This is a genomic window from Enterococcus sp. DIV1315a (assembly GCF_051712325.1).
Lineage (GTDB): Bacteria > Bacillota > Bacilli > Lactobacillales > Enterococcaceae > Enterococcus > Enterococcus faecalis.
Map to the genome: position 1 here is coordinate 2,578,529 of NZ_JBIOOS010000001.1, position 57,671 is coordinate 2,636,199.

The 57,671-nt window shown below is 41.2% G+C and carries 38 protein-coding genes, 8 tRNA genes, 3 rRNA genes and 1 riboswitch (2 of these 50 running past the window's edge); of the genes, 12 read left to right on the forward strand and 37 right to left on the reverse strand.

Going from position 1 to position 57,671, the window contains the following annotated elements; genetic code table 11:
- Window positions 1-656, forward strand: partial view of a biotin--[acetyl-CoA-carboxylase] ligase gene (locus IGJ03_RS12220; RefSeq protein ID WP_010778026.1) — the 3' portion only. The gene continues 337 nt to the left of window position 1, outside the view; 656 of the gene's 993 nt are visible here — the last part of the coding sequence; its start codon lies beyond the left edge, outside the window; the stop codon is at window positions 654-656.
- Window positions 657-919: 263 nt separating this feature from the next.
- On the opposite strand, the gene IGJ03_RS12225 is transcribed toward IGJ03_RS12220, so the two are convergent.
- Window positions 920-1,558 carry a lytic polysaccharide monooxygenase gene (locus IGJ03_RS12225; RefSeq protein ID WP_002375448.1) on the reverse strand — a complete coding sequence of 213 codons (639 nt, stop codon included), beginning with the start codon at window positions 1,556-1,558 and terminating at the stop codon, window positions 920-922.
- Window positions 1,559-1,984: 426 nt separating this feature from the next.
- Window positions 1,985-2,151: riboswitch (M-box (ykoK) riboswitch) on the forward strand.
- 91 nt (window positions 2,152-2,242) lie between these two features.
- Here IGJ03_RS12225 and IGJ03_RS12230 point away from each other — a divergent pair.
- Together IGJ03_RS12230 and pepG1 (IGJ03_RS12235) are read left to right on the forward strand one after the other, a co-directional pair.
- The gene (locus tag IGJ03_RS12230) at window positions 2,243-3,859 is read left to right on the forward strand and encodes a phosphatase PAP2/LCP family protein (RefSeq protein WP_010824297.1); all 1,617 of its coding nucleotides are present in this window, start codon (window positions 2,243-2,245) and stop codon (window positions 3,857-3,859) included.
- A 562-nt stretch (window positions 3,860-4,421) separates the two neighbouring features.
- Window positions 4,422-4,565: a type I toxin-antitoxin system toxin PepG1 gene (gene pepG1 / locus IGJ03_RS12235; RefSeq protein ID WP_277813275.1), complete on the forward strand. Its 144-nt coding sequence runs from the start codon at window positions 4,422-4,424 to the stop codon at window positions 4,563-4,565.
- 189 nt (window positions 4,566-4,754) lie between these two features.
- Here the strand turns inward: pepG1 (IGJ03_RS12235) and IGJ03_RS12240 are convergent, their stop codons facing one another.
- Complete coding sequence (locus IGJ03_RS12240) at window positions 4,755-8,516, reverse strand: WxL domain-containing protein (RefSeq protein WP_429861525.1); 3,762 nt, start codon at window positions 8,514-8,516, stop codon at window positions 4,755-4,757.
- A 659-nt stretch (window positions 8,517-9,175) separates the two neighbouring features.
- Here IGJ03_RS12240 and pepG1 (IGJ03_RS12245) point away from each other — a divergent pair.
- Together pepG1 (IGJ03_RS12245) and pepG1 (IGJ03_RS12250) are read left to right on the forward strand one after the other, a co-directional pair.
- Entirely contained in the window at window positions 9,176-9,319 is a 144-nt protein-coding gene (pepG1, locus tag IGJ03_RS12245; RefSeq protein ID WP_002415596.1) for a type I toxin-antitoxin system toxin PepG1, read from the forward strand.
- Between the two features lie 232 nt (window positions 9,320-9,551).
- On the forward strand, window positions 9,552-9,695 hold the full coding sequence (gene pepG1, locus IGJ03_RS12250; protein ID WP_002392696.1) for a type I toxin-antitoxin system toxin PepG1: 144 nt from the start codon (window positions 9,552-9,554) through the stop codon (window positions 9,693-9,695).
- A gap of 189 nt (window positions 9,696-9,884) precedes the next feature.
- Here pepG1 (IGJ03_RS12250) and IGJ03_RS12255 read toward each other — a convergent pair whose 3' ends face one another.
- The 6 genes from IGJ03_RS12255 to pplA all read right to left on the reverse strand — a co-directional run bounded on the left by IGJ03_RS12255 (window position 9,885) and on the right by pplA (window position 21,022).
- Window positions 9,885-12,944 carry a WxL domain-containing protein gene (locus IGJ03_RS12255; RefSeq protein ID WP_375804796.1) on the reverse strand — a complete coding sequence of 1,020 codons (3,060 nt, stop codon included), beginning with the start codon at window positions 12,942-12,944 and terminating at the stop codon, window positions 9,885-9,887.
- Window positions 12,945-13,155: 211 nt separating this feature from the next.
- Window positions 13,156-17,073, reverse strand: a complete 3,918-nt coding sequence (locus tag IGJ03_RS12260; protein ID WP_375804797.1) for a WxL domain-containing protein — start codon at window positions 17,071-17,073, stop codon at window positions 13,156-13,158.
- A complete protein-coding gene (locus IGJ03_RS12265) occupies window positions 17,060-17,422 on the reverse strand; it encodes an LPXTG cell wall anchor domain-containing protein (RefSeq protein WP_002368511.1) in 363 nt (120 codons plus the stop codon). The genes IGJ03_RS12260 and IGJ03_RS12265 overlap by 14 nt, the downstream gene beginning before the upstream one ends.
- Window positions 17,423-17,809: 387 nt before the next feature.
- Window positions 17,810-18,757, reverse strand: coding sequence for a 1,4-dihydroxy-2-naphthoate polyprenyltransferase (gene menA, locus IGJ03_RS12270; RefSeq protein WP_010821964.1), 948 nt, complete (start codon window positions 18,755-18,757; stop codon window positions 17,810-17,812).
- Between the two features lie 13 nt (window positions 18,758-18,770).
- Window positions 18,771-19,838, reverse strand: a complete 1,068-nt coding sequence (locus IGJ03_RS12275) for an FAD:protein FMN transferase (RefSeq protein ID WP_002354751.1) — start codon at window positions 19,836-19,838, stop codon at window positions 18,771-18,773.
- A 254-nt stretch (window positions 19,839-20,092) separates the two neighbouring features.
- The gene (pplA, locus tag IGJ03_RS12280) at window positions 20,093-21,022 is read right to left on the reverse strand and encodes an extracellular electron transfer flavoprotein PplA (protein ID WP_002378870.1); all 930 of its coding nucleotides are present in this window, start codon (window positions 21,020-21,022) and stop codon (window positions 20,093-20,095) included.
- A gap of 277 nt (window positions 21,023-21,299) precedes the next feature.
- Here pplA and IGJ03_RS12285 point away from each other — a divergent pair, with 277 nt between their 5' ends.
- The 4 genes from IGJ03_RS12285 (at window position 21,300) to IGJ03_RS12300 (ending at window position 25,479) form a co-directional block, all read left to right on the forward strand.
- Window positions 21,300-23,246 carry an NAD(P)/FAD-dependent oxidoreductase gene (locus tag IGJ03_RS12285; protein WP_002354747.1) on the forward strand — a complete coding sequence of 649 codons (1,947 nt, stop codon included), beginning with the start codon at window positions 21,300-21,302 and terminating at the stop codon, window positions 23,244-23,246.
- Window positions 23,247-23,463: 217 nt separating this feature from the next.
- Entirely contained in the window at window positions 23,464-23,886 is a 423-nt protein-coding gene (locus IGJ03_RS12290; protein ID WP_002354745.1) for a NusG domain II-containing protein, read from the forward strand.
- Window positions 23,887-23,897: 11 nt separating this feature from the next.
- Complete coding sequence (locus IGJ03_RS12295) at window positions 23,898-24,455, forward strand: Gx transporter family protein (protein WP_010824304.1); 558 nt, start codon at window positions 23,898-23,900, stop codon at window positions 24,453-24,455.
- A gap of 37 nt (window positions 24,456-24,492) precedes the next feature.
- Window positions 24,493-25,479: a polyprenyl synthetase family protein gene (locus tag IGJ03_RS12300; protein WP_002383156.1), complete on the forward strand. Its 987-nt coding sequence runs from the start codon at window positions 24,493-24,495 to the stop codon at window positions 25,477-25,479.
- A gap of 859 nt (window positions 25,480-26,338) precedes the next feature.
- Here the strand turns inward: IGJ03_RS12300 and IGJ03_RS12305 are convergent.
- The 7 genes from IGJ03_RS12305 to gor all read right to left on the reverse strand — a co-directional run bounded on the left by IGJ03_RS12305 (window position 26,339) and on the right by gor (window position 33,179).
- Window positions 26,339-28,387 (reverse strand): hypothetical protein, encoded by a 2,049-nt coding sequence (locus IGJ03_RS12305; protein ID WP_375804902.1) that lies wholly within the window; start codon window positions 28,385-28,387, stop codon window positions 26,339-26,341.
- 452 nt (window positions 28,388-28,839) lie between these two features.
- A complete protein-coding gene (gene folP, locus IGJ03_RS12310) occupies window positions 28,840-29,631 on the reverse strand; it encodes a dihydropteroate synthase (RefSeq protein WP_002387594.1) in 792 nt (263 codons plus the stop codon).
- On the reverse strand, window positions 29,624-30,217 hold the full coding sequence (locus tag IGJ03_RS12315) for a non-canonical purine NTP pyrophosphatase (protein ID WP_002354736.1): 594 nt from the start codon (window positions 30,215-30,217) through the stop codon (window positions 29,624-29,626). The genes folP and IGJ03_RS12315 overlap by 8 nt, the downstream gene beginning before the upstream one ends.
- Before the next feature lie 3 nt (window positions 30,218-30,220).
- Complete coding sequence (gene folE, locus IGJ03_RS12320) at window positions 30,221-30,790, reverse strand: GTP cyclohydrolase I FolE (protein WP_002383148.1); 570 nt, start codon at window positions 30,788-30,790, stop codon at window positions 30,221-30,223.
- Window positions 30,784-31,269, reverse strand: coding sequence for a 2-amino-4-hydroxy-6-hydroxymethyldihydropteridine diphosphokinase (folK, locus tag IGJ03_RS12325; RefSeq protein WP_438711159.1), 486 nt, complete (start codon window positions 31,267-31,269; stop codon window positions 30,784-30,786). Before folK ends, folE begins: the two co-directional genes overlap by 7 nt.
- The gene (gene folB / locus IGJ03_RS12330) at window positions 31,270-31,632 is read right to left on the reverse strand and encodes a dihydroneopterin aldolase (RefSeq protein WP_002354733.1); all 363 of its coding nucleotides are present in this window, start codon (window positions 31,630-31,632) and stop codon (window positions 31,270-31,272) included.
- 197 nt (window positions 31,633-31,829) lie between these two features.
- Entirely contained in the window at window positions 31,830-33,179 is a 1,350-nt protein-coding gene (gene gor, locus IGJ03_RS12335) for a glutathione-disulfide reductase (protein ID WP_002354732.1), read from the reverse strand.
- 424 nt (window positions 33,180-33,603) lie between these two features.
- Here gor and IGJ03_RS12340 point away from each other — a divergent pair, with 424 nt between their 5' ends.
- Complete coding sequence (locus tag IGJ03_RS12340) at window positions 33,604-35,121, forward strand: RNA-binding domain-containing protein (RefSeq protein WP_375804901.1); 1,518 nt, start codon at window positions 33,604-33,606, stop codon at window positions 35,119-35,121.
- A gap of 56 nt (window positions 35,122-35,177) precedes the next feature.
- On the opposite strand, the gene IGJ03_RS12345 is transcribed toward IGJ03_RS12340, so the two are convergent.
- From IGJ03_RS12345 to IGJ03_RS12395, 11 genes are all read right to left on the reverse strand, one after another.
- On the reverse strand, window positions 35,178-36,731 hold the full coding sequence (locus IGJ03_RS12345; protein ID WP_010823318.1) for a hydantoinase/oxoprolinase N-terminal domain-containing protein: 1,554 nt from the start codon (window positions 36,729-36,731) through the stop codon (window positions 35,178-35,180).
- A complete protein-coding gene (locus tag IGJ03_RS12350) occupies window positions 36,732-37,826 on the reverse strand; it encodes a DUF917 domain-containing protein (RefSeq protein WP_109537563.1) in 1,095 nt (364 codons plus the stop codon).
- 19 nt (window positions 37,827-37,845) lie between these two features.
- The gene (locus IGJ03_RS12355) at window positions 37,846-39,120 is read right to left on the reverse strand and encodes a cytosine permease (RefSeq protein WP_375804900.1); all 1,275 of its coding nucleotides are present in this window, start codon (window positions 39,118-39,120) and stop codon (window positions 37,846-37,848) included.
- A 159-nt stretch (window positions 39,121-39,279) separates the two neighbouring features.
- Window positions 39,280-40,842 (reverse strand): PucR family transcriptional regulator, encoded by a 1,563-nt coding sequence (locus IGJ03_RS12360; protein WP_375804899.1) that lies wholly within the window; start codon window positions 40,840-40,842, stop codon window positions 39,280-39,282.
- 23 nt (window positions 40,843-40,865) lie between these two features.
- Complete coding sequence (locus IGJ03_RS12365; protein WP_002368523.1) at window positions 40,866-42,113, reverse strand: peptidase U32 family protein; 1,248 nt, start codon at window positions 42,111-42,113, stop codon at window positions 40,866-40,868.
- 27 nt (window positions 42,114-42,140) lie between these two features.
- Window positions 42,141-43,061: a peptidase U32 family protein gene (locus IGJ03_RS12370; RefSeq protein ID WP_002354722.1), complete on the reverse strand. Its 921-nt coding sequence runs from the start codon at window positions 43,059-43,061 to the stop codon at window positions 42,141-42,143.
- 180 nt (window positions 43,062-43,241) lie between these two features.
- Window positions 43,242-44,276 (reverse strand): FUSC family protein, encoded by a 1,035-nt coding sequence (locus IGJ03_RS12375; RefSeq protein ID WP_105223152.1) that lies wholly within the window; start codon window positions 44,274-44,276, stop codon window positions 43,242-43,244.
- 133 nt (window positions 44,277-44,409) lie between these two features.
- On the reverse strand, window positions 44,410-46,905 hold the full coding sequence (locus IGJ03_RS12380) for an ATP-dependent Clp protease ATP-binding subunit (RefSeq protein WP_002419939.1): 2,496 nt from the start codon (window positions 46,903-46,905) through the stop codon (window positions 44,410-44,412).
- A gap of 2 nt (window positions 46,906-46,907) precedes the next feature.
- The gene (locus IGJ03_RS12385; protein ID WP_002354715.1) at window positions 46,908-47,375 is read right to left on the reverse strand and encodes a CtsR family transcriptional regulator; all 468 of its coding nucleotides are present in this window, start codon (window positions 47,373-47,375) and stop codon (window positions 46,908-46,910) included.
- Window positions 47,376-47,578: 203 nt separating this feature from the next.
- Window positions 47,579-48,808 carry an aminotransferase class I/II-fold pyridoxal phosphate-dependent enzyme gene (locus tag IGJ03_RS12390; protein WP_048737488.1) on the reverse strand — a complete coding sequence of 410 codons (1,230 nt, stop codon included), beginning with the start codon at window positions 48,806-48,808 and terminating at the stop codon, window positions 47,579-47,581.
- Window positions 48,786-50,093, reverse strand: a complete 1,308-nt coding sequence (locus IGJ03_RS12395; RefSeq protein ID WP_131750357.1) for a PTS sugar transporter subunit IIC — start codon at window positions 50,091-50,093, stop codon at window positions 48,786-48,788. The genes IGJ03_RS12390 and IGJ03_RS12395 overlap by 23 nt, the downstream gene beginning before the upstream one ends.
- A gap of 145 nt (window positions 50,094-50,238) precedes the next feature.
- On the opposite strand from IGJ03_RS12395, the gene IGJ03_RS12400 reads away from it, so the two are divergent.
- Window positions 50,239-51,096 (forward strand): MurR/RpiR family transcriptional regulator, encoded by an 858-nt coding sequence (locus IGJ03_RS12400; RefSeq protein ID WP_375804897.1) that lies wholly within the window; start codon window positions 50,239-50,241, stop codon window positions 51,094-51,096.
- A 45-nt stretch (window positions 51,097-51,141) separates the two neighbouring features.
- Here the strand turns inward: IGJ03_RS12400 and IGJ03_RS12405 are convergent.
- The 11 genes from IGJ03_RS12405 to IGJ03_RS12455 form a co-directional block, all read right to left on the reverse strand.
- Window positions 51,142-51,215, reverse strand: a tRNA-Pro gene (locus IGJ03_RS12405).
- A gap of 89 nt (window positions 51,216-51,304) precedes the next feature.
- A tRNA-Arg gene (locus tag IGJ03_RS12410) sits at window positions 51,305-51,378 on the reverse strand.
- Between the two features lie 14 nt (window positions 51,379-51,392).
- Window positions 51,393-51,478, reverse strand: a tRNA-Leu gene (locus IGJ03_RS12415).
- A gap of 15 nt (window positions 51,479-51,493) precedes the next feature.
- Window positions 51,494-51,565, reverse strand: a tRNA-Gly gene (locus IGJ03_RS12420).
- A 4-nt stretch (window positions 51,566-51,569) separates the two neighbouring features.
- Window positions 51,570-51,645 (reverse strand) — tRNA-Thr (locus IGJ03_RS12425).
- A gap of 6 nt (window positions 51,646-51,651) precedes the next feature.
- Window positions 51,652-51,733, reverse strand: a tRNA-Leu gene (locus IGJ03_RS12430).
- 16 nt (window positions 51,734-51,749) lie between these two features.
- Window positions 51,750-51,822 (reverse strand) — tRNA-Lys (locus tag IGJ03_RS12435).
- Window positions 51,823-51,828: 6 nt separating this feature from the next.
- Window positions 51,829-51,901 (reverse strand) — tRNA-Val (locus IGJ03_RS12440).
- A gap of 14 nt (window positions 51,902-51,915) precedes the next feature.
- Window positions 51,916-52,031, reverse strand: a 5S ribosomal RNA gene (gene rrf / locus IGJ03_RS12445).
- 96 nt (window positions 52,032-52,127) lie between these two features.
- A 23S ribosomal RNA gene (locus IGJ03_RS12450) occupies window positions 52,128-55,040 on the reverse strand.
- 226 nt (window positions 55,041-55,266) lie between these two features.
- A 16S ribosomal RNA gene (locus IGJ03_RS12455) occupies window positions 55,267-56,827 on the reverse strand.
- The 16S, 23S and 5S rRNA genes sit together here with 8 tRNA genes alongside, the layout of an rRNA operon.
- A 667-nt stretch (window positions 56,828-57,494) precedes the next feature.
- Here IGJ03_RS12455 and IGJ03_RS12460 point away from each other — a divergent pair.
- Window positions 57,495-57,671: the 5' end (the start) of a response regulator gene (locus tag IGJ03_RS12460; protein WP_429861511.1), read on the forward strand. Its footprint extends 513 nt past the window's final position; 177 of the gene's 690 nt are visible here — the first part of the coding sequence; the start codon lies at window positions 57,495-57,497; its stop codon lies beyond the right edge, outside the window.

Here is a 57,671-nt window from a genome sequence, read left to right on the forward strand (position 1 = left end):
ACATGCAAGAAATGCCGCGGGGCAGGTTCGGCCGGCCGTTTTTCGCTACGCCAGGTAAAGGGATTTACATGAGCATGGTGCTTCAACCGAACCAAAATTTTGAAGAAATCGCTCAATATACTGTGATTATGGCCGTAGCGGTCGCTCGAGCAATGGATGCTCTGGCAGGCGTTCACACAGAAATTAAATGGGTCAACGACCTTTATTTAAACGGCAAAAAAGTTTGCGGGATTTTGTCGGAAGCCATGAGCAATGTGGAAACAGGGCAGATTTCTAATGTTATCATCGGCATGGGGATTAATTTTTCAATTACAGAAACCGAATTTCCTGAGGACATTCGGCAGAAAGTGACTTCTCTTTTCCCAGAGGGTGAACCAACGGCGACGCGAAATGAATTAGTCGCCAACATTTGGAATCATTTTTATCAAATTTTAGACAAACGTTCAACGAAAGACTTTTTAGAAGAATACCGTCAACGCTCCTTTGTGATTGGCAAAGACGTCGCTTTTACCCAAAACGGGCAAGACTTCCGCGGCGTTGCGACAACCATTAATGGAAATGGCGAATTGATTGTCCAGTTGCCTGATGGCACGGCCAAAACGTTGTCTTCTGGGGAAATTAGTTTGGACCAGATTGGTGAATGGCGTCGAGGTTAAGTGGGGAAATTTAGAAAAAAGCAAGTGGGACATCAGTCGTTTTGACTGATGTCCCACTTGCTTCTTCTGAAGATAATCAGCTGAACAAAAGCAGCCCCTTCGGAAATAAGCCGAAATTGACTTTCTCACACAAGTGTTCGGCATATCTTAATCCTTCCAAGTGTTGAGAATCACGAAGAACGTAGTGATTCGATGATGAACAGAACCTACTTGGTTCTTGGCGCTAAGCACTTTTGTCTCAGCCACATTATCTTGATACCTGATTATTGAACATTAACATCTATCGCTTGATAAAATGAATTAATCGTGTCATTGATATCCCAAACGGCATAAATAACATGGTATCCTTTCCTATCAGCGGGAATATTTATTCTGTGTGTTTCTGTATCATTGACCATAAATCCTTGACCAGGAGGTAAATCTTGACCGATTGGTTGCCCTACTATGCCAATCAGTTCCATTTCGTCCATCGTTAATGGTGCATTAGGATTCCATCCAGGTTTCGTCATATAGTATCTAAAACGATTGGTCTTATGTTTTGCCGTCATCACCCATTTAAAATTATTCTCTCCTGTTGTTATATTACTTTTTACCCAACGAGTGGCTGTTTGTTCATCTAGTTTGGAATAGCTTGCTAAGCCAGCTGAAGGCAACCTTCCATTTAATTGACCCGTGTCTAATAATTTAGTTGGCGCTTCAATTCCTTGGGGTGTCGTGATAATTTCTGGCTGTGAGCTGTCTTGACCAGGTCCCCATCCAAATCCGTTTGCTTCCGCATTTTTGACTCGACTGACTGGGCTATCAACATAGCCGTGTGCATAACTCTGCTGTGCATCTCCTAAAGCAAAAACACTGATCATCGTTGCGCCTACTGCAATTATAAATAACATCATTTTTTTCATGTATATCGCTCCCTTATAAGCAAAACCCTTCAAAAAACATGTAATCTTAATCAACTGAAACATAAAATCTCCACAACATCATTTTTACTTTTTCGATAGCGACCATCAACTTTGTGCACAATTATTGTCGACATATTTATTTTAAATGAACTAGCAATTCAATAGCAACTGTCCGCCTTTTTTACTGAAAAAAACTTATAGCACTCTTATAAAAAATGTTTGTTTTTTAATTTATCATTATTGAACACCAACTATTTATAGCGGTTAACCGAGAACAGCCTTGTACACTTTTTTAAGAATGCTCAAGTACTGTTTTTTTAACTGCTTCACTTCCCCACACCTTTAAATTTATTTAAAAAACAATAAATTTTCTTAAACTTCATTGTGAGAACCGCTGCATAAATTCTATACTTCTAGCGTTAGATAAAATAACCTTGTTAGGTGAGGCTCCTATCCAAACATAGGCTATTGCGCAGAAATGTCGAAAGACACCAATGTGTAAAACAGGAATGGTCGAATTAAGGCTCTTCTAAAAATAGCTAAGAGAAATCTTTACGTTGGATAGTGCTAAAGCTCAGACGATGAGAACCGATTGGCTTGCTGTGCCCTGTTTAGTCGCAAGCGCTTATTTACAATCGATGCTGGCTTAGTCTACTCTTTCAAGGGAAAAAGAAAGGGATTCTCATGCAAACATCGAATAAAAAATTTCCACTTTATGCCCTAACAACGCTTGGTTTTACTTTCCTCACTTTGTTAGTGGCGGCTAGTCCAAATTGGTTTCAACAAATGGACGAAGCTATCTATCACATCAAATGGCAATTAAATGCCCCACTTTTAACAGCGGTCAATCTGTTAGCAAAAACAGCCACGATTGGACCAATGCTGCTATTCTTCTTATTATTGATGGTATACCTTTTACGCAAAAAAGAAAAAATCCTAGCCTTTTGGGCTGTCAGTAACCTATTAGCTGTCGGCTTTTTAGGGAGCGTTTTTAAACATGTGGTGGGTCGGGCTCGACCAAACCTAGGCGCTTTAGCTGATCGAAGCTCTGCTAGCTTTCCCAGCGGACATTCATTGTTAGCAATGGCGCTGGTCTGTACGATTTTGATCATTTTGGCCTATCTTCATGTCGAAAAAACCAAAGGCATCAAAATTTTCTTACTCACTTATTTAGTTTTGATTGTGTTAGGTCGCTTAATCTTACGCGTTCATTATCCTAGTGATGTCATCGCTGGGATGCTCCTAAGTTATAGCTGGATCAACTTTTCATTTCAAATTGTTCAACGTTATTTGCCGACACCTGAACCAGAGGAAGCAGAAGTACCGACACAACGCCGGCGCCGCCATTCTCGTAAAAGAAAAAGTTTATTCGTGGTCTTCAGTTTAACCCTTTTATTTTTAGGCACACTTTCTGTTTCGGCTTACGGCGTCAGCATGTATCGCAATTTGCAAAAAACGGCGAATACCATGTATAAACCAAGAAAATCTTCCACGAAGAGTCCCGATTTAGCCAAAGGGGAACCGGTTAGTTTCTTAATTATGGGAATTGCGAATGACTCAAAACGCAAAACCGATTACCGCTCCAACGCCCTAATGGTGGTCACAGTGAATAATCAATTACAAAAAACTACCATCACTAGCATCCCACGTGACTACTATGTGGAAATGGCTGGCACCAATGGCGAATACAATAAAATCAATGCGGCCCACGTTTTCGGTGGTGCCGATATGCAAATTAAAACGGTTGAAAATGTCTTGCACATCCCAATCAATCATTACTTTTCAATTGATATGGATGCTATGAAGGACCTTGGCGATGCAGTGGGCGGCGTCACTGTTGACAATGCCTTTGCTTTTGACGCTGAAGGGATTCATTATCCGAAAGGCAAACAGCATTTAGGTGGCTGGGAAGCTTTACAATACGCGCGCATGCGTTACGAAGACCCCGAAGGCGACTATGGTCGTCAACGCCGCCAACGAGAAGTTTTAATCGAATTAACCAACAAGCTACTTTCTTTTAACAGCTTGCTAAAATATCAAGAAATTCTGGACGTAATCGGCGAACATGGTGAAACCGACTTGTCCTTTGACCAAATGATGGCAATGCTAAAAAAATACACCCCCGCACTAAAAACGATTGAAACCGATCAATTAAAAGGCTACGATTACACTGGCGATGGCGTGACAGGTATTGAAGGTATTTCTTATCAACTTGTGGAAGAGAGTGAACGTCAACGTGTCGAAAATGCCATCAAAGAACAAATGAACCTCTCTACGAAAGACACTGAACAATCACAATAACGACTAAAAAACAGCGCCCCTTAATGAAAGGGGCGCTGCTTAACTTTGGCTAGTTAGACGGTCATTTCAAAATGTAAAAATTTTGTCACCGTTAGTAACGGCTCTACATCAGAGAGGTATGTTACAGCATATCTCTCTTTTCATTGCTATTATAGCACAATTACCTAAAAAATATATTGGAAACTAATTATTTTTTGTTTTACATAGTATACTCTAAGCGTAGAGAAGTTATGGCGGCGGCAAGCGCACAGGAACATGCGCTTTGCAACAAGAATCGCAACGTTAATCTTCGGAATCCTAAAAGCTGTTAAAGAAGACAAGAAAAAATAACCGTCTACTTTGACCAAGTACGGTTATTTTTAAATAATCCAAAAGGTCACCGTCTTAAACCGCTCTACACTAGAGAGGTATGTTGGCGCATACCTCTCTTTTCATTATTATTATAGCACACTTTCCTAAAAAAATATATTGTAAACTAATTATTTTTTAGTTTCGCATGGTATAATCTAAGAGTAGAGAAGTTAACACGGTGGCTATCCAATCTGAAAGAGAGGTGATGCGTATGCACGTATTTCCGAAATTTAGAGAAAGGAGAGGCCTGTTGTCAGCATACGAAACAATTCAGACGATCCTAGGGTTTGGTATGTTTACCATTGCTTTGATTGCGCTGATTGTGAAATTGCTTAAAAATGACAATAAAAAATAACCGTCTACTTTGACCAAGCACGGTTATTTTTAAATAATAAAATTGGTCACCGTCTTAAACGGCTCTACATCAGAGAGATATGTTGGAAGCATATCTCTCTTTTCTTTATCATTATAGCACAACAACCCTAAAAAGACCATCAATAAAAAATGCCTGAGCCTCCTATTTCAAGGCTCGGGCATTTTTATTTTAGGGACCAGTCACCAAATTCCAAGTGACCGCAGCATTGTACTGTTGTCCTTTGGTTCCTTGATTGGCTGGCACTTCTAATTTAATGTTCTCAAACGTAAAATCCAGTTGGTAGACGTCACTACCTGTGAACTGTTGGTTTGCGACAACACTGGTTGCCACATTATTCGCCGTTAAGCTCAAAGAACTAGTCTTACCAACTGCTTTGATTTGTTCGGTTGCTTCGTTATAATTTGTAAAACTTGAAACATTCGCTGGACCTAACAATAAACGAGTCGCTGTTGGCAGACTATCTGTGGTTGCTTTCGGTTGAGATAGTTGCGCTGTCATCTGCCAATTCGGTTGATTTTTCTTAATTCGTAAGTAAGGATTGCGTGTACCATTTTCGTAGTAATCGGCCGCTTTTTTCAAGCCTGATTGTTGCGTTTTACTAGCAATATTCATTTTTCCAAAATCAAAGGTTGGCACGCTGATAAAGCCTTCTGCTGTTGGTGTAATTGTTCCTTGGGTTGTATCTGTCAGACGTACCGCATCCGCGGCGCTCACTGTCGCAAAATTTCCTGTAACATCAAGGGTTGCCGTCAAGCGTTGGTCTGATGTTCCTGAAATTTTGGTGCCAACAAGCGTCACGTTGGCTGTTTGTCCAGCGGGAATTTCGAGACCTGTTAAGCTGATTCCTTGAGCCCAAGTTGTCGCCGTTACTGGATAAATTTTTGGTGCTTGTCCGTCCAATTGGACAGAAAGTGACGTCGGCGTACCAATTCCTGCAGGCCAAGTAGTCGCTGGCTTCACTGTCAGCGTTTTAAGTGGTGCCAGGCTGGTATTTTTCAGTGTTGCCACCCAATCTACACTATCGCCATTATTCACGACACGGTTGGTGCTGGTCAAAGTTAAAGCAGCAGTCGGCGTTTCTTCTTCATAGACCGCCGTCATATCGTCATTATCATCAAAATCCACCTGATAAGTTGGCGTAGCCGTTGTCTTTAAGGTCGTTGGCTTGGCGGTTCCTTTATACCAACCAACAAACTTATAGGTTTTTGCCCCAGCCGCATAAACGCTTGGTAAAGCTTTTGAAGCAGTATAAGTAAAAGGATCACTGGTGACTGTGACTTGATTCCCTTGCGTAAATCCTTGAGGTGGCGTGATTTTTGCGCCAGATTTATCTACAAAGTTTTCAGTCACTCGGCGATTGGTCGCATAGTAATAGATTGGCTTATTAGGATACATTTCTACGCCTGTTGGTGCCACGCTACTTCGAATTAACGTAGCTTTGTACAAACTAGAGAAACTTTGTGTAGGCTCTTCTTTCCAATGAAACTCAATTATTTTGTATTGATTGGCTTTGACTTTCGAAGCAGAAAAGTAAGGTGGTTGTGCCCCCGCATCATACGGATTACCACTAAACATATTCTCAACACGCCCTGCAACTGGATAATCTAGTCCTTGGTAGTTGGCAGGTTTGGTAAAAGAAATTTCTTGGTATTGTCTTGGAATCGTAATCAATGAATTTTTTGTTCCATAGAAATTCATCTTGGGAGTCAATACATATTCTTTTTGCGGGATCGTCAAAGTTTTAACGTTACCTGTACTGTCGACAGCTGAAACATTACTTAAAAGCGTACTCAGCCCATCGATTGTTTCAACAATATCAGTAGTCACCTGAAACCCTGTCGGCTGAAGCAATTGCCCATCTTCCCCAACAAAACCAAATGTCACCGTATTTCCGCCGTATTTAATTTCTTCGTAAACAACGGTTAAATCATCGTTATCGTCAAACGTTGTATCATACTCAGGCGTTCGACTCGTTTCTAACACCTTAGGCTTGGTTTTACCTTTATACCAGCCTTTAAATCGGTAAGCTTTATTGTTTAAAAAATAACTAAACGGCAATTCCTTTGCCAATTTAAAATGATAAGTATCACTGTCAATCACCGTTTGATTCCCTTGCGTGAAGCCTGTAGGCATCGGTACCTCAGCACCTGCTTCATCAACATAGTGTTCAGTGACGCGGCGGTTTTCTAAGAAATAGTACATCGTGTTATCGGTCGTGAAATAAGCTGGATAAATCTCGGTCGTCGCCATGTTTAAAGTTGCACTAAATCCCGTGTTGGTAACGTCAGGTTGCCAACTACTTCTGTACATACGATAGCTATGAGGCGTCGGTAAATTATATAAACTATAGCGAGTGCCATCCGTTGTTATCCGTTCATCTGCCTGACCACTAATATGCCTTAACAGCGTTGTCGCCAAAGGATAGGCGGTCGTTGAGCCAGTGTAGAATGAACCAGGTGTGACTGTTGGAATTTTATAGCGCTTGGGAATAGTCAACCGAAAATCGGTTACCCCAGAAGAAGCAACTTTAATTTTAGGTACATAGGTTAGTGTTTGGCTAGGAACGGTTAACTGTTTTAAATTGCCTACATTAGCGCCTGTAATAGCCCCCACCTTCTGGACCACCTTATCCTCGACAGTTGTTAAGTTCGCCTGAATGTCTACATTCGTTGGCGCAACAAGCGCCCCTTTTTCATCAACAAAGCCAAACTTATAGGTAACTTCTGGAATAGTAGTGGTCATTTCATCGACTTCATCATAAAAAACATATAAATTGTCGGCATTATCATAAGTGACATCGAACTCTGGCGTCAATGAGGTTTCTAACTTAACGGCTTTCGGGTCCGCTGGTCTTGCTGACCCTTTGTACCAGCCTTTAAACTGGAAATGACGATTCCCAGAAGAGTAACTTGCTGGAAACGCCTTTGGTGCTTTATAGTGAAAATTGTCTGAATCAACCACTGTTTTTGAAAGACTGGCATTATACCCTGGAGGATACGCTGGTAAGCCATTCGGGGTCATGTCATTATAATAAATGTTAACCCGTTTGTTAGGCACATAATAGTAAATGTGATCATCCGTAGTCAGATAAGCTGGTGTGCCGCCTGCAGTAGCCATGTTAAAGCCACGCGCAAACATATTTCCCGCTGGATCATTGTCCCAACTAGCACGAGAAAAGACAAACTGGTTAGGGATACCTGATACAAACATATTCAGCCTCGCGCCTGTGGTTTCCTCATTCGATACTTCTCCTGTAACATTCACCTGTTTCGTCACTGCCATTGGATAGATTTGTCCAGTGTAATTCGCACTGGGCGTGATTTTCGGAACATTATAGAACCGCGGCAAAGTAATCTTTTCATTTTGGATGCCGGAAAAATCATAACTCTTTATGGCTGTATCCCCAGACAAAGCTACTTTCGGCACCGTCAATTGCTTCGTGGTTCCCACATTATTAGTGGCCACGGCCCCGACTTTCGTCAAAGCGCCTTGCATAGTAAACTTCATAATATCCCCAGTAATCGAAACTTTCGCTGGATCAATAAAACGACCACTTTCATCTAAAAACGACATTTTGTACGTCTTCTCTGGAATATCGAATGTCTGCACTGCTCGCTGCGCACGCAGTGATTCTGGTGTATTAACTATTATTGGACTCGTCACTGACGCTTCAACTTGCCCGACTACTTGTTCAGTCTGTTCTGGTAGCTCTTCATCAGCTGGCGGTACGCCTACTTCCGTATCTGCCTCTGGAAAAGAAACGGGCGCCCGTCCTTGAACCCCCTCTGACGGGACTACTGTTTGGCGGTCCTCCCCTTGAACATCTGGGGCCGCCATGGTTTCAGCAATTGCTGGGATGCCATTTAATGAACTGATTAGTAAAGAACCACACAAAGCGATTGCAAATAAACGGTTTCTTTTTTGATTCATGCCATTCTCCTTTTTTATGTAACTTTTTATTGTTATTTTTATTGTCCTATGTATGATTTTTTGTATGATTTTCATTTTATCAAAAAAAGTCCCCGCTGAAATTTCAAATTTTGATACGACAACTTGATATTTTCAATGATTCCTTTCATACCAAGGAGGAGCGGCTGTATTTTGGTAAAAAACAGCCTGGAAATCAGTGGAATTCACCATTTTCTCTCTAATTTCTGCTGATTTTTCTTGATATTTATTGAAAAAAACTCAAAATGTTAGTAATCAGAACTAACATTTTGAGCTTTTCTTCTCTATTCTTAACAATTAGGGAACAGGAAAATCTTTTAAAGCTTAAAAATGACAAGAAAAAATAACCGTCTACTTTGACCGAGTACGGTTATTTTTAAATAATTAACATGGTCACCGTCTTAAACGGCTCTACACCAGAGAGGTATGTTAGCGCATATCTCTCTTTTCATTGCTATTATAGCACAATTACCTAAAAAAATATATTGTAAACTAATTATTTTTCAGTCTTACATGGTATAATCTATGTGTAGAGAAGTTATGGTGGAGGCAAGCGCACAGGAACATGCGCTTTGCGACGAGAATCGCAACGAAGTGAGAAGCGTAGGAGCAGAGACTTTCCCCTTTCGGTGGTGGTGCTTATGAATGTAAGTGCTAAAATCTATGAAAGGAGAGGCCTTTTGTCAGCATATGAAACAATTCAGACGATCCTAGGGTTTGGTATGTTTACCATTGCTTTGATTGCGCTGATTGTGAAATTGCTTAAAAATGACAAGAAAAAATAACCGTCTACTTTGACCAAGTACGGTTATTTTTAAATAATTAACATGGTCACCGTCTTAAACGGCTCTACACCAGAGAGGTATGTTTGCGCATAGCTCTCTTTTCATTATCATTATAGCACAATTTCCTGAAAAAATATATTGGAAACTAATTATTTTTTAGTTTTGTATGGTATAATCTAAGAGTAGAGAAGTTAACACGGTGGCTATCTAATCTGAAAGTGAGGTGGTGCGTATGAGCGTACTTCCAAAATTTACAGAAAGGAGAGGCCTGTTGTCAGCATATGAAACAATTCAGACAATTCTTGGGTTTGGTATGTTTACCATTGCTTTGATTGCACTGATTGTGAAATTGCTTAAAAATGACAATAAAAAATAACCGTTTACTTTGACCAGTACGGTTATTTTTAAATAATACAATTGGTCACCGTCTTAAACGGCTCTACATCAGAGAGGTATGTTACAGCATATCTCTCTTTTCAATGCTATTATAGCACAACGACCATCAAAAGACCATCAATAAAAATGCCCGAGCCTTAGAAAAATAAGAGGCTCGGGCATTTTTATTTTAGGGGCCAGTCACTAAATTCCACGTGACGGCGGCTTGGTATTGTTGGCCAGCCATACCTTGGTTGGCTGGCACTTCTAGTTTGATGTTAGCAAACGTGAAGTCCAACTGATAGACGTCACTGCCTGTGAACTGTTGGTTTGCGACCACCGCTGTTGCGGCATTGTCGGCGGTTAAAGTCACGGTGCTGGTCTTGCCAAGTGGTGTCCTGGTTTCTGTTGGTTGGTTGTAATCGGTAAAGCTGGCAGCAGTGGCCGTTCCTAGCAACAAGCGAGTCGTTGTTGGCAGGCTGTCTGTGGCTGATTTCGGTTGTGACAGCTGCGCCGTTAAACTCCAATTGGCTTGGCTAGTATTCAGGCGTAAATAAGGGTTGCGAATGCCATTGCCGTAGTAATCTGCGGCCTTCTTCAAACCATATTGTTGCTTACTTCCTGAAATTGCTAGTTTACCAAAATCAAATGTTGGCGTACTAATAAAGCCGTCGCCGTCAGGGCTCGTAATTTCTTGGTCTAAGTCTTTAATACGGACCGTATCTTTGGCAGTTAAGCTGCCAAAGTTGCCCGTTACTTCAACATCAGCGGTTAAAACTTGACCAGGTTGACCGGTCACGGTGGTTCCTAATATGTTCATTTTTAATTGACCGCCAGCTGGTAAAGGCTGATCCAACGTGATGGACACTCCTGCACCGGTCGTCCATTGTTCTTTGGTGACAGGAAAAGCTTTGGTGTTTTGACCCGTTCCTTGTACAAATATCGTGTTGGGTGCGCCGATGCCAGCCGCCCAAGTTGCCGTTGGCTTGATTTTAATGGTGGTTAACGGCGCTTCGCCTGTGTTCTTCAGTAGCGCCTCCCAGTAATCCATTGTGGCGCCATTTTCGATTATGTCAACGGCACCTGTTAACGTTAGTTCCGCGGTGGGAATCGCTTCTTGGTACACAGCGGTCATGTCGTCCTCATCATTAAAAGTTGGTGTAAAACTTGGGGTCGTTGTCGTCTTTAATGTTGCTGGCTTGGTTTTGCCTTTAAACCAGCCTTGGAAGATATAGGTTTTTTCACCAGCTTGGTAGATCTTCGGCAAAGCTTTTGCGACAGTGTAGACATAGTTTTCACTGTCCACCACTAGCTGATTTCCTTGTGTAAAGCCAGTTGGTGGCGTGATTTTTGCGCCACTTTCGTCTACAAAATGTTCAGTGACCCGCCGATTTTCTAAGTAATAATAAATGGTGCCATCAGGGGTCGATAAATTATAGTTGCCCCCAGCAGTTCCTGAATAGATACTCATTGAGTAAAGTGTCTTCGTGGGGTCCCACGTCCAGTAAGAACGGCGGGCAGTATAGCGTGTGGCACTTTTTTGGGTCAAGTTATACGCAGTGGTTCCCACTAAACTACTAACAATGTTGTCGGGGTTTTCGATGCCACGGCGCACTTCATTTGGTACTGGATACTTGGTTTTATCCCCTGTATACGCAGTAGTTGGCGAAATCGAAATCGTCTGGTAATACTTAGGAATTTCAACACTCACTTCTTGTGGGCCATAAGTTACGATTGTCCCATCGTCTGGGCGTGTATAGACTTTTTGCGGGATAGCTAATTTCTTTAATTGACTTGCTGGCATATCGATTCCATCAATTGTGGGAAAAGTCGTCATTTCCCCTGTGGCTCCGTCACTTTCACCCATGGTCGCACTTAGCTTAAACTTGGCGGGATTAATCAAGTTTCCTTGCTCATCAACATAGCCGAACAAAGCTTCTCTCGCTGGCAACGTATAGGTTTTCATCACTGCTTCTTCATAGACCACATGCAAATCGTCATTGTCATCATAGGTCACCGCATAACTAGGCGTTTTGGTGGTTTCCAATGTGCTAGGTTTTGCATTCCCTTTGTACCAACCTTTAAATAAATACGTCTTCCCATCACTGCCTGTGTAACGTTCAGGCAAGGTGCCTTCTTGGGTAAAAGTAAAATCCTCCCCTGTCACAATGGTTTTCTTATCCTGCGTAAAACCTTCTGGCGCAGGAATCGCCCCGCCTGCGGGATTCTCAAATTTTTCCGTGACACGCCGCTTGGTTAAATAATAATACACAGGACCCGCTGTTCCTCGTCTTTGGTGCGAACTAGTTGGACCGCCGACATCTCCATAAAAATAGGTCAGTGCATACGTAACGCCTCCTGGTGCCGTAGCTACCGTATATTTAAACGTCTTTTTAGGACCAAACGTCAGCTTATTGGGCATTTTTTCATTGGTTAACTCTAATTCCGTCTCCGCATTGGCGCCCACATAGTTCGTCACTTTGCCCCCAACGTTCGCAAAAACCGTTGGCACTGGATATTGCGTAGTGTCTCCTGTATAAAACGTACTTGGTCGAATGTCCAGGCTTTGATACTCCTTAGGAATAGTAAACGACACTTCAGAAACGCCATAAATATTACTTGGATTCTGGTTATTTGTATCATATTTAAAAGCTGGTGACGTTGGAATAGACAGTAGCTTTCCGCCATTCACAGTGGTGGGCTCAAGGGGGGTTCGTTGTAATTTCTCTTCATAAAACGAAAACGAAGAAAGATTGACCGCCATCGTAATTCGGTCGGGATCAAACAACGTCCCGTCTTCCTCCACAAAGAAAAAGGGAATCTCGCGCCCTTCCACAGAAGAATAACCAATCGCTCGAGCAGCAATTCTTGCCGTTTCCTGTGGCGGCACTGTTTTCGCTTCACTAGCGACCGTTGCCTGTGACTCTTCGGTTGTTTGTGTCGTCTGGCTCGCTTCGTCACTAGACTGAGATGTTGCTACTCCTTGCTCCGTCTCCCCAGTAATCGTTTCCGCTAACACAGTCACACCAACCACTGAATCCATGAACAAAGAACAACTTAACCCAACAACTAGCCATCTTTTCCAATTTACTCGCTTCATCTTGCTCCTTCTTTCTATGTAAAAATTCAATCTATAGTCTCTATAAAGTCCTTTCTTAATCAGTATCCTGTTATTATCGATACTGATAACTAGCATTTTTTTATTTATTTTACCAAAGAACACACCGCTTGAAATTTCAAATTTTGACATATTGAGTGCCGTTTTTTAGTGATTCCTATCCTTTCAAGGCTGAGCGCCTCTGTCCCCTTTGAAAACAAGTGTTATTTTAGCGAAAATCAAGGATTTAAACGCTCTTTTAACGAACTCCAACTATTTTTTTCTTAACTTTTAAACCAAAAAGCTCAAAATGTTAGTAATAACAACTAACATTTTGAGCTTTTCTCATGATAACTTAACTATTTTAAGGACCTGTAACTAGGTTCCATGTAACTGCGGCCTTGTATTGCTGCCCTTTAACACCTTGATTGGCTGGCACTTCAAGTTTGACATTATTGAAGGTGAAGTCCAACTGGTAAACATTACTACCTGTGAATTGCTTGTTGGCAATAATACTCGTCGCCGTGTTGTTGGCTGTTAAGCTAATGGCACTCGTGGTACCGACCGTATTTTTCAACTCGGTTGGTTGATTGTAATTGGTGAAGCTAGAGACAGGTGCCGCCCCTAATAATAAGCGGGTCGCTGTAGGCAAGCTGTCTGTCGCTGATTTTGGTTGTGACAGTTGCGCTGTTAAGCTCCAATTCGGTTGCGTTTTCTTAATTCGGACATACGGATTGCGGGTACCGTTACCGTAGTAATCCGCGGCTTGTTTCAAGCTGTGTTGTTGCTTAGTTCCTGCAACGCCCACTTGGCCGAAGTCGAAGGTTGGCACACTGATGAAGCCTTCGGTCGTTGGTGTGACTACTTCTTGATCATTTGGACGAATTCTCACGAAGTTATCCACTGTACGATCTTTAATACCACCAAATACTACAACTTCTGCTTTCAAAACAGTGTTTGGTTTCCCTGTTGCGCGCGTTGTGAAAGCAACTGAAACTTTTTTGCCGATAGGAACGGCATTTGGTAAAGGAACCCCCTCTGTCCAAAGTGTACTATTTACTGGGATTGATTTTGTCGTTCCTCCTTCTGGTGTCACTTCCATGAAGGTTGGGATCGTCAGACCAACTGACCAATTGGGCCCTTTTTTCAAGGTAAGATTCTGTAAGGGTGCTTTGCTGGTATTCGTGATCGTTGTTGTCCAAATTACATTGGTATTCGTATCGATCACTTCTTTTGGTCGAGTTAATGTGACACTAGCCGTTGGTATTTCTTCCTTATACATGGCGGTCATATCGTCATTGCCATCAAAGGTCGCATTGAACGTTGGTGTTGTGGTTTTGTTCAACGTACTTGGCTTGGTTTTTCCTTTGTACCACCCTTGGAAAGTATAGGTCTTGCCATCTGTAGTATACGTCGCTGGTAAAGCTTTTGCCGCTGTATACTTGAAGGTGTTACTAGTCATCGGTACTTGGTTACCTTGGGTGAAGCCTGTTGGTGCGGTAATTTTGGTACCGTTGGCATCAACGAAGTTTTCGGTGACTTTGCGATTGGTTAAATGATAGTAGATTGGCCCTTCGATTGTTTTATATCTAATATTTCCATCGCTTTCATCTAAACTATTAATACTTCTACTCATAATATTCGGATATTTAACACTAGAATCTATCGTCACATTTATCTCCCACGGTGTATAACTCCTATCTTCCCTCTGTGTTAAAGTTAAATTAGAAATAAGCCCTGCTTCAGTGAAAACATTATCTGGTGCAATCGTGCTAATTATTGCTAGTTTAGGCAATGGATAATTCGTCCCAATTTTCCCTGTTTTATCGTAAAGATTTAACGATTCATAATATTTAGGAAGCTTGATTGAGAAGTCAGAAAAGACATCTCCATTCCAGCCGGTTGTAGTAGGTCGCTCGATAGTTGTCGCAGGAAATATCACCTGTTTAAAATTACCTACCGTTGTACCACTCTGATTGGCAGCAATTGTTTTGTAAGAAACGCTTGGATCTACTCCTGCAGGTCGTCTAAAAGAAATCCCCGTATGATTGTACGTAATATTAATATCTGCAGGATTCGCTAACTTACCATCTTCACCAACAAAACCAAATTGGAATGTCTCTGCAGGAAAATCAAAGGCTCTTACTTCCTCATACACCACATTTAAATCATCATTGTCATCATAGGTTACTCCATAACTTGGCGCTTTCGTCGTTTTCAAAGGCTCGGTTTTGGTTTTGCCTTTGTACCAGCCTTTGAACTTGTAGGTCTTACCGCCTGTTGTATAGGTGTCGGGTAAGGTACCTGCTTGTTTGAAGGTGTATGGGTCGCTGTTAATTACCGTTTGCTTACCTTGGGTGAAACCTGTTGGCGGTGTGATTTTGGCACCGTTTGTGTCTACGAAGTTTTCAGTGACACGGCGGTTGGTTAAGTAGTAGTAGATTGGTTTATCTACTGTATAATAGGTTCCTCTTTCTTTCACTGTCACATTAGGATCCTCGACAATCTCCCTTAAATAAGCAGGGACTTGAACATCTGCTGGAGCAGCGCTAATTGGTTGGTTAAAAATAAATGATTGAACGCCACTTTTCTTTAGGTCAAACCATCTAGAAATGTTTTTACTTGCACCTTCAATTACATAATTTGTACTATTATTACCTAGGATATTAGGAAGCGGATAGAATGCATCAAACGTTCCATTCTTGTTATAAACACTCATTTTTTCATAGTACCTTGGTGGTGTAAACGTTAAATTAGCCGCGCTATATTGTGAATATTTCCCACTTACTATTTCAAAAGATTGAGTAGGATAAACGATTTCTTTTAAATTATTTTTGGTTGGCGCAACTTTACCTTGTTCAATACTGACTGTTTTCCAACCAGCAACATTGCCTGTTAACAATTCCCCAAACCAAGTGTCATAGGTTAGTTTAATTGTTGAAGCATCTACTCGCTGGCCTGACTCGTTCACGAAGCCGAATTGATAGGTCAGCGCTGGAAAATCAACGGCATCTATTTCCTCATACACCACATTCAAGTCATCATTCCCATCATACGTCACCGCATAACTTGGCGCTTTCGTGGTGGTCAAGGTACTTGGTTTGGTTTTCCCTTTGTACCAGCCTTTGAACTTGTAGGTTTTACCACCTGTTGTGTAGGTGTCTGGTAAGGTACCTGCTTGTTTGAAGGTGAAAGCATTGCTAGTCATCGGGGTTTTCTTATTTTGGGTAAACCCTGTTGGCGGTGTAATGGCTACGCCGTTCGCATCTACGAACTTTTCGGTGACTTGTTTCCGTGTGACTACGTAATTGATTGTTTCTCGGTACGTTGCTGTACCGTCAAAGCCGAATAGTACTGGTTCAGATGGGTTGTTTACACGACCTACAAGCAGGATTCTTAGAACATCTTTACTATCCGAATTTAGAGAAAAAATATTCCCACTACTTTTAGAAAATACACTCTCTATTGTGCGAAATGGATCATAAGGAATATTAAAATTTCCAAACTTTGGTGTGTCACTTGTATGCTGCGAACTATATACGACTGCCCTCATTGTAGAATTTGGAACAACAATGATGTTATCCACATATTTTAGCGTGTTATCAATCTTTAATTGTTCAATCGCATAAACAGTCTGATTATAACCTGCTGGTAAATTTGTGTAAAAATCGTACGGCAAAGGAACTGCTGCATTGACAGCTACTCGATATTGTCCACTCCCTGCATTAGAAGAAACAATTGGATATCTATAAGCGCTTGCTTGATATCGAGTAGGTGTTGTAGATGTTGCAGTTGTCATTAAAAATTTAGTATATGTCCCTGATAACGTCAAATTTTCATCAGCGAAAGCTTTTCCTGTTTCATCCGTAAAGCCAAAGGTTATTCTCGGATAAATTACTTGGTTATTCGGTACCCAACGTGGTGAAATGCTTTTTTGTAGGTCATTTTCACTACTAGTTGCTGGTGTTTCTTCTTGTTCCACTTCTGCTTGCGGTTCTTCTTTCTGCTCTTCTTTCGCTTCTGCTTCTTCTTGTTTCTCCGCTTCTTTCGTTTCCTCTTCCTGACTCGTGTCAGTCGTTACTTGACTATTTCCCGTGCTGGCTTTCGTTGTTTCTTCTTTCACGCTACTTGCTTGCGTCTCTTCCTTGGCACTACTTTCGGCGGTCGGACTACTTTCAATCGTCACGGTTTCCGCAACTGCCGTCACACCAGAAAAGGCGTTAATTACTAAAGAACTACACAAGCCAATGGTTGCTAATCGTTGCCACTTAGTTTGCTTCATGTCGTCCCTTCTTTCTATGTACGATTCCCGCCAAACCGATTAAGGCGAAGCCGAGAATGCTCAAATTTGCCTGACTCTTGCTCCCTGTACGAGGGAGCGTTGAGCCAGTTGTGGTGGTCTGTGTCGAACCACCACTTCGTTGATCTCCTTGCGGAGGACCAGCTGGTTCCTTGGGATCAGCAGCTGGCGCATCTGTTTTCGGTGGGGGATCTTTAGGAGCGGGTGTTCTCGGATTTTGGTAAAATTCAATCCCCACCGAACTAGAACCACCATCAGACGCTTCAACATTTATAAAAAAACTAGGAGAAGATAGTAGACACACAATCATTAAATAACGCTTTTTTTTCATTGAAAAACCTCCTTTTAACTCGCTAGCCTTTCTTGCCCTTTTACACAAGAAAGACGAAACAACCTTTTGTTACTCCTCTATAATAACAAAGAAACCCCCAGCAGAAATTGACGATTTTTTCGCACCCCATGCGAAAATTTTGAAGGTTCCTATTCTGACAAGGGTTACAACAGCTGTTATTTAATAATCGGCTCAAAAAAAGGGCGATTTCGGCAAATTTTTACCAAAATCCCCTGACAAAATTTTAAGATTCCGCTCTTTTTAACAAGAAAAGCTCAAAATGTTAGCAACGAATACTAACATTTTGAGCTTTGTTTGATTGTTTTGAAGTAGGCACCTGAAAAAAAACAGTATTTTTTTCGCCCAGCCCGCTATTTTTCCGCAAGACTAACCAAGTAAGGCGCTAATGAATAGCCCTAAGGCATAGGTGCCATTGAAAACCATTAAGTTTTTAATGGAATGACGGAAACTTTTCGGCTGCGGCAATTCTTGTTTAAACGTTTGAATATTTTTCCAAATGACAGGCAAAGTAGCAAATGTAATTAACACTGGCCATTGATAAATACCACTAATGAAGCCGAATAAAATCACCAGATAACCAGCTAGCGCTAACACTTGAAACAGCACAATCCCTGCTGGGCGCCCGATATAATAGACTAACGTATAACGGTGGTTCTCAATATCCGTGTCTAAGTCCCGTAAATTGTTGGCGAGCATGATGTTAGCAATCGAACAGACCAAAGGCAAGGACGCCACGACAATCGCAAGTACCGCCCAGAGATTGCCGTCTAAGCGAAAGGCGCCGCTAGCAAAATCGACCGTTAAGTAAAAAGGCGGATTGGTGACGACGTTCAAGTAAACGGTTAAGACGAAGATGCCTAAGCCCATCGTGAAGCCACTGAAAATTTCCCCCAAGGGCATGCGGGATAACGGAATCGGTCCATACGTGTAGAAAATACCGATGAAGCAGCAAATCCCGCCTAATACGAGGAAGAGCCAGCCTGTTTGAACCGTTAAGTAAGCACCCACAACGGCAGTGAAGGCAATCATGGCGAAAATCATGTTGCGGACCAGTTGTGGTGAAACGCCTGATTGTCCGATAATATTTTCTTCATATTTATAGACGTCAGATTTGGCTTTTTTGAAGTCCATGTAATTATTAATGGCAGTGGTGGCCATATCAAAGACCACCATGCCAATGAAGAAAACCAGCGTGTTGCCCCACTGGACTTCCCCAAAATAGGTCATTGAAAACAAGACCCCGATAATGAAGGGAAAGAGACTGGCAAGCTTCGTCTGAATTTCCACTACTTTTAAAAACACATTTAAAGACATTTTTAGTCGCTCCTTATTTCAAATCGGCCCGATTACCCATCGTATAGCCAGAGTCTTTGCCGATTTCAAAGTTGCCTTCGATATCTTTGCTGATGTAGACTTTGTCGTCTTTTGTGACGAAAATGGCATCGGTTCCTTTCAGACTTTCGACATATTCTAGTCCTTTTTTGACGCCCATTGAGAAGACGGCTGTTGAGAGACCATCACCATCGATGGATTTGTCGGTGATAATGGTGACACCTGCGATGTCGTTATCAAACGGATAGCCAGTTTCACGATCAAAGAGATGGTGGTAGGTTTTGCCATCGACTTTTAAGTAGCGTTCATAAATTCCTGATGTGACTAAGGTTTTGTTGCTTTCTTTGACTTGACCTAAAACAGTGTTGCGGGCTTTATTCGGGTCTTGAATACCGACTGTCCAGTCCATGTCTTTGCCACGTGGGCTGTGTCCTAAGACGTAAACATTCCCGCCTAAGTCGACGATAGCGGTGGTGACGCCGTTGTCTTTGAGGACTTTCACGACTTCGTCGGTGATGAAGCCTTTGGCAATTGCACCTAAATCCAATTGCATGCCTTTTTCTTCAAGGTAAACGGTTTGCTCTTTGTCGTTGAATTTGACTTTCGTGTAATCGACAAGTTTCAAGGCTTGATCAATTTCGGCTTGGCTTGGTTTGCGGGCATCATCGAAGCCAATGTGCCACATAGAGGTGATTGGGCCAATTGCCATGTCGAAGCCGCCGCGGGAGTCTTTGCTATATTCATAGGCTTTTTTCAACAAAGGATACAGGTCATCTGAGACTTTGACTGGTTTTACGCCTGCTTCTTGGTTGATTTCATCAATTTCTGAACCTGGTTGGTTGACCGTGATTTTATCGCCTAGTTCTTTGACACGGGCAAAGGCTTTCGGTAAGACGTCTTCTTTGCCATCATCGTAGATGCGAATTTGAACGTAGGTACCAAGCATTGTTTGACGGTCAGAGTATGGTTCTGTATTAATTTTCGCTTCTGGTTTTGAGGAACAAGCAGCTGCCACAAACAGCACTGCTAGAACACTCACCATGAGCAGAAGTTTCTTTTTCATAGGATTCCCTCTTCTTTCCTTCTTTAATTAAAAAATAAGTTCTCTTGCATAGTAGCCTTTTTTGGAAAAAATGAAAAGTCTTTCTCTTGGAAATTCACAAATTTCTGTGAAAAAATTTGTGAAATGATGGACAGAACTAGCGAAGAAAAAGGGGCGGGAAAGTCAGCCAACCGACTTTTTCCCAACCCCTCAATGGTGTCAAGTAATTGCTGAAAAGCATTTCAGGAACTACTTCACGATTCATTTATTATTACTTATTTTGTTACGATGTTGTCAACAACGATTTCAGTTGTGTCGCCTTTTTCAGCAGCGTTCACTAATTGTTGTGCGTAGTTGATGAATGAATGTGTGCTGTGTGTTGCACCAGTTACCACTTCAACACCTGCAGGTGAGCCGTCTTCTTCGCCCATTGCTTTAACAAATTCTTTGTTTAATGTTTCGATATATTCTTTTGGTCCAACGCCAGCAACGTCTTTCATTTTGCTTTCGTATTCAGTGTCATCTTTTTTAGATTTGCCGTCAGCGTTCACGTTATCGTAGTTAGATTCAGTCACTTTACCATCTTTCACAGTCATTGAGAATGTTGTGTGGTAGCCGTTTGAGTCATTTTTTTCTTTCAATGAGTACGTACCATCTTTCAATGTTGCCCCATTGTCGATTTCGATTGTGTCTGTGTTACCAGCTTGTGCTGCTTGGATTAATTGTTGTGCGTAGTTTTGGAATGATTCAGATGAATGAGTCGCACCAGTTACTACTTCCACACCGCTTGCGCTTTGTGCTTTAACAAAAGAATCGTTTAATTGTTTGATGTATTCTTTTGGTCCAACACCAGATTTTGCTTTCATGCTTTCTTCATACTTAGTATCTTCTGTTTTAGATTTGCCGTCAGCATTGATGTTGTCATATTTAGATTCAGTGATTTTGCCGTCTTTTACAGTCATTTCAAAGACTGCACGGTAACCATTTTTTTCATTTTTTTCTTCTAATTTATACGTACCATCTTTTAAATCGCCACCGGCAACTTTTTTCGCTGGTGCTGATGATTCAGTTGATTTTTTCGTTTCTGAAGATGCTGCGCTAGAAGAGTTCGTTGTGTTGTCTTTCTTGTCTGCACCACATGCTGCTAAGACTAAACTTGATAATGCAATTGCCGCAAAACCTTTAACAAATTTATTCACTTTCATTGATAGTCACCTTTTCTTTCATGATTTTCACAAACATAAAAAGTTTGTGATACATTACACATTATAATGGTTTTAAAAACGTTGTCAAGACCATCCCCTAAAAATATTTACATTTCGGTCTTTTTTTCATCAAAAACTCATCGTTGGAGTAAATTTGTTGACAATTAAAATTTATATTAGACAAATTCGTGAAATACTTATATAATGTTAGTCGATTGTGTACTTATTAATCATTATCACTATTTTACTACTTACAATATTAAGGAGCGGATTGTCAATGACAAAGCAAAATATTGTCGTTGTAGGTGCTGGGTATGCTGGCGTTTCAGCTACTAAATTTCTAGCAAAGAAATTTAAAAAAGATACGGACGTAACAATCACATTGATTGATCGCCATTCTTACCACACTATGATGACCGAATTGCATGAAGTAGCAGGCGGACGTGTTGAACCAGAAGCAATTCAATACGACTTACAACGTTTGTTCTCACGCAAGAAAAACGTAAAATTGGTAACAGATACTGTTACTGGGATCGACAAAGAAAACAAAGTTGTGAAAACTTTAGCAGGTTCTTATCCATTTGACCAGTTAATTCTGGGTATGGGTGGCGAACCAAACGACTTTGGAACACCAGGCGTGAAAGAAAATGGTTTCACCTTATGGTCATTTGATGATGCAGTGAAAATTCGTCATCACATTGAAGCAACCGTTGCTAAAGCAGCCATCGAACCAGATGCTGAAGTACGCAAAGCAATGTTAACATTCGTTGTCTGTGGTTCTGGTTTTACTGGGATCGAAATGGTCGGCGAATTAATCGACTGGAAAGATCGTTTAGCGAAAGATGCCAAAATTGATCCAGACGAAATTACATTAATGGTTGTTGAAGCAATGCCAACCATCTTAAACATGTTATCTCGTAACGATGCTGCCAAAGCAGAACGTTATCTAGAAAAGAAAAATGTTCAATTATTATTGAACTCACCAATCGTTGAAGTTGCAGCAGATCACATTAAATTAAAAGATGGTTCTGAAGTACCAACGCATACGTTAATCTGGACAGCTGGTGTGAAAGCAACTTCTGATGCCGCTGACTTTGGTTTAGAAGCAGCACGTGGTAGTCGTTTAGTTGCGAATGAATACATGCAAGCAAAAGGTTACGAAGACAAAAACATTTATATCATTGGTGACTTGGTTTATTACGAAGAAACACCAAACACACCAACTCCTCAAATCGTTCAAGCAGCTGAACAAACAGGTCATACTGCGGCTGCCAACATCGTTGCAGATATTAAAGGCGGCGAAAAACACGCCTTTAAAGGAAACTACCAAGGATTCATGGTTTCCATCGGCGCGAAATGGGGCGTTGCCAACTTATTCGATAAAATTCATTTGAGTGGTTTCTTAGCCATCATTATGAAACATATCGTTAACTTGAAATACTTCTTTGATATTCGTTCTGGTTACTACATGTTCCAATACATTATGCACGAAATCTTCCATATTAAAGATGATCGTTCTGTTGCTCGCGGACATACGTCTCGTTACGGCAATGTCTTGTGGAGTGTTCCGCTACGTGTCTTCTATGGTATGGTTTGGTTAGTCGAATCAATGAAGAAAATTGTCGGCAACGGCGATTACTTGAAACCAAGCACTTGGTTTGGTGATGGTTCTTGGTTCACAGATAAAGTCGTTTTCCCATTCCCTTGGTTACAAGAACAAGTAACAACAGGTGCTTCTCAAGCAACTGAAACAGCAACAACTGCTGCAAGTGGTGCGGCGGATGCGGCGGCAAGCGGTGGTGCCGATGCGGCAACACAAGCAGCGCACTTTGGTTTAAGCTACGCTTACGGCGAAACACCAATGCAAGTGTTTGATCACATGCCTAAATGGTTCGAAAGCGTAATGAAATTTATGATGCCAAACCAAGAAGTTGCTTTGTTCATGCAAAAATTCATGACAATCGTTGAAGTATGTATTGCTTTAGCATTGATTGCTGGTTTATTCACTTGGTTATCAAGTGCTGCTACAATTGGTTTAACAATTGCCTTCTGTTTATCTGGCATGTTCTATTGGGTAAATATCTGGTTTATCTTTGTCGCTTTTGCTTTGATGAACGGTTCAGGCCGTGCTGTCGGTTTAGACCGCTGGGTAATTCCATGGATTCAACGCAAACTTGGTAAAGCGTGGTATGGTACCCCGAAAGCTAGATACGGCGGTAAGTAAGCAATCGATAATCGATTGACAACTACGAGCAAAAGCTGAGACACATGTCTCCAGCTGACTATCATAGGATTTAGTATGTGGGACAGCAGTCAAGCATGACTTTTGTCCCACATATTTTCTTTTATATAATATGGTGGCTCAACTGGAAAAGAATACTTCTTTTCCGTTCACTGTGTTATGATAGACAAGAAAAAAACACCAAAGGAGAGAGAAGAAAATGACGATCAAAGAATTCATTAAGAAAAGTCGCTTGAAAACATGGGACGTTATTATTATTGCTATTTTAGTTCTTGGTTCTTTTCTGCCCCTTGTTGTTTTTGCCATGCAAAACCGTGGTCAAGAAGCGGCTACGTATCAAGCAGTCTTGAAAGTAGACAACAAAGTAATCAAAGTCTTTGACTTAAAAAAAGACGGCCCGCATTATACATATAAATACGAAGCAAAAGACGGTGATTACAACCTGATTGAAGTAGATGGTGATCGTATCCGCGTGAAGGAAGCCAACTGTGCTGACTTAGTGGATGTTCGGCGAGGCTGGATTTCCAAACCTGGTGAAACCCCGATTGCCTGTCTACCCCACAATTTGTTTATCACCGTGGAAGCTTCTGATGGGAGTGAAGACGGTAGCTTAATTTATTAAGCACGACAACTATGAGCAAATTACACAAGAATATTTATATTGCTATGCTCGTTGCCCAAGGGGTCATTATTGGCTTAATCGAAAATATGATTCCTTACCCTTTCGCATTTGCTCCTGGGGCAAAGCTCGGTCTAGCAAATTTAATTACCATTATTGCGATTTTCACCATGCGTAAGCGTGATAGTTTTTTCCTAGTCTGTTTACGTTTGATTTTAACGACATTACTGGGCGGTACACTTTCGACCTTTTTCTATAGTGCCAGTGGTGCCTTATTAAGTTATTTCGGCATGTTGCTTGTCAAGCAGCTGGGGCCAAAACGGGTCAGCATTATTGGGATTAGTGCCGTTGGTGGTTTCTTACACAACGTTGGTCAGTTGCTAACGACCTCTTTCTTTGCTCATTCGTGGGCGCCGATGCTGTACTTGCCATTTTTATCTCTGTTTGGGTTACTCTCGGGGGTTGCCATTGGGATTGCCGCTAATTATTTACTACAACATGTCCAGACGTTACGAAAATTCCAACTGAATTATGAACAAACAACGAAACATAAGTGGAGTCAATTTTTCTAATTGAAAACCTGTCCGCCACAATTAAAGGAGTCATCTTATGAATATACATCCTATGTGGAATACCTATCCTACGTTATCAAAAGAATTAACAACTACTCTTCGCTTGATGGAACAAGCGGTTCAAATCGATAATCAAGAGATTCAAGCTGCTGTCCATGACATGATTCATTCTGGCGGCAAATTGCTACGTCCAGCCTACCAACTGTTGTTCTCTTATTTTGGTGAACAGCGGGACCCTAAAAAGGCGACAGCGTTAGCGGCTTCCATTGAATTACTGCATACCGCCACGTTAGTTCACGACGATATTGTCGACGAAGCCGATACGCGTCGTGGCTTGCCAACCCTGCGTTCGCGCTTTGGCAATAGCACAGCCGTGTATACAGGCGATTATCTTTTTGTTTGCTGTTTCAAGCTCTTATCTGATTATTCTTCTTCATTAAAAAGCATTCAATTAAATTCGCGCAGTATGGAAAAAGTCCTGACTGGTGAGCTTGGTCAAATGGACAATCGCTATAATTTCGAGGTAACGATTGACCAATATTTAAAAAATATTTCCGGGAAAACTGCGGAACTGTTTGCGCTAAGTTGTTTTGTCGGTGCCTATGAAAGTGGCACCTCCCAACGTTTTGCCAAACGTTGTGGTGAAATCGGCGAAAATATCGGACTGGCTTTTCAAATTATTGATGATATTTTGGACTATACACAAACTGCCGATGCTATCGGCAAACCCGTCTTAGAAGACGTACGTCAAGGCGTGTATTCTTTGCCCTTGATTTATGCACTTGAAGCCAATCGTGAAGTCTTGTTGCCACTTTTAATGAAAAAAGAAGCCTTGACCGATGAAGAAACACAGGAAATTTATCGTCTTGTCCATGAACTAGGTGGCGTAGAAAAGGCCCAACAATTAGCCACTCATTACACAGAAAAAGCGCTGAAAGAAATCAGCAAACTTCCTGAAACAAAGGTCCAAGCGAAAGAACAATTGTATGAAATTACACAAACGATTTTGACAAGAGAAAATTAAAAAAGCCGCTGGATCCTATTGAGGATTTAGCGGCTAGCTTTTTAGGTGATATCTTGGTATAATAAACACGAAGAGAGCGTACTAGACATACGCTCTCGGGTAGACCGTTTAAGACGGTAGCTTGATTTTAATACGGAAATAAACCCGTCAATCTTCGCTAAAGGTTATGACGGGTTTATTTTTTGTCGTTTTTATTACTGATTTTGACAATTAATGTTGCGAAAGCAATCGCAAGCATCAATGCTTCAAAGACAGTCACTACTATTCCTTTCTAGGGAAAGAGCAAACAAGCAAAAACATTGGCAGTCCCCCTTTTTTTGAGAAATTGCCACCGTCATAAACTTCCTACTTGTGTAGTATAACACATTTATACCTTCCTAGAATACGCTTTCTTTTTTATTTACTATTCGACTTTTCCGTTTCAACTTGCTATAATAAACACAAAGAGAGCGTACTAGACATACGCTCTCGGGTAGACCGTTTAAGACGGTAGCTTTAATTTATTGGTTAATAAACCCGTCAATCTTCGCTAAAAGTTATGACGGGTTTATTTTTTGTCGTTTTTATTACTGATTTTGACAATTAATGTTGCGAAAGCAATCGCAAGCATCAATGCTTCAAAGACAGTCACTGCTATTCCTTTCTAGGGAAAGAGCAAACAAGCAAAAACATTGGCAGTCCCCCTTTTTTTGAGAAATTGCCACCGTCATAAACTTCCTACTTGTGTAGTATAACACATTTGTACTTTGTTAGAAGGCGCTCTCTTTAAAAAAGTAGGAGCCCCAGAGAGATCTATAAAAAAGTGTCCAATTATCTATTAATAGATCTTTGGACACTTTTTTCTTATTAAACAAAGGTTTTATTCTGGCGCATCTTCCAGAGACCATCGCAATACTCCACTATACCTTCCGACTGGATCAGAAGGAAAAATCGTCAACTGAAGTTGTTTGGTCAAATTAGCGGTAGCGTTGCCGCTTCCTTGCAAAATAGGTTGGCTATCTGCATTAATTAGAACACGCTGATTCTTCTCACCATAACTTATTCTTTTGTCGAGTAACTCACCGCTTTCGTTCTTTAACGGTTGTTCTTCTTTTACTTTAATTGTCCACCGACTTTTATCAAGTTTGCTTGTATCTTCAATGCGGATTTCTTTATTTGTAATAGAAGAAATCATTGTCTCTGTTGCGGGAATTTCATTCACACCAAAATTAATTGTATCAGGTAAAATGAGCTTGGGCCCAGCTTCTTTTTGAAGAGTCCGACTGTCTTTTTCTGACTCTTGATTGTTCTTATCTTTTATATAAAAGAAAACCTCTCGATTCAACCAATGTTCAGGAAAAGTATACGTAACTTTATCAACAACCGATTCTGGCGCATCTACATATTTTTTTAATTCTTTTTCTTCCGTGCCACACTTCGCTATTAAAGTTATATTGGTTGATGGATCATGAGAAAATGAAAAAGTAACTTCTCGCTGATTTGTAAAACGTGAGACCAATAGCGGATTTTCTTCATCCATCAATTTGAATTGTAATAACTTCTTTTCACGATAACGATGAATAATTGTTTGCTCCTCTGGAAGAAACATTCCTTGATCTTGTTGGGTCTTAATTGGTTCATAGCCAGCTATTTGGGGATACTGATTAGACAAGTCAAAAGGCGTGGTTAAAATCCCTTCTTTTGTGACTGGTTCATGAATAGCATTATCTTGTTCATTTAAAAACACAGCCGTTGCTTTCCCCACATAATTCACACTGGATGTAGCAGTCGTTTCCTCTAAATTTTCTCCATCTAAAAGAGTTCTTGCACTAAACGGCAAGTCTAATTTTCCACTTGAAATGAGCGCCGTATCGACTGGATTTTGAGTCCCTTGCCATTTCAAGTAAACTTTATATTGTAATACGGTATCGTAGAGACGACTATCTGACAGATTTTCTGTCATAATTTGGACATTTTCACCATCTGTTTGGCTAGTAAATAAATCCGTTAAATCTTCTCCTTTAAAGTCTGTAACTAAGACTTTGTCAAATTGATATTGCTTTGTTTGATTTACTTGGTTCAGGTTAACGTTTACAACCATTTGACTAGGTTTTGTCCACTGATCAATATTGGGAATGGTCTGTTGCACATTTAAACAAACAGCCGTCTCTGCATTTTCAAAATAAGTATCCATTGCGTAGGCTGGTGGAAATTCTGGTTTTGCCAAAAAATCCGTAAAGTAAACAATGGATGACGGCGTTGTGTCATTGTTGTGGACTACAAACGTAACAGTAGAAATACTTTTGGTCGTCATTTCAAAACGCTGGCGAGGGTCCCGCCAAGGTACCCCTGCAGTAACGTTTTTTAGATATAACCAATAATCATCGTCTCCGCCATCCCACGTATCGTAAAGAATATGTGTAGGATTTTCCGCATATAAGGCATCAATTATCGTTCCAGGGTTTTTATAGCCAACATATTTGTTTGAATTTAACCCATAGTAATTAAACGCTGTTTTTATCGTTAAGGGCTGACCATAATTATCAACAAAATCATAGGTAACCAGCATTTCGCCTTTAATCGTAATTCCTAAAAAATAGCTTTCAGTAAAACTAATTGATCCTCCATCCAAATTACTTTTATTCCGTTGTAATGTAACTAATAAATTAACTGCTTTTCCTTCATAGAACCCCACATTTTTTACTAATGCTTTACTTTTATTTGTCGTTCGACTAACTGCCATGTAGTTTGAATACACTTCGCCTTCAATTGGTTCGACGGATGTATTTTCGCCGTAATGCATAATAAATGTGTTTGCCGCTGGTGTAATCGATTGATTTGCCCAATGGAAATAGCCCAGTTCTGTTAATGGTCTAGGAGCAGCCTCTACTTTTTCAACTCCTAAAAAGATCCCTCCAACTATCCACAATAAAATCAATAAATAGTTATGTTTTTTCAATTGAGATTACAACCTCCTTACTTTTACTTGTAAAAAATAAAATAAATATTAAATAACAATTGATATTATTTGAAGATCCAAAGACAATTGTAATAGAATTTCTATGCTGTATCTACTCTAAAATATTTCTTAAAAATACCTAAAAAACGAAAGCTTATTTAACAATCGACTTTCCCGTTTCAACTTAGCATAATAAACACGATAAACATGAAGAGGTCAGGACAGAACCAATTAGTTCCGAAGGCGTTGGTTCTGTTTCTGCCGTTTATTAGGTTGCAAACGTTTAAGACGTCATCTTTAATTATAATCAACCTTCGGTAAAAGTTATGACAGGTTTATTTTTTATTACTGATTTTAGCAATAGACTAAACAGACCGACCATCTTTTTTGATGGTCGGTCTGTTTAGTCTATTGCTCCGCCTTTACTCCTTCTCCGACAATGCTCGCCAGACATCAAATGTTTGTTTTAAGCCTTGGACATTATGAACACGTAAAATTTCTACGCCTTGTTGTGCTGCATACAAGGAAGCAGCGGCTGAGCCAAAATCACGGTTGGCTGGTTCTGGTTCGTTCGTTAAAGCGCCAATAGTTCGTTTGCGAGAAACGCCGTACAGTAACGGATAATCTTGGTAGCGAAAGGCGTTAGGATCTTTTAACAGTTGAAGGTTTTCTGCGACAGTTTTATGAAAGCCAATCCCTGGATCGAAACAAATTTTTTCTAAGGAAAGCCCATATTTTTGGCATTGTTCAATTTTTTCTGTATAAAATTGGTGCAACTCTTCTTTTAAAGAAAGCGATTGGCGTTTTCTAGAATGCATAATCACAACTTGGACTTCAGGATATTGTGCGAGGACTTCTGCCATCCCCGGAGTGTCTAATCCTTTGATGTCATTAATCATTGTGGCGCCAGCTTGGATCGCGGCTTCTGCTACTTCGGGATAGTAGGTATCCACAGAAATCGGCGCTAGAGAAGTCTCACGTATTTTTTTAATTAACGGTAATACTCGGTCTGCCTCAACTTGTGGAGAAACTTCTTCGTAGCCAGGACGTGTGGATTGGCCGCCAATGTCTAAAATATCGGCCCCCGCTTCTAGTAGATGAAGCGCATGTTGATAGGCCACGTCGACCGTTGTGTAGCTACCGCCATCAGAAAAAGAGTCGGGGGTCGTGTTGACAATCCCCATAATTTGGTAATTCTTTTTTAAATCAATCATTGTCACATTGCTCCTTTATCTGCTGAATCATCTTTCGTAAAGCCCGCATTCTAGGACTTATCTTCATTCGTTCACTCGTGGACAACTCCGCTAAGGTTTTGCCTCGGTCTGGTAAATAAATAATCGGATCAAAGCCATAACCGCCTGTACCGCGCGGTTCAACTAATTCACCAGTCAAAGTGGCTTCCGTTTGCAACAGTTTGTCGTCGTCGAGTACATAGACCAACGTGGCTGATAAGGTTAACTCTCGGGTCGACTGTTGCCCTTCAAATAAGTGCAACAGTTCGCGGTTCTGTTCTTCCGGATTGGCTGAATGGAAAAAGCGGCTTGTATGAATACCTAATAAATCAGGAAAAGCAGTTAACGTTAAGCCGCCATCATCACCTAACACTGGGCGGCCAATTAATTGTTGGAAAAAGCGAGCTTTTAGATAAGCATTTTCAGCATACGTAGTGCCAGTTTCTGCAGGTTGTTCTTGACTGGTTGTATACTTTCGATAAGAGACAAGTTGAATAGCGGGGTCCTTAAGTCCTGATTGCATTTCTTTTAACTTACCTTGGTTATTCGTGCCAACAATGATTTCCATTTTCTAACGTATCTCCATTAAAAATTGATTTTTCCACTCTTGTTCTTTAAATAGTCCGGTAAATTGAAATGTTTTGGTGCTACTTTGTGGTGTTTTCACGCCGCGCATCGTCATACACATATGTTCCGCTTCAATGGCTACTGCAATGCCTTTGACGGGAATATTTTCTTGGAGTTTGCGGGCAATTGTCACTGTTAAATCTTCTTGAACTGTGGGACGTTTGGCACAATGTTCTACTAATCTTGGTAACTTGCTTAGTCCCAATACTTTGCCACCTTCTGGCAGATAAGCGACATGTACTTTTCCATAAAATGGCAATAAATGGTGTTCACACATTGAATAAAAGGCAATATCTTTTACTAGAACCATTTCGCCTTCATTTAAGCTATCAAATAATTTATAATCATCAAATTCAGGTTCGGTTAATCCACTAAAAACTTCTGCATACATTTTAGCTACGCGTTTGGGTGTATCAATGAGTCCTGCCCGTTGAGTATCTTCCCCCACTGCTTCTAAGATTGTGGTAACTGCCTGCTCAATTTGCGCTTGTTTTTCCTGCTCCATCTCTACCATTCCTTTTCGCTTACTCGCACTTCTTCTTGATTGCCACTGCGCTGAATCCACGTAGCTATTGGCGTACCCAATAATTGTTCCTCTGCGTAAACATCACTTAAGGGAATCAAAACAAATGACCGTTTTGTTAATTCTTGATGAGGAACTTGTAAGTGGGGCAACGCGACTGACTGTTCCCCTAATAATAAAATATCAATATCAATAATCCGCGGACCCCAGTGAATTAATTTTTTACGTTTCATTACTTGCTCAATCCCTTGGGTAACAGCCAATAACTCTTCAACGATATAGCTAGTATCAATTTTCAATACGGCGTTCAAAAAATCATCTTGGTCTGTATAGCCGTAAGGATCCGTTTCATAAAGTTTTGAAGAAGCCACGACCTGAATCTGCGGGTCTTCGTTTAAATAATTGCGGGCTTTCACTAAATTTGCGTACGGATCGCCGACGTTACTACCTAATGCTACATAGCCAATCATCTATACTTCTCGCTCCATTTCAATTTCAATATTGTCAAAAAGGCCGGGCATCGGCACACTATATTTTCTAATTTTAATGATAATTTTGTTCAATTGTTCTTGATAATCTGCGGAAATATCATCTAAAATAGCACTCGCTAAACCTTCGATTAAATCGTACGAGTGATTGTTTACTCGTTGGGCAATCAATTCATTCACTTCGGCATAATTGACGGTTTGGGTGACATCATCTGTTCGCCCTGCCTCAGCTAACGACAACTGCATTTCAAGGTCGATTTCTACTTGCTGTCCTAGACGTTTTTCTTCTGCCAAAACACCATTTTTTGTGAAAAATTTCAAGTTGTTGATTCTAATTTTATCCATCCTCTAACTCCCTACCCTCTGTTTTGCTAATTTTTTTAATCATAGCATATTTCTTGGAAAAGTCAGTAGTTAAAAGATGGAAAAGTGGTTATTAGTATGATATAAAAAATTACTTTTTATGAATCCAATAGTATAACTTGTGTATTCAAAAAAGAGCGTTGCATCAGCAACGCTCTTTTTTGGGGTTTATTCGCCTTTTATCGCATTGTTACAAATTCTTCTGAGCCTGTTGGATGAATCGCAACAGTATTATCAAAATCTGCTTTGGTCGCGCCCATTTTAATAGCGACTGCAAAGCCTTGTAGCATTTCGTCAACACCGATGCCGATGCCATGCAAACCGACAATTTTTTCTTCTTTGCCGACACAGATTAATTTCATGTCGCATTTTTGACGATATTCTCCTAAAGCGAAGTACATTGGCGTAAAGCTAGAGCGATAGATTTTCACTTGGTCTTCACCATATTCTTCAAGCGCTGCTTTTTCCGTCAAGCCAATTGTCGCAACTGGTGGATGGGTAAAGACCACCGTTGGTACCAAGTTATAATCCAAATATAAATCGGTTTGTCCGTTAAATAAGCGTTCAGACAGGCGCCGACCAGCGGCAATCGCGACTGGCGTTAAGTCGATTTTCCCAATGACATCGCCGACTGCGTAGATGCCATTTTGCGTGGTATTTTGGAATTTATCTACTTTGACGTAGCCTTTTTCATCAAGGGCTACTTTCGTATTTTCTAAGCCTAATTGATCCGTGTTCGGCTGACGGCCTGTCCCGAAAATCACGGCATCTGTCGTGATTGATTCACCATTTTCAAATGTAATAACGTACTCATTCTGCGCCGTTTTTTCAATTTTAGCTGGTGTTGCATTCGGATGAATTTGCATGCCCATTTCTTGATAGCGTTCTACGACTTTTTCAGAAAGCATGTCATCAAAGCTTCGTAATGGTCGTTCATGACGGAAGGCCCAATGTGTTTCTGCGCCTAAGCCATGTAAGGTTCCTGCTAATTCGGCTGCGATGTAACCCGCACCGACAAAGACCACACGTTTTGGCATTTCTTCTAACGCAAAGAAGCCGTTTGAATCTAAGGCATATTCTTCTCCTGGAATACCTAGTTTTTTCGGACGACCACCTGTCGCGATTAAAATGTGCGGCGCCGTATATTCTGTCCCATTGACTTCAATTGTTTGCTCCCCAGTAAACGTAGCGTAACCATGGATACGTTCAATGTTGTTACTGTCTAAACCACGATTATACGCACCATGTAAGAAGTCGATATATTTTTCACGATTTTCAACTAATTGTTTAAAGCTAAAATTTTTGATTTCAACATCAAACCCGTAGCCTGCTGTGTCTCTTTCCATCATTTCCATCATGCTGCTGGCTTGCCACATGACTTTTTTAGGCACACAACCAACGTTGACACAGGTCCCACCAATTTCGTTGCCCTCAATTAAAAGGACGTTGGCTCCGTGCATTCCTGCGCGGTTAGCAGAAGCAATCCCGCCACTACCGCCACCAATAACAATATAATCATAGGTTTTCATTTATTCTGGCTCCCTTTCAATTTGAACTTTCTCCCTTATTATCGCAAAAAATAGCAAAAAAAGACAGTCGTATTACTTACTTTTGTTTAGTTTTCTGCTGCTTCTGTTTCATGGATTCGTTCCGTAAAAGCACTGGGGGAAAGGAATTCAACCGTAGCATTGTCGAAGGGAATTCCTAGTTATGATTGATTTACTTGGTTCATTTAACTACTTCTTGCTAAAATCTTCTAGAAAAAAAAGTTTTTTAATGATACAATTTAATTATTGAAACCTGAAATTATACCACATTTTATCTATATGTCAATTCTTTTGGTTTTCTTTTCAAAAATGACTTTTTCTTTTGAAAAAATCACTCAAAAGCTTGATACCACTCAGTTTTTTTACTTTTGATTTACTTTTGAATTTATTACTAAGGAGGGGACGTATGAATCAATTTATAGAATTAAAAGACGAAATCTTTTCACATCCAAAAGAAAGTTGGCAATTAGAGTACAAAAAATCACAGACTTCTCTTTCCAAAGATATCTGGAGTACATACAGCGCATTTGCAAATACTAAGGGTGGTATAATTATTTTAGGTGTAGAAGAAATACCCAACGGCTATAGAGTTGTTGGCGTTGATAAGCCAGAAATGATCCTTAGGGATTTTTGGAATCTTATTCACGACAAGAAAAAAGTGAGCGCTAATTTATTGAGTAATGAAGATGTTATTACATTAAAAGTTGCTGGAAAATCAATTATACAAATTAAAGTCCCAAAAGCTTCATTTGAAAGAAGACCTATTTATCTAAATGGAAATAAAACGAATACCTACATAAGAACAGATGATGGCGATCGAAAAGCAGATGATAATCAATTTAAATACCTAATTATCGATTCTCAGAACGATATAGATACTGAGCTACTAAATAATTATACCCTGGACGATTTAAACACAAAAACAATTCAAGAATATAGAGAATTACTTTATAAAAATACTCAGGAGCAAAAATACTTAGATTATTCAGATGAAGAGTTACTTATAAATTTGGGTGTCCTGAAAAAGGATAGAATGAACAGCGATAATGTATATAAATTAACAACTGGCGGACTATTATTTTTCGGAAAATATCATTCAATTACAGACAGGTTTAAAAAGTTTCAATTGGATTATTTTAAGAAAAAAAGTTCATTAGATAGCGATTGGTTAGATAGAGTTTCCACAGGTGATATGAACTATCCAGAGATGAATATTTTCTCTTTTTACACTATTGTCATTGAAAAATTCGCTCTCGCAATTCCTGATACTTTTAGACAATCACAAGATATGACTCGCGGTTCCTATAAATCAGATCTATTATTATCACTAAAAGAAGCTTTGGTAAATGTCTTAATGCATGCGTATTATGATTCAGATCATGTCATTAAGATTGCAGATTACGATGATTATATTGAGTTCTACAATCCAGGAGAAATGAAAGTGTCTAAAGAAGAATTTATTCATGGAAGTTATTCAGTCACTAGAAATCCGATTATTTCAACTTTGTTTAGGAGAGTAGGAATTGCTGAGAAGGCAGGGTCTGGAGGACCTAGAATAATAGATGCAGCGACTAAAAATAGTTTAAAAGCACCTGATATTGATACCTATTTCGATGCAACCACTATCAAAATCTGGAAAATTAATATGAAAGATAGCCTAAAAGGTTATACTGATATTGAACAATTAATTATTTTATACTTGATGGATCACGGACAAGCAAAAATTAAAGATATTCAAAAAAATAGTGGGTACTCTGACTATAAAATTAGAAAAACCGTTACCAGCTTAGTCCAACAAGGTACTTTGTTAAACAAAGGAAATGGGAAATCAACGATTTATATGCTTAACTCAACAGAAGAACTTGGTATAATTGCGAACAAGAGGATTTTAAAACGCATTGAAACTGAATTGACTCGAAAGTAAAGATGAGACTATAGCACAAAAAGGAAACCCTCATATGCCAGAGGATTTCCTTTCTTTTAATACATATTCCCAACCACTTTTACTCGTAAGCGGGTTGCATTTTCTGGATGATAGGCGAGTGGTGTTTCTTCCACCTCGACTAACTCGATTGTGCCAGGGACTGCACCCGCAAGTTCAGCTTGTTGGACGGCTTTTTCTTGGGCATCGGCCAACGCCGCATCCCGTTGAATTTTTGAATAGACATAAATTTGTTCGTATTGTCCGCTAATTTGAGCGATAGAGGCACCGATGGCATTCGCCACTGCCCCGTTTTCGTTGCGAATTAGCACTTTAACACCTGTCAATTCTTCGGGGATGATAATACTTCCACCACCAACTAAAACGACCGTCACGTCTGCAGAACTGGTTTTCATGCGATCAATCGCTTCACTGACCAATTCGCCAATTTTTTGGTACACTTTTTCCGCAAACGCTTGGTCTAAATGAGCCACTTTGCTAGGATCACCGACTTGGGCATGGCCTAAGCGAACCGCAATATCAGTGGTCGTTAATTGTGTGCCGCCAAAAACAAGGGCCTCTTGTGTAATACGGTAGCCGACACTATCGGGGCCAACTGTCACAGAACCATCTGGTTGTTCACGCACTAGACTGCCGCCGCCGACACCAATTGACACGATATCTGGCATTCTAAAATTGGTCCGTACCCCGCCAACATCAACGGCCAGTGAAGATTCTCTTGGAAAGCCATCCACTAACACGCCAATGTCGGACGTTGTGCCACCAACATCTAAAACAACCGCATCTTTCAAGCCAGCTAAGTATGAAGCGCCACGAATACTATTGGTTGGTCCACAAGCAATGGTTAAAATAGGAAACTGTTTGGCATACGTTAACGACATTAACGTACCATCATTTTGACATAAGTACACTTGGGCGTGATGAATTTTTTCTTGTTCTAAGGCTTGTTCAAAGCCTTCGCTGGTCACTTTAATTACTTTGTGCAACGCAGCATTCAAAATTGTCGCATTTTCCCGTTCAATTAAACCGACAGACCCAATCATTGAGGAGCAAGATACAGGAACATCTGCCCCTAACACTTCCTTCGCAAGCGCTTGAACAAACAATTCTTGGTCATTTTTTAAAGAAGAAAAAACGCCAATTACTGCGATTGCCTCTACTTCTCCTCGCCAAGACGCCAAAATCCCACGTAATTCTTCTTCGTCCAGTGCAGTCAATGGTTGTCCATCATATTCGTAACCGCCATGTGCTAAAGCATACGTTTCTGAAAGAGTGGCCACTAAATCCTCGGGCCAAGCTGTGTAAGGCAAGACCGAAGCGGTTGCTGGATAGCCCAAACGAAGGACCCCAACTTTTGCTAATTTTTTTCGCTCAACAATGGCATTCGTACATTGGGTCGTGCCCAACATTGCATGTGTGACTTTGGTTGGGTCCACTGCTGATTCTGCCAAGACTTTATTTAAGGCACCGGCAATCCCTGTTTGAATATCATCGGTTGTTGGAACTTTCACTGAATGAATCAAGTTTAATTGATGATCTAAAATAACAGCATCTGTATTTGTGCCACCGACATCGATACCAATTTTATACATTTATTTGTCCTCCTTCGCTACTAAGTTTTCTAGTGGTTGATAATCCATTTCGTAGCCAAAATACCGAGGACCCACTGTTTCGATACCTTTTTTCGTTCGCCAAGCGGCATTCGCTTTCAAACCCATTACTTGGACACGTTTGCCGTATTTCAAGCTTTCTGTTGTCACAGGCGTTAAAGTTTCTAAATCTACCATACAAATCAAATCAGGCGTCATCGCAATCACCTGACCATCTTTCTCGGCAATTAAATTTTCATTTTGAAAATGGACGACTGCTTCTGAACCAGCATCAATGTTTAAGCCACTCAATTTGACACGTCCCAAATTGAAGCCACCTTTTACTTCTCGTTCCACATCTAGAATTTTTCCTTGGAACAATTCAAAGCCATCCGTAACTTCTACTAATGCTTGGCGTTTTTCTTGTTCATCTGCATAGGTACCTCGAATCACTTTGCCAATTTCTTCTGATAATGTCACGATGTTGTGAATACCATAGTCTTGTAATTGTTTGCCTGTCGCGGGATAAATGCTCACTAAAGCACTGGCGCCCATTTCAACCGTTTGAACACGAGCAAGACGTTCTGTCCAAGTATTATCAATCGTTTCCATAATGCCAATATTTCCTTTTTCATCGGTAATTGCCATAGGGGTCGCTGACATCCCATTCAAATGGAACGTTACCATAGGCAATTCTGGAAAGGCCCGACCCATGCCATCACAATCCACCAAGGGAATGCCTAGCTTCGCTGCAACAACAATTGGAATCATTGAATTGACGCCCCCAGCTTCCATTGGAAAGGTTCCCGCAATCGTTTCTTGGTCTAAATATTTTCCTAACTTCTCAAAGACACGGACAAATTCGTCGCCTTTGGGAAATTTTTCAATTGCGACAGATGGGGCACCCATCATTGCGGCGGGTAGGAAAAAATCCTCCGCGGCAATTTCTTCTGGAGAAACCAGTTTGACAGGTCCGTTTTCTTCGATGGCGGACAAAGCCATCATTTTACCAATGTAGGGATCACCGCCACCTCCTGTCCCTAAAAAAGCTGCTCCTGTAGCTATATTCTCAATTGCTTCTGCATCTAAATAACGCATTCTCCGACACTCCTCTTCTTCATTCCATTTCTAATGATTCGGTGTTCGTCTGTTGACGTTTTGCACCGAAATAATAAATAACAAACGATAAAACAATGCCAATTAGCGGTTGGTTAGGCAATTGAGGGGCATTGGGAAAGAAACTCATAATCACCGGAATGCCCCCCACTGCAGCACCAATTAGCCATGAAAAAACACCTAATTTATTCACGCCAGGCGTTGGCTGCCATTTGGTTCGATCGCCTTTGTTAATCAACCAATAGGCAGCAATCATTACACCAGCCACTGGTGGAACCATCGCAGAAAGGACAGACATAATCGGTGTAAAGTAATTTAAAATCCCCACAACTGCTAATAAGGTTCCAATGGCGCCGGCCGCACCGACAGCGACTTTTTCTTTTTCTTTTGGAATATCAAAGACATTAATCAAGGCCAGTCCGCCAGAAAAAGCATTCACGGCATTCGTGGTCCAAGTTGCTAAAATTAGCGCAATAATTCCTAAAACTGGAAAACCGAGATTCATAAAAACTTCCGTGATATCTGCGGTGTTCGATGCAATGGTCAAGACCGCACCAACGCCAATCATCAACAAGCCTGTCGGTAAAATCCCTAATGTGGCCGCTTTAACCACATCTTTACGAGAAGAAACATACTGAGAGTAATCTCCGGCAATTACTGCGCCTAATGCAAAAGAACCGACAGTCATTGAAAGACCTGACATAAAGCTTCCTGCTGTTTGAGGTATATATTGACTAACAGCTTCCCAACCGTTGTTTCTTAACGAAGCCACCAAGCCATAAAGACAAACCAGAACTAACACAGGAACCGCAAAATAATTCAGAATTTTCAATATTTTTATGCCATAAAGAGCCGAAATAAGCATGATAATTCCCCAGATTAAGGAAGAAAGCGACACAGGTAAATCAATGCCGTAAATTTTTAAAAAGTTCGTGAAGGCGCCGCCGCTGACATTGGCTTGCAAACCAAACCAACCTAAGCAAGCAATCGCTAGAATAATGGAAATAATCTTTTGCGAACCTTGAATGCCAAACACTTGAGAAGCGACTTTGACAGAAGGTTCTTGTAAGTCGGAACTTTGAATTCCTTGTAAAATCATTAAAATAACAATAATACCGTAACCAATAAATCCTGTTAACAAAGCTTCCCATAAAGGCATGCCTGCAACTAACGTTCCTCCAATAATTAATCCTGGCACGCTAATCATTGCGCCCGCCCAAACAAATGCTAAGCTAAGCCACGATTGTTGTTGCTCATTTTTTAATTTCATTCTCATTCCTCCTTAATTATTTTTTCAATTATAACGAAAAATCAGTCATAGGTCTTTTTCAAATTGAAAAAAATTTCGAGGAAGTTTTGGCTTAAAATAAAAGCAGACGAGAGCCTGGAACAAAAATCCAAAGTGATTTTTGTCCCAGGCTCTCGTCTGCTTTTTTCATTCATTCGTGACCAAGCGATATAAGATCATCGCCAAATAGACTTCATAGGCTTCGGCGGCGTTAGTCATATCATAGCCGAGCGCTTCATTAATTTTACTGATACGATATTTGACCGTATTTTTATGAACAAATAGGCGTTCGCCGCATTCTTTAAAATCACTACTTGCATCTAGTAAAAACGTCCCTAATGTCATTAACTGCTCTGATTCTTTTAAGAGAGGTTGGATAACTGCTAAGCGTTGTTGGATTGCTTCTTCTCCTGCTTGGAGACACGTCATCATTTGTTGAACTGTACGAATTTCCGCGATTGATAACACTTTTCTTTGTGGATAGACGCGCTTTAAAAACGGCGCGACTTGATTAGCGGTTTGGTAGGTGACACGCACTTCAGTCGTGTTACGAACTTTCGGACAAAGGATGATTTCACCTAAATAGTCCTGATAGTCTGTGGCTTGCAAGTATTCTTTACTAATCGTGGCTTCAGGCTGCTTGTGTAAATAATTACCTAAGAGAACAATCAGGTAATTTTCTGTTTGCTGGACAATCGTTGTTTGGTAATAGTAACGTAGGAAATCTTTCAAATCTTGCTGAATAGCGTGGATTTCTTGTCCTTGTTGCCAAATAGGCAAAAGCCACATCGTTTCGACAGAAGAAATATCAATCATTAATTTTTTGGCTAATTGGTACATCTTATCACTTTCATCGTTAATGATTGCTTGGACTAAGGCATACTCACTGACTTCGTCATAGTTTTTCCCCCATAAATTCAGAGCCATCTGAACGACTTCCACCGCTTGATTCATCTCAAAAGAGGTTAACTGCTCTTCTTCTCGAATGAAGTAAAGCTTCAATGTTTGTCCATCTTTCTGAGGAAGTTTTTGCGAGGTAATGAAGTAGGTCGTTTCTCCCAGCGCTACTTTCTCTTGTGATTGATAAAGTAACTTAGTTAAGGGTAATTTCGTGCTTCGCGGCCAATTGATGGTGCTGATGATTTCATTGGTATAGGTGGTTAACGCAATGTTGACTTTTAAAAAATCGGATAGGATTTTCAAGGTCATTTCCACACTGCGGTTTTGTTCAGGCAAAAGGGAAACTTTTTCCAAGAGGTCCGTTGCAAAAGAAGCCATTTTATTTTTATTGACTAACAATTTCATGACTTCATAAATGACTTCGTTGTAGCGTAATGTGGGATCATTTTTAGGCATTTGGATTAAAATGAAACCTAAAGAATCCGCTAATTGAATCACTTCCTCTGCAACTTTCGGTACGATAATCCCAACGTAGTACAAGATTAGGCCTACTTCGCCTAATTCATGGAGATGCCGAATCGTTTCGCATTGCTTCACCACATCATGACGAATGGCACAAAATGAACCAATCAAAATTTCGCCAGCATGGTATTCATTTGTTTTGTGAAGTTTTTCCGAAAACAAAGACATATCAGAGACTTCTAAAAAAGAAAGAGAAGCAACAGATGTGTCCAATTGGTTTTTACCAGAAAGTACCGTTGCTTCTCGCAAAGACGGTAATTTTAATAAATCATTCACGCGGACACTCATAATTACTCCTCCTTTTGGCTGGTTTATTTTTTCTTACGAATCATATCGCCGACTGCAACAGGTTGCGTCACTTCCATTGTTAATAACATCATGGGATTAGGTGCCCGATCGATCGCTTCACCGTCTTCATTATACATCTCTTTAACGGTTTGGTGGAAATGGGTAAACCCGGGACCATAAAATTCAATTTCATCGCCGACACTGAAAAGGTTCCGTTGACGAATCGTTGCGACTTGCGTCTTTTCGTTGTACGCAATCACTTCACCAACAAATTTATATTGTGGAATTTTACGACGTTCGCCGAATAATTGTTCATTTTCACTTGGTGTATTGTAATAAAAACCAGTTGCTAATTCACGTTGTGCTACTTTCCATAATTCATCAATCCACTCTTGTTGGCAGACATAGTTTTCAGGGTCTTCCATGTAAGAATCGACGGCTTTTTTATACACATTAGCGACTGTCGAAACATAGTGAATGGATTTCATGCGGCCTTCAATTTTAAAACTATCGACACCATTTTCAATTAATTCTGGAATATGTTCAATCATAGACATATCTACGGCGCTCATTGAAAACTCTTCTTCAACTTCCCCTTCGCTGGTTTTGCTCCGACGTTCTGTCCCAAAAGGCATATCAAATAACTCGTATTTCCAACGACAAGATTGAGAGCAACCGCCACGATTGGCATCCCGCATCGACATATGGTTGGATAAAGTACAACGTCCTGAATATGAAATACACATTGCTCCATGAATAAAGGCTTCAATCTCAATGTCCGTATTTTCACGAATCGCTGCAACTTCCTCCATTGAAACTTCGCGCGCTAATACCACACGTTCTAAGCCTTCATTTTTCCAAAATTCTAATGTTTCATAGTTGGTTGCTGAAGCTTGTGTCGATAAATGGATGGGTAAACCTGGTGCTTCTGTCGCACAAATTTCGATTAAAGCTGGATCGGAAACAATCACAGCTGAAATTCCGATGTCTCGCAATTCTCTGAAAAACGCTCCTGCCCCTTCCTGGTTTCCTTCATGAGTGACCATATTGGCAGCGACATAAACTTTCGCATTATGTTCGCGGGCAAAGGCTACGCCTTCCGCCATTTCTTCTGGCGTGAAATTTCCTGCGCGGCTACGCAGACCGTAGGCATTCCCTCCGATATAAACGGCATCGGCACCGTAACGAATTGCGACTTTTAGTTTTTCTAGCGTCCCGGCTGGAGCCAACACCTCGGGACGCTTCAATGTTCGTTCTGTCATTACTTTCATGTTCTTCTTCCCCTTAAATGAATCAATTTATTTTATTGCATCGGCACTTAAATCAAAGAAACCATTGTCTAAGCCACGACCTGTTGGATGTAATTTTTCAATTTCAGCTGTCGCATGAGCTGCTTGATCTTCTGACCAAGTTCCCGCTTCAAGTGCTGCTTTCGCTTCAGCAAATAAGCGAGCAATCGCGACAAAATTTTCACCTGGCGTGTAAAGGCCATCGAGCTTCCATGTACGATAGTGATGGTCATACAAGTTTGTTAACTCATTCATCAAGTTCACATCGTTATTGGCAAAAATATGCGTACCATGACTATCTTCATAAATGGAATAGTGGGTTTCTGGTTTTTTGGGTTCAGAAATAAACAGCCCTTCGTCTTTCGTAACCCCTTTGTCGTTCTTTGTGTAATTGTAGTAATTTTGAATTAATGGGCGTTTCGATTGATGAATACAGGTCGCCCCATAGACAAGAATTTCAGCTGGAACTGCTAAGTTTTCTTCCATTGCGACCATTTCTTCAAAAGGTACTTCCCGAGCTAGGACAGCTCCGATGGCTCCTCGTTTACTCCAAAAATTGATTTGACGTGAGCTCGTTACTAAGGTTTCACCATCATAAACGTAAGGAATTTCTAATCCATCTCGTTGCATAATAAACACAATACCTGGATCACCCAAAGTAATTTTATCGACGTTGATTTCTTTTAAAAATGTCAGATACTCTGGGACTAATTTCATTTTTTCAGGGTGCATAATGCCATTTACTGCAACTAGCACTTGTTTGCCCATTTCATGTGCACGTTTCACAATCTCGCGTTGTTCATCTCGTGTAAAAGATACGGGCAAACGCAACCCGAATGTTTCTTCTCCAATATATAATGTATCCACACCTGTTGCGAGTAATTCTACAGCCTGCTCAACAGATTCTGCAGTTGCAATCAGTTCAATCATAAATATAGCCTCCTTCTTTATGACCGTTTAATAGTATCATACGTTCACAAACTTTAAAAGAGCCTATCTGTATTAAACGTACATTTTTCACAATGTTTCCGAAAAAAATTTTGGTAGAGAAGCGCCATCCGCTTACCTACCAAATGCTCTTTTTTTAATTACTGGTCATCTGTTCTTTGGTCACTCGTTCAAGTGATATTTTCGTTCATAAAACGTTACTACAACGGTGAATAGCCACGCTGCTGCTAAGCCTAACAAGCTGCCTAAAACAATCCCTAAAAAGCGGAATTGAATCAACGTTATCACGTACTGCTGACGAACGAGCAATGACAGCATCAGAGCCATAGGCGTTGTGAAAAATTGCGCCAATCCATAATTACGACGAATAAAATACTCAACGGTCACAAATAAGATTGTAATCACGACAATCGATTCAAAAGTTGTCAAAGCTAAATTAAGCAGAAAAGCGGAAATAACCAATCCAATCGTTGTGCCAAAAATTCGCTGAATATTTCGCTGCTTAATCGCACGTAAATTGTCTCCTTGTAAAATGGATGCACAGGAAACGACTAACCAATACGGATTCTGTAAATGTAAACTTTCGCTGATATATACAGCAAAAAATAAGACAAAGCTATAATATATGCTATCTAATGGCGCTTCTGGATGCCGATAAATTCGTTCCCGTAATGATCGCTTAGTTAGCGGGGCACTGATTTCCTTCTCTGTAAAATGCAACACTAGTGCAAACAAAATAGAAAAGCCAATACCTAATAACATACAGCCACTCATGAACGGAATTTTTGCTAACGGAATACTCGTACTGGCACCCATCGCTGTCACCATCACACCAAAGAAGGCCCCTGGTTTTGAAATATCGTAGACTTCAAAGAAAAAGCGGCCACCAAAACCGACCAGTGCAACAACAATGGGAATAAGCCATGCAATATGGGTCGATAACATGCCTAACAAATTTCCTAAAAAAAGGTAACTACCGACCACAGATAAACGAGTCATTAACTGTTTTAATGGTAGCGGCTGATAATATAAAAAAGTAAAAATACCTAACGAGCCAAAGCTTGAAATCAATAATTGATGATTGATATAGCCCAAAAAAAGAATGCTGAACATAACCAAGCCAGCAAACACTAGTCGAAAAGGATTATCCTTTGGACGCTGATAATGTAGTAATTCTCGAAAAAAAGATTGTTCCATTCCATCACCCCTCCTTATTAACGTAGCACAGAAAAATCAATCTGGCAATTCTCAAAAAGAAATCGCCACTGGAAAATAGAAAAGCCTGGTATAAAAACCCTAAATGGTTTTTATACCAGACTTCGCATCTCATCTATACAGTTTGTAATTCTTTTGCTTCTGTTTTTGGTGCTTTTGGTGCCCGCACATTTAACGTAATTTTGCCTTTGCTAGCACCTAAGGTTACTTTATCCCCTAACTGAATTTGACCGGAAAGAAGGGCTTCACTTAAACGATCTTCCACTTCTTTTTGCAAGGCCCGACGAATTGGACGTGCGCCATATTCTGGATCAAACCCGACTTTACCAATAACTTCAATTGCAGCTGGTGTGATTTTCACTTTAACCTCTTGTTCGGCCATCCGTTTCACGACAGATTGACTCATAATTTTTACGATTTCATGAATTTCCTCTTGTTTCAAGGAATGGAAGACAACCGTTTCATCAATTCGGTTTAAGAATTCTGGACGGAAGGCTTTTTTCAATTCTTCCATGATTCGTTTTTGCATTAATTCATGATTTTTAGAAATGTCTTTCACATTGAAGCCGACATGTTTTTCTTCACGAATCGCTGTTGCTCCTAAGTTGGAGGTCATGATTAAAATCGTGTTACGGAAATCGACTTTTCGTCCTTTGGCATCCGTTAAATGGCCATCATCTAAGACTTGTAATAAAATATTAAAGACATCTGGATGGGCTTTTTCTACTTCATCTAGCAAAATAACGGAATAAGGACGTTGACGAATTTTTTCAGTTAGTTGGCCGCCTTCTTCGTAGCCGACATAACCTGGAGGAGAACCGATTAAACGGCTAGTACTGTATTTTTCCATAAACTCAGACATATCCACACGAATCAACGCTTCTTCGCTGCCAAACATCGCTTCGGCTAAGGCTTTGGCAAGTTCTGTTTTCCCAACCCCTGTTGGTCCTAAGAACATGAAGGAACCAATCGGTCTTGCTGGGTCTTTCAAGCCACTACGCGCACGACGGATAGCGCGTGAAACAGCTTCAACTGCTTCATTTTGGCCAACGACCCGTTGATGTAAAATGGTTTCTAATTCCATCAATCGTTCGCTTTCTTTCTTCTCTAGCTGCTGCAAAGGAACGCCTGTCCATTGTGAAACAACCCCAGCCACGTCTTCTTCTGTTACTTGTGTACTGTAACCAGACAGACTTTTTTCTTTCACTGCAATTAATTCTTCTAGTTTTTCCATCACTTGTTTTTCTTTTTGACGAATCCGAGCGGCACTTTCAAATGATTGGTTTTGAATGGCCTCTTCTTTTTCCGTAATTAAATGAGAAATTTCGGTACGCAATTCATTAATTTCTGAAGGTTGATCTGCCTTATCTAAACGAACTTTTGCTGCAGATTCATCCATTAAATCAATTGCTTTATCTGGTAATTGGCGGTCATTTAAATAGCGAATCGATAATTGAACTGCCGCATGTAGAGCTTCATCTGTAATTTCTACGCCATGATGTTTTTCATAGCGTGAACGCAAGCCTTTTAGAATTTCTTCTGCTTCTTCTGGCGTTGGTTCTGCTACTTGAATACGGGCAAAACGACGTTCCAAAGCGGCATCTTTTTCAATATATTTTTGGTATTCATCCAGAGTTGTCGCACCAATTGTTTGCAACTCGCCACGTGCTAAAGCAGGTTTTAAAATATTTGAAGCATCAATCGCCCCTTCTGCACCGCCAGCACCGATCAAGGTATGCAATTCGTCGATAAATAAAATGACTTGTCCATCTTGATAGATTTCATCGACAACTTTTTTCAAGCGATCTTCGAACTCACCTCGATATTTGGTTCCAGCAACCAAGGCACCCATGTCTAGCATCATTAAACGTTTGCCTTGCATATCTTCAGGGACTTCCCGGTTGACAATTTTCTGGGCTAACCCTTCTGCTATCGCTGTTTTTCCAACACCTGGTTCACCGACTAGGACAGGATTGTTTTTGGTACGGCGACTCAAAATTTGGATCAAACGACGGACTTCGGTCCCGCGACCAACTACTGGATCCAAACTTTGTTCTCGTGCTAACTTGGTTAAATCTCTTGCTAAAGAATCCAATGTTGGCGTCCCTTGTGGCGCATTTTTATTTTGACCATTCCGACGACGTTGTGCGCCATTGGGTTCGGAAACGCCCATTTTTTTCAATAATAATTGACGCATTTTGGATAAGCTTAATCCTAAATTCACTAAAATTCTAGACGCTAAAATTTCTTCGTCTCTTAACAAGCCTAATAATAAATGCTCGGTACCAATCTTTTGAGCCCCTAAGCGCTTCGCTTCATCTCCAGCATAGGCAAAGATTTGTTTGGCTCTTGGTGAATAAGGTAAGTATAAGTTGTTATTCCCCATTGGACTTTGCATGGTGCCATAGCCACTTAAATGCTCAATTTCTTCACGGATGTCTTCTGTGTCAGTATTCAATTGTCGTAATGTTTTTCCGGCAATCCCATTCGGTTCTAAAACGAGTGCTAATAATAAATGCTCAGAACCGACGGATTGATGACGAAAATACTTCGCTTCTTCTTGGGCAATCGCCAGTACGGCTTTCGCACTTTCTGTAAATAGTTCATCCATAGTTATTCCTCCTCATAGCTCAAGCGCTCTAAAAATGAACGCATTATTTGAGCTCTTAGAAAATCTTCGTGATTCCCCAGACCATTCAATGTGCTTTTACTTAAAGCAGCTAGCATTAAATTGCCTTCCTTTTTCGTAATCACTTCTTCTTCATACAATGTTTGAATAAATGTTAGCGCATCTTTTTCTGTTAAGGTTGCGCCAATCAATTGATCCATTTGTTTTAGTAATTGATCGTTATCTGAAATTTGTACTTTGACAATGCGAATATAGCCGCCTCCACCACGTTTACTTTCAACTGCGTAGCCTCGTTGGATGGTAAAACGTGTATTAATTACATAGTTAATTTGTGAAGGAACGCAATTAAATAAATTAGCCATTTCCGCCCGACGGATTTCAATTTTATTACTTTCTTCTAAAATCTTTTTTAAATAAGCCTCGATTAAATCTGACGTATTTTGATTACTCATAGTCTTCCATCCTTCTTCTCTCTTGACTAATATTGACCATTATTATATCGAACTTTGCCTATTAAATAAAGAGGAACGCTTTGACTTTAATAAAAAAATGCAAAACAGGAGGAGCAACCTCAGTCAAACTGACTTAAGTTCCCCTCCTAAAATTGAAAATATGTTATTGAATTACAGGCAGACAATGGCTCCGCCTTAATGTCTCACAAAAGCGTTTCTTCGCCGTAGGCTTGATCCAAGGCTTGCTGAATATCTTCGATAATAGATGTTGGCTCTTCCAAACCAACGTACATGCGAATGTGCGCTGGTGACAAGCCTCTTTTCTGAAGAGCCGCCAAGTTATTGCCTTTAAATACAGGCAAGGCCAAACTTTCAAAGCCACCCCAACTGACCCCAATTGTGACCAGCGTCAATGCGTTCACAAATGTTTTCAAACGTTCAAAATCGGTATCTTTTAAATCAATCGCAAACAATGAGCCATAACCTGTTAAATATTTTTCTGCTAACGCTTGTTGTTGTTGATTCCCTACAAAAGGATGATATAATCGACTGATTCGCGGATCCTTTTGCAAAGCCGACAGCACCGTTTGGATGGCTTGAGACTGATGCGCCAACCGAACGGGCATGGTACGAATACCTCGTAACGCTAACCAAGAATTGAAGGGACTATTGACTGCGCCTAATGCTTGATGACCATGTTCAAAAATTTGATCCACAAGCGCTGCTTTGCCAATGACAGCCCCTGCTACAATATCCGAATGACCACCAATATATTTGGAACAAGAATGAATCACCAGGTCCACATTATGGCATAAAGGATGCTGAAATAACGGTGACGCCCACGTGTTATCAATGACAGTGTATGCGCCAATTTTTTGTGCTAACGCAGTTATTTTTTCTAAATCTAGCAGTTCAAACTTTTGTGAGGACGGACTTTCAAAGTAAATGACTTTGGTGTTTTCCTGAACAAATTGAAAAAGTTCTTCTGTTTCTGCAACGTCTACTTTGGTCAAGGATACGCCAAATTTCTCTAAATATTGCACAAACGAAACAGATTCTCCATAAATTGTATTGACCATTAAAACATGATCACCTTGTTGGAGCAACGTAAACAGCGTTGCCGAAATAGCGCCCATTCCTGAGGCAAAAACTTTACATTTTTCTCCACGTTCCAAACGAGCAATTTTTTTCTCTAAAATTTCTGTTGTGGGGTTGGTGCCACGTGTGTAAACATAATTATTTTTTTCATCTATACTCGCTGCCATAAATTCTTCGTAAGTTGGAAAATAAAAGGAAGAGGTTTGAACCAACTCGGGCACCATCGGATGATACATTTTTTCCATTCCTTTTTCCACTTCACAGCAAATATTTTCATCATTCTCAACATGCATTTCCTTCACTCCTCTTTCTCTACAATGTTTCTGGTACTTCATGGGCTTCTTCTTTTTGATATTGTCGATCTAAGGCTTTTACAAATGGATAATAAATAACGACACTAGCCGCAACAGCTAAAACTTGCGTCACTGCACCTTGCCATTTTCCCACTAAAAAGCCCGAAAACAGAAAGGGCGTAGCCCATGGTGCTTGAATGTTTGTAAACATTGGCATGAACCCAATTTTCATTGACAGAAAGGCAATCAAGACCGATACAATCGGCGCGACCGCAATCGGAATCAATAATAAAGGGTTAAAAATAACTGGGAGTCCAAAAATCAAGGGTTCATTAATGTTGAAAAATGCTGGAACAAACGAAATTTTCGACATGGCTTTCATTCTAGATGAATGTCCGACGATGGCCATTGCAATAGCCAAGCCAATCGTGCAACCAGCGCCTCCAATTGTGGCAAATTGATCGAGCATTTGGACCGTGCCAAAGTTGCCACTTTGAGCAGTTAATTGTCCTAATTCCGCTAAGCTTTGGTTTTTGTCTGCATTCGCATACAAAATAGGATATAGCATGGAATTGATGACAGTTGGATGAATTCCAAACCACCAGAACAGTCCATTTAAGCCAGCCACAATAATAATTGCAAAAGGGGTTCCGATTAAACCTTGCAGTGGCGCTTGAATCACCGCATAAATTAATTGCGGGAAGGAATCCGCAAACGAAAGCCCAATCCCATTAATCAATAAAGCCACCGCTACCACAAAAATCCCAGGAATCAATGCACTAAAAGCTTGGCTCACCATAGAAGGCACGCTTTCAGGCATTTTGATGACTAATTTTTTCTTAATACAGAAACGAGTCAATTCAACCGAAAGAATTGACATAATAATGGCCGTAATCACCCCTTGCGTTCCTAACCAATCAAACGATAAAACTTTCGTCACAACTTCGCCTGATTCTGTGATCACCGTTTTCGGTAAAACGACTACGTAAGCAACAATTCCTAAAATTAATGAAGTTAAACGATCCATTTCGTAACTTTCCGCCAATTTATAGGACATCGTCCCAGCAAAAATAATTCCCATCATGTTGAAAGTTGCTCGATAAGCTGGTGAAATCATATCCGCCCAATCTGCACCGAAAATTCCAGCCATAAAATCGCCATACCCTGCTACTGGAAAATCTGTAATCAACATAAAAATCGACCCAATAATTGTTAACGGCATAATTGCAAAAAAACCATTTCTTAAGGCTTGAAAATAACGTAAACTTGTAATCCTTGAAACTTTAGGCACTACAGCTTGCTCCACCCAGTTTGTTAACTTATCCATTTCACTTCTCTCCTTAATCCTTTGTGATATCCTCATCATAAAGAAACCGCTTTCTGATGTAAATACAACTAACTGATTCTGTAACTATGTTTCATAATTCATACGCTTAAGGTATACTGAAAGCGAAACAAAGTACCACAGAGAGGTGAACCCATTGAATCTAATCGAATGTTTAGAACAAAAAGAACGCTATACATATAACGAAGGGCTAATTATTGATTTTATTTTATCTCATACTGAACGAGTCCTGCATATGTCGATTTATGAACTAGCAGAAGCCACCAACTCTTCAACCTCTACGATTGTTCGTTTGTGTAAAAAAACAGAGACTAGCGGTTTCAAAGAATTTAAAATCCGCTTGTCCCGCGACTTAGAAATTCACTACCAAGCAATCCGGAATGTTGATGCGAATATGCCTTTTTTAGCGCAAGATTCTGATTTACTAATTGCCAAGAAAATTGCGCAGTTAACGACTGAAACCGTTCAATCCACTCAAAAGTTATTAACCGAGGCCATGTTAAATAAAAGCATTGATTTACTTTTAACCGCTGAAAATATTTTAGCAGTGGGTGTCAGTAACTCCTACATTCGCTTAACAGATTTTCAAACAAAGTTATTACGCATTCAGCTATTTATCCATTTAATCCCTTATCAAGCTGAACAATTTTATTTAGCCATCAATGCCACCAAAAATGACGTAGCCATCCTCGTCTCTTACAGTGGTAACACTGCAGAAATCGTAAATGAAGCACGGATTTTTGCAGAAGGAGGCACCCCGATTATTGCCATTACTTCAGACTTGAACAGCCAATTAGCTAAATACGCCACAGTGATTTTGCCCATTCCTAACGTTGAACATGCAGATTTCAAAGTCTCAACCTTTTCCTCTCAACTAGCCATCGAATATATTCTCAATGTCCTTTATTCCTGTATTTTTAGTCGCAATTTCGATAAGAATTACACATCACAAAAAAATACACCTACTTCGATACTTAAATTTTAAACAAAACAAAAAAACAGTACTGATGATCAGTACTGTTTTTCACAATCGGGAAGACAGGATTCGAACCTGCGACCCCTTGGTCCCAAACCAAGTGCTCTACCAAGCTGAGCTACTTCCCGGGCTATGAAGTTAAAGTAATAAAAAAAGACTATCGAATTAAAAAGAAACTCACGTGCACCTTTTTAAAACTTAGTCAATCACTCAACTATGCACCCAAAGGGAGTCGAACCCCTAACCTTTTGATTCGTAGTCAAACACTCTATCCAGTTGAGCTATGGGTGCTAAATATAAAACAATGCCGAGGACCGGAATCGAACCGGTACGGTGATCACTCACCGCAGGATTTTAAGTCCTGTGCGTCTGCCAGTTCCGCCACCCCGGCGTAATGAATTGGCTAAGCGGAAAACGGGGTTCGAACCCGCGACCCCCACCTTGGCAAGGTGGTGCTCTACCACTGAGCTATTTCCGCAAAATGGTGCCGGCTAAAGGACTTGAACCCTCGACCCTCTGATTACAAATCAGATGCTCTACCAACTGAGCTAAGCCGGCTAAATATGCGGGTGAAGGGACTTGAACCCCCACGCCTTGCGGCGCTAGATCCTAAATCTAGTGCGTCTGCCAATTCCGCCACACCCGCAAATGAAATATGAATATGAGCCGTACAGGGCTCGAACCTGTGACCCTCTGATTAAAAGTCAGATGCTCTACCAACTGAGCTAACGGCTCAAAAAATGGAGGTTAACGGGATCGAACCGCTGACCCCCTGCTTGTAAGGCAGGTGCTCTCCCAGCTGAGCTAAACCTCCAAAAACAACAATTCGCGTGGCGACGTCCTACTCTCACAAAGGGAAACCCTTCACTACAATCGGCGCTAAGAAGCTTAACTTCTGTGTTCGGCATGGGAACAGGTGTATCCTTCTCGCTATCGCCACCACACTGGGTGTTGTTTCTTATTGAGTTGAATCTTCATTCACTCAAAACTGGATTGAAGTTTGAATCAAAATAACCAAGTTGCTTTTACTTATCCATTCTTTGGTTAAGTCCTCGACCGATTAGTATTGGTCCGCTCCAACTATCACTAGCCTTCCACTTCCAACCTATCTACCTGATCATCTCTCAGGGGTCTTACTTTCTTAAAGAAATGGGAAATCTCATCTTGAGGTGGGCTTCACACTTAGATGCTTTCAGCGTTTATCCCTTCCCTACATAGCTACCCAGCAATGCCCTTGGCAGAACAACTGGTACACCAGCGGTAAGTCCATCCCGGTCCTCTCGTACTAAGGACAGCTCCTCTCAAATTTCCAACGCCCGCGACGGATAGGGACCGAACTGTCTCACGACGTTCTGAACCCAGCTCGCGTGCCGCTTTAATGGGCGAACAGCCCAACCCTTGGGACCGACTACAGCCCCAGGATGCGACGAGCCGACATCGAGGTGCCAAACCTCCCCGTCGATGTGGACTCTTGGGGGAGATAAGCCTGTTATCCCCAGGGTAGCTTTTATCCGTTGAGCGATGGCCCTTCCATGCGGAACCACCGGATCACTAAGCCCGACTTTCGTCCCTGCTCGACTTGTAGGTCTCGCAGTCAAGCTCCCTTCTGCCTTTACACTCTTCGAATGATTTCCAACCATTCTGAGGGAACCTTTGGGCGCCTCCGTTACCTTTTAGGAGGCGACCGCCCCAGTCAAACTGCCCATCTGACACTGTCTCCCACCACGATTAGTGGTGCGGGTTAGAGGGTTCATAACACAAGGGTAGTATCCCACCAGCGCCTCCTCCGAAACTAGCGTTCCGGTCTCATCGGCTCCTACCTATCCTGTACATGTGGTACAAACACTCAATATCAAACTACAGTAAAGCTCCATGGGGTCTTTCCGTCCTGTCGCGGGTAACCTGCATCTTCACAGGTACTAAAATTTCACCGAGTCTCTCGTTGAGACAGTGCCCAAATCGTTACGCCTTTCGTGCGGGTCGGAACTTACCCGACAAGGAATTTCGCTACCTTAGGACCGTTATAGTTACGGCCGCCGTTTACTGGGGCTTCAATTCTGAGCTTCGCCGAAGCTAACCCATCCTCTTAACCTTCCAGCACCGGGCAGGCGTCAGCCCCTATACTTCATCTTACGATTTTGCAGAGACCTGTGTTTTTGATAAACAGTCGCTTGGGCCTATTCACTGCGGCTGACCGAAGTCAGCACCCCTTCTCCCGAAGTTACGGGGTCATTTTGCCGAGTTCCTTAACGAGAGTTCGCTCGCTCACCTTAGGATACTCTCCTCGACTACCTGTGTCGGTTTACGGTACGGGCAGTTGTTTTCTCACTAGAAGCTTTTCTTGGCAGTGTGACATCAGGAACTTCGCTACTATTATTTCGCTCCCCGTCACAACTTGTCCTTAAAGAGTAAAGCATTTAACTCTACTCAAGACTCATTGCTTGGACATGCACTTCCAATCGCATGCATTCCTTAGCCTACTGCGTCCCTCCATTGCTCAAACAAAAACAACTGGTACAGGAATATCAACCTGTTGTCCATCGCCTACGCCTATCGGCCTCGGCTTAGGTCCCGACTAACCCTGGGCGGACGAGCCTTCCCCAGGAAACCTTAGTCATACGGTGGACAGGATTCTCACCTGTCTTTCGCTACTCATACCGGCATTCTCACTTCTAAGCGCTCCAGCCGTCCTCACGATCGACCTTCAACGCCCTTAGAACGCTCTCCTACCACTACACCTAATGGTGTAGTCCACAGCTTCGGTAATATGTTTAGCCCCGGTACATTTTCGGCGCAGGGTCACTCGACTAGTGAGCTATTACGCACTCTTTAAATGATGGCTGCTTCTAAGCCAACATCCTAGTTGTCTGTGCAACCCCACATCCTTTTCCACTTAACATATATTTTGGGACCTTAGCTGGTGGTCTGGGCTGTTTCCCTTTCGACTACGGATCTTATCACTCGCAGTCTGACTCCCGGATATAAATGAATGGCATTCGGAGTTTATCTGAATTCGGTAACCCGAGATGGGCCCCTAGTCCAAACAGTGCTCTACCTCCATCATTCTCAATTCCGAGGCTAGCCCTAAAGCTATTTCGGAGAGAACCAGCTATCTCCAAGTTCGTTTGGAATTTCTCCGCTACCCACACCTCATCCCCGCACTTTTCAACGTACGTGGGTTCGGTCCTCCAGTGCGTTTTACCGCACCTTCAACCTGGACATGGGTAGATCACATGGTTTCGGGTCTACGACTACATACTCATTCGCCCTATTCAGACTCGCTTTCGCTGCGGCTCCGTCTCTTCGACTTAACCTCGCATGCAATCGTAACTCGCCGGTTCATTCTACAAAAGGCACGCCATCACTCATTAACGAGCTTTGACTTGTTGTAGGCACACGGTTTCAGGATCTATTTCACTCCCCTTCCGGGGTGCTTTTCACCTTTCCCTCACGGTACTGGTTCACTATCGGTCACTAGGGAGTATTTAGCCTTGCGGGATGGTCCCCGCGGATTCCGACGGAATTTCTCGTGTTCCGCCGTACTCAGGATCCTCCTAGGTGTTGTCAGCATTTCGTCTACGGGGCTTTCACCCTTTTTAGCGGAATTTTCCAAATCCTTCAACTATACTAACAGACTACCATATCGGAGTCCTACAACCCCAACAAGCAAGCTTGTTGGTTTGGGCTCTTCCCGTTTCGCTCGCCGCTACTCAGGGAATCGAATTTTCTTTCTCTTCCTGCAGGTACTAAGATGTTTCAGTTCTCTGCGTCTACCTCTAATCAGCTATGTATTCACTGAAAAGTAATATCCTATAAAAGATATTGGGTTCCCCCATTCGGAAATCTCTGGATCATAGCTTACTTACAGCTCCCCAAAGCATATCGGTGTTAGTCCCGTCCTTCATCGGCTCCTAGTGCCAAGGCATCCACCGTGCGCCCTTATTCACTTAACCTTATCAACCTTACGGTTGGGTCTTGATCACTTCTTCTAGCGATAGAAGGTTAATCAATAAATAAGCAATTGAACTTATTAAAAAACTCATTCAACGCGGTGTTCTCGGTTTGTTTTGATTCTTTTTACTTCAATATCCAGTTTTCAATGAACGAATGTTTTGAGAGTAGACCTCTCAAAACTGAACAAAGTAAAGACGAAATGTGTATTTCCGTAATATTCCTTAGAAAGGAGGTGATCCAGCCGCACCTTCCGATACGGCTACCTTGTTACGACTTCACCCCAATCATCTATCCCACCTTAGGCGGCTGGCTCCAAAAAGGTTACCTCACCGACTTCGGGTGTTACAAACTCTCGTGGTGTGACGGGCGGTGTGTACAAGGCCCGGGAACGTATTCACCGCGGCGTGCTGATCCGCGATTACTAGCGATTCCGGCTTCATGCAGGCGAGTTGCAGCCTGCAATCCGAACTGAGAGAAGCTTTAAGAGATTTGCATGACCTCGCGGTCTAGCGACTCGTTGTACTTCCCATTGTAGCACGTGTGTAGCCCAGGTCATAAGGGGCATGATGATTTGACGTCATCCCCACCTTCCTCCGGTTTGTCACCGGCAGTCTCGCTAGAGTGCCCAACTAAATGATGGCAACTAACAATAAGGGTTGCGCTCGTTGCGGGACTTAACCCAACATCTCACGACACGAGCTGACGACAACCATGCACCACCTGTCACTTTGTCCCCGAAGGGAAAGCTCTATCTCTAGAGTGGTCAAAGGATGTCAAGACCTGGTAAGGTTCTTCGCGTTGCTTCGAATTAAACCACATGCTCCACCGCTTGTGCGGGCCCCCGTCAATTCCTTTGAGTTTCAACCTTGCGGTCGTACTCCCCAGGCGGAGTGCTTAATGCGTTTGCTGCAGCACTGAAGGGCGGAAACCCTCCAACACTTAGCACTCATCGTTTACGGCGTGGACTACCAGGGTATCTAATCCTGTTTGCTCCCCACGCTTTCGAGCCTCAGCGTCAGTTACAGACCAGAGAGCCGCCTTCGCCACTGGTGTTCCTCCATATATCTACGCATTTCACCGCTACACATGGAATTCCACTCTCCTCTTCTGCACTCAAGTCTCCCAGTTTCCAATGACCCTCCCCGGTTGAGCCGGGGGCTTTCACATCAGACTTAAGAAACCGCCTGCGCTCGCTTTACGCCCAATAAATCCGGACAACGCTTGCCACCTACGTATTACCGCGGCTGCTGGCACGTAGTTAGCCGTGGCTTTCTGGTTAGATACCGTCAGGGGACGTTCAGTTACTAACGTCCTTGTTCTTCTCTAACAACAGAGTTTTACGATCCGAAAACCTTCTTCACTCACGCGGCGTTGCTCGGTCAGACTTTCGTCCATTGCCGAAGATTCCCTACTGCTGCCTCCCGTAGGAGTCTGGGCCGTGTCTCAGTCCCAGTGTGGCCGATCACCCTCTCAGGTCGGCTATGCATCGTGGCCTTGGTGAGCCGTTACCTCACCAACTAGCTAATGCACCGCGGGTCCATCCATCAGCGACACCCGAAAGCGCCTTTCACTCTTATGCCATGCGGCATAAACTGTTATGCGGTATTAGCACCTGTTTCCAAGTGTTATCCCCCTCTGATGGGTAGGTTACCCACGTGTTACTCACCCGTCCGCCACTCCTCTTTCCAATTGAGTGCAAGCACTCGGGAGGAAAGAAGCGTTCGACTTGCATGTATTAGGCACGCCGCCAGCGTTCGTCCTGAGCCAGGATCAAACTCTCATAATAAAAGTTAGAACAATCTTGCGATTGTTAAGCTCAATTTGTTTGCTAGCATATTGCTTGCTTGTTAAAAATGTTTGTTGTCTTGAATTGAATCAAGACGCCCTACACATTTGGTTCGTCTATTCTTTGTTCAGTTTTCAAAGGTCTACGTTACCTCGCAGCAACTTTTATATCATAACAAACTTTCGTTTGAATGTCAAGAACTTTTTTAAAAAAAGTTTTTTAAGTTGTTTTGCTCGGTTGTTGTTGTCTGTTGTGACAACTTCTATATCTTATCATCTCGCTTGTTATTTGTCAACAACTTTTTTGTTGTTTTTTCAAACTTTTTTCGAGAGATTTGAAATCAAGAATTGTTATTTAATTAGTGATTTCTGAATCGCTCAGCTGTGTGACTCGCCTTGCGACATGTAATAATATACCAAGATTTCAAGCATTGGTCAATCATTATTTTCACTTTTTTTAAACTTTTTTTCAATACCGATTATTATGATTGGTCTAGGTGTTTTCGTTCGTTTTTTACCCCCTTTCATCCTTTTTTGGCTATAGTTTATTAACTTTTAGCAAAATCTTCTAAATTTATCGTAATATATCAAGGATTTTGTCCTTTTTAGCAATTATTTGTTAAAATATGGAAAAGAGATTTTTTTATATATGGAGGAAATGAACGCTTATGAAAATTTTAGTTGCAGATGATGATAAAGAAATTGTAGAACTGTTGAGTATTTACATTCATAATGAAGGATACGAAGTCGTGAAAGCTTATGATGGAAAAGAAACGTTATCCAAATTGCACACAACACCAGATATCGATTTATTAATCTTGGACATTATGATGCCAATCATGGAT

Bases quoted from the DNA above. Each gene is read 5' to 3' on its own strand.
- IGJ03_RS12255 (WP_375804796.1), bottom strand. From the start codon at position 12,944: ATGTCAAAATTTGAAATTTCAAGCGGTGTGTTCTTTGGTAAAATAAAT.
- pepG1 (WP_002392696.1), top strand. From the start codon at position 9,552: ATGAGCGTACTTCCAAAATTTACAGAAAGGAGAGGCCTGTTGTCAGCA.
- IGJ03_RS12355 (WP_375804900.1), bottom strand. From the start codon at position 39,120: ATGAGAATGAAATTAAAAAATGAGCAACAACAATCGTGGCTTAGCTTA.
- IGJ03_RS12285 (WP_002354747.1), top strand. From the start codon at position 21,300: ATGACAAAGCAAAATATTGTCGTTGTAGGTGCTGGGTATGCTGGCGTT.
- IGJ03_RS12380 (WP_002419939.1), bottom strand. From the start codon at position 46,905: ATGGATGAACTATTTACAGAAAGTGCGAAAGCCGTACTGGCGATTGCC.
- pepG1 (WP_002415596.1), top strand. From the start codon at position 9,176: ATGAATGTAAGTGCTAAAATCTATGAAAGGAGAGGCCTTTTGTCAGCA.
- IGJ03_RS12295 (WP_010824304.1), top strand. From the start codon at position 23,898: ATGAGCAAATTACACAAGAATATTTATATTGCTATGCTCGTTGCCCAA.
- IGJ03_RS12340 (WP_375804901.1), top strand. From the start codon at position 33,604: ATGAATCAATTTATAGAATTAAAAGACGAAATCTTTTCACATCCAAAA.
- pepG1 (WP_277813275.1), top strand. From the start codon at position 4,422: ATGCACGTATTTCCGAAATTTAGAGAAAGGAGAGGCCTGTTGTCAGCA.
- IGJ03_RS12240 (WP_429861525.1), bottom strand. From the start codon at position 8,516: ATGAATCAAAAAAGAAACCGTTTATTTGCAATCGCTTTGTGTGGTTCT.
- IGJ03_RS12390 (WP_048737488.1), bottom strand. From the start codon at position 48,808: ATGAAGTACCAGAAACATTGTAGAGAAAGAGGAGTGAAGGAAATGCAT.
- IGJ03_RS12385 (WP_002354715.1), bottom strand. From the start codon at position 47,375: ATGAGTAATCAAAATACGTCAGATTTAATCGAGGCTTATTTAAAAAAG.
- IGJ03_RS12395 (WP_131750357.1), bottom strand. From the start codon at position 50,093: ATGGATAAGTTAACAAACTGGGTGGAGCAAGCTGTAGTGCCTAAAGTT.
- IGJ03_RS12300 (WP_002383156.1), top strand. From the start codon at position 24,493: ATGAATATACATCCTATGTGGAATACCTATCCTACGTTATCAAAAGAA.
- IGJ03_RS12260 (WP_375804797.1), bottom strand. From the start codon at position 17,073: ATGAAGCAAACTAAGTGGCAACGATTAGCAACCATTGGCTTGTGTAGT.
- IGJ03_RS12360 (WP_375804899.1), bottom strand. From the start codon at position 40,842: ATGAGTGTCCGCGTGAATGATTTATTAAAATTACCGTCTTTGCGAGAA.
- folK (WP_438711159.1), bottom strand. From the start codon at position 31,269: ATGATTGGCTATGTAGCATTAGGTAGTAACGTCGGCGATCCGTACGCA.
- IGJ03_RS12350 (WP_109537563.1), bottom strand. From the start codon at position 37,826: ATGCGTTATTTAGATGCAGAAGCAATTGAGAATATAGCTACAGGAGCA.
- IGJ03_RS12275 (WP_002354751.1), bottom strand. From the start codon at position 19,838: ATGAAAAAGAAACTTCTGCTCATGGTGAGTGTTCTAGCAGTGCTGTTT.
- IGJ03_RS12265 (WP_002368511.1), bottom strand. From the start codon at position 17,422: ATGAAAAAAAAGCGTTATTTAATGATTGTGTGTCTACTATCTTCTCCT.
- gor (WP_002354732.1), bottom strand. From the start codon at position 33,179: ATGAAAACCTATGATTATATTGTTATTGGTGGCGGTAGTGGCGGGATT.
- folB (WP_002354733.1), bottom strand. From the start codon at position 31,632: ATGGATAAAATTAGAATCAACAACTTGAAATTTTTCACAAAAAATGGT.
- IGJ03_RS12365 (WP_002368523.1), bottom strand. From the start codon at position 42,113: ATGAAAGTAATGACAGAACGAACATTGAAGCGTCCCGAGGTGTTGGCT.
- menA (WP_010821964.1), bottom strand. From the start codon at position 18,757: ATGTCTTTAAATGTGTTTTTAAAAGTAGTGGAAATTCAGACGAAGCTT.
- IGJ03_RS12230 (WP_010824297.1), top strand. From the start codon at position 2,243: ATGCAAACATCGAATAAAAAATTTCCACTTTATGCCCTAACAACGCTT.
- IGJ03_RS12315 (WP_002354736.1), bottom strand. From the start codon at position 30,217: ATGGAAATCATTGTTGGCACGAATAACCAAGGTAAGTTAAAAGAAATG.
- IGJ03_RS12375 (WP_105223152.1), bottom strand. From the start codon at position 44,276: ATGGAACAATCTTTTTTTCGAGAATTACTACATTATCAGCGTCCAAAG.
- IGJ03_RS12225 (WP_002375448.1), bottom strand. From the start codon at position 1,558: ATGAAAAAAATGATGTTATTTATAATTGCAGTAGGCGCAACGATGATC.
- pplA (WP_002378870.1), bottom strand. From the start codon at position 21,022: ATGAAAGTGAATAAATTTGTTAAAGGTTTTGCGGCAATTGCATTATCA.
- IGJ03_RS12290 (WP_002354745.1), top strand. From the start codon at position 23,464: ATGACGATCAAAGAATTCATTAAGAAAAGTCGCTTGAAAACATGGGAC.
- IGJ03_RS12370 (WP_002354722.1), bottom strand. From the start codon at position 43,061: ATGATTGAACTGATTGCAACTGCAGAATCTGTTGAGCAGGCTGTAGAA.
- IGJ03_RS12345 (WP_010823318.1), bottom strand. From the start codon at position 36,731: ATGTATAAAATTGGTATCGATGTCGGTGGCACAAATACAGATGCTGTT.
- folP (WP_002387594.1), bottom strand. From the start codon at position 29,631: ATGATTGATTTAAAAAAGAATTACCAAATTATGGGGATTGTCAACACG.
- folE (WP_002383148.1), bottom strand. From the start codon at position 30,790: ATGGTAGAGATGGAGCAGGAAAAACAAGCGCAAATTGAGCAGGCAGTT.